This window comes from Parapedobacter sp. (genome assembly GCF_053550995.1).
Map to the genome: position 1 here is coordinate 57,672 of NZ_JBMQOC010000013.1, position 47,347 is coordinate 105,018.

A 47,347-nucleotide genomic window follows, 5' to 3' on the forward strand; every position below is an offset into this window, starting at 1 on the left:
ATAGCATGTGATCCAGTACGTTTCCATTTCCCTCACCGTTGAGGTTGAAGAATGCATGGTTGGTGAGGTTGATCACGGTAGGCTTATCTGTTTCGGCCCGATAGGTGATGACCAGTTCATTATGGTCGGTAAGGCGATACTTCACCATCACGGAAAGCCGGCCCGGGAAACCCGCTTCACCATCAGCAGCTACGTAATAGAAATCTACCTTTTCGTGATAAACCAAACGTCGATCCCATACCCGGGTATGGAAACCGCCAGCCCCCCCATGCAAAGCATTCGGGCCATTGTTGGGCGGGATGCTGAACGTTTCGCCTTCAATGGTAAAACGGCCATTGGCGATGCGATTTGCGAATCGCCCCGCGGTTACCCCATGATAAATCTCATCGGCAGCGAGGTACCCCTGTATGCTATCGAACCCCAGCACCACGTCCGTGGGATTACCCGCTTTATCGGGCACGAGAAGCCCTACAACCCGGGCTCCGTAGTCGGAAAGGGCCACGGCCATCCCGCGGTTGTTTTCCAACCTGACGAGGTGGGTGGGTTTGCCTGCAATGTGGTGCTCGAATCGGTCTTCCTCGGGTAGCTTGTAAGGTATCATCATCGGGTATACTAAGTTAATCCTCATTCAAAATCACGTCCGTACCGGCGGAAATATGGGCAATATATGCCTGCGTATCCCGGCCTGTTTTTTCATGGTAAGCAGCAGTAACGGTGTCTACCACGCGTTGTACCTGGTCTACCTTCACCAAATTGATGGTGCAGCCCCCGAACCCACCGCCCATCATGCGGGCGCCGAGCACGGCATCATTATTGCGCACCAGGTCTACCAGGATGTCCAGCTCGTGGCAACTTACTTCATATAAGTGCTGGAGCCCATCGTGTGTTTCAAACATGCGTTTGCCGAATGTGGCGAAGTCGTCTTTTTTCAGGTCGTCGCACCCGTCTTGCAGGCGTTTTATTTCCGAAACGACATAATGGCAACGGTTATACACGGTGGCATCCGCCGGCTTCACATGTTCATCCAGCTGCCGAATGGTTGCATCCCTCAAGCTTTTAACATGCGGATGGTGCCGCTGAATCAATGCCACCCCACGCTCGCATTGTTCGCGGCGTTCGTTGTAAGCCGACGATGCCAGCGAATGTTTCACTTGGGTATCAAACAACACGATGCACAGGTCGGGGTTGTTGAATGGAATATATTCGTAGGAAAAATCGGCACAATCAAGCTTGATGAGCCGTTGTTCCTGTCCGAAAACGCTGGCAAATTGATCCATTAACCCACATTTTACACCCACAAATTCATTTTCGGCTTTCTGCGCCGAAAGCGCAATATCCAGACGGGACAAGCCAAGGTGAAACAACTCATTCAATGCAAATGCCGTAGCGCATTCTAATGCCGCAGAAGACGAGAGGCCTGCCCCTTGTGGAATATCGCCACCGAAAACCAAGTTGAAGCCTCCTAAATGGTGGTCCTGCCGCTGCAATTGCTGGACGACCCCCATGATATAGTCTGGCCACAGTAGCGGTGAGCGCCCCAGCGCACCCAAGTTCGCCTGGAAAGACTCACCCTGGTCCAGTGCGTATAGCTGGATGGCACTATCCGCGCGCTTACCGATAGCCACGATGATGTGCTTATCTATCGCTGCAGGCAACACCAACCCTCGGTTGTAGTCCGTATGTTCACCAATAAGGTTCACGCGGCCCGGCGACCAGACCAGTAACGGCGTAGCGCCATAAAGCGCCGCGTATTTTTCATACACCATACCCTGCAAGGAAATCGTCGTTGTTGTGCTCATGTAGCGTCAGTCAAAATGAGCGCTAAAAGTACGCAAAAATTAAGGCAGTGCAAAAGGGCAGTTTCTGTGAAAAAATACTTGTGAAGAAAAGCCAACATCACTAAGTTTGTAAAAAACCTGTCTTATGCGCAAATTGATACTTCTCGTCTTGGCGGCTGTACTGTATAGTGCTGCCGCCGTGGCCCAGTCGACAGAGGCCGATTATATCCGCCATCATTACACCAAGGTTGAACGGTACATCCCCATGCGCGACGGCGTAAAACTCTTCACATCGATTTACATCCCGAAGGATCATAACCAGCCGTATCCGTTTTTAATCAGCCGCACCCCCTATACCGTGGCACCATATGGCAAAGACAAGTTTAAAACAACCCTTGGCCCTGACTCGGCGTTTGCGCGCGAAGGATACATTTTCGTTTACCAGGACGTGCGTGGAAAATGGATGAGCGAAGGGACGTATGAAGATATCCGGCCCCATGTAACCCAGAAAAACAGCCGTAAGGATATTGACGAAAGTAGCGATACCTATGATACCATCGACTGGCTGCTCAAAAACATCCCGAACAACAACGGCCGTGCGGGCATCTACGGCATTTCGTACCCGGGCTTCTATGCAACTGCGGCACTGCCCGGCGCACATCCGGCGTTGAAGGCGGCATCCCCGCAGGCGCCCGTTACCGATTGGTTCCGGGGCGATGACTTCCACCACAACGGCGCATTCTTCTTGATGGATGCTTTTAATTTCTATAGCCGTTTCGGCGTACCGAGACCCGTACCGTTGACTCCCGACCAGTTCCATGGCGGCGTGTCGTTTGACTATCAGGACAATTACCGGTTTTTTCTGGAGCTTGGCGCGTTGCCGCATATAAAAGAGCGCTATTTCGGCGATAGCATTGGGTTCTGGAACGATCTTATGCAGCATGGCACGCTCGATACGTTTTGGCGGGCGCGGGAAATTGCCCGACACCTTACTGACGTGAAGCCAGCGGTAATGACCGTGGGTGGCTTCTTCGACGCCGAAGATGCCTTTGGTCCGTTCGAGGTGTATAAGACCATCGAGGCCAATAACCCGGATGCCGCGAATTATTTGGTAATGGGGCCGTGGTTCCATGGAGGATGGGTACGCAGTACCGGTAATTTCTTTGGCGACATCCGGTTCAATAAGCCCACGAGCGCTTGGTACCAACGGCAGTTACAGTTGCCGTTTTTCAATTATTATTTAAAAGACAAGGGGACTTTCGATGCCGCCGATGCGACCATCTTCATTTCGGGCAGCAACGAATGGAAACATTTTGACACCTGGCCGCCGCGCCAGACCGTGGAACGTACGTTGTACCTACATGCAAACGGTAGCTTGGGCTTCGAAAAAGAAGCCAATGAAGGGTACGACGAGTATGTGAGTGACCCCGCATCGCCCGTGCCGTACCAAGCGGGCGTACAACAAAAACGTACGCGCGAGTACATGGTGGATGACCAGCGTTTTGCTGCACGGCGCCCAGATGTGCAAGTATACCGATCCGATATGCTCACAGCGGATATTACCCTTGCCGGCCCGCTGGTTGCCAACCTGTTCGTGTCGACCACAGGCACCGACGCCGATTACGTGGTGAAACTGATCGACGAATATCCAGCAGACACCACAGTAGAGGGACTAGGGTATGATGGTAAGAACCTCAGCGGCTACCAGATGATGGTGCGTGGCGAGGTGTTCCGGGGCAAGTTCCGTAATGGTTTTGAGCATCCCGAGCCGTTTGTACCCGGCGAAATCACCTCGGTAAGTTATAATCTACCCGACGTGGGGCATACCTTCAAAAAAGGGCACCGCATCATGATTCAGGTACAGAATTCGTGGTTCCCGTTGGTAGACCGTAATCCGCAGCAGTTCCTCGATATTTACCAGGCCAAGGACGATGATTTCATCAAAGCCACGCACCGCATTTACCACGGTGGCCCCCATGCATCGTACCTTAGGGTACAGTTGTTGCAACCGTAAAAGGGCAAGGCTGATCTATAATGGCTAGCGACGAACTGACCATGTGGATAATTCGCTATGTCCCACCATTAAATCAAAATCCCGATCGACATGCACAAGAGGTACATCATACCATATGGCATAATAAGCAATTAAGCAATCGTTGCTTTTGCGAATGGTGACGCCATGCTTTCGAAGTGACCGGAACAACTCGGCCGTTCCGGTAGTCGCTTGATAACCAGGTATTTCCAATAGTCTGAAATAGGAAAGCGTATCCTTGATCTGTTCGTATTTATTGTCGTGGCGTATACCTTGTAGAACTTCTTGCAATATAGTCGGGGTAATGAATATTTCGCCATCCTCGAGGATGTACGCTTCCAACAAATGAGCTTCTGGCGTAGGTTTTTTGTTAAAGAAATCAATCCATACCGAAGTATCAAAGATTAGCGGTTCTCTCATATACTTCGCAACTGCTCCAAATCACCTTCCCAAGTACCTTTTCCGCGCAACGACAATAGCTGTTTACGTTTCAACGTGGCGACGTATTGTTTCAGGGCTTCATGCACAACGTCTTTTTTTGTTCTCAGCTTACTGATTTGCAGTGCTTGTTTGACCAACTGGTCATCCAATTCAATATTCGTACGCATATTTTATATTTTATGTGTAAATATACTTAAATTTATACACATTGCAAGTTTCACCTGCCCCAACTGTCCGTATACGAACAATGGGTGTTCGGAATCGAACACCAACCGTCAATTACACAAATGTAACGTATTGACAAGCAATAAATTGAAATTTAACTTCGTCGACAAGCAGTTCGAAGCCAAGTACCGGGCCGATCAGCGTGCAGGCTTACTGTTCAACCTCTTCGCCGGCATAGCCATCTTCATCTCTTGTCTGGGCCTGTTGGGACTTTCCACCTGCACCGCGCGCCAACGGGTAAAGGAAATCGGTATCCGAAAAGTGCTGGGCGCAAGTGTGGGTAGTATTGCGCAACTGCAAGCGGGTCGGTCCTACTGGTACTTCTGTCCGTGGTCATCGTCTCACCCGTTGCATGGTGGGGTATGAACAACTGGTTGGACGACTTCGCCTTCCACATCGATATCCAGTGGTGGATGTTTGCGGTAGCCGGGTTAGCGGCGGTAGCGATTACGTTGGCCACGGTGAGCAGGCAAGCGATAAGGGCCGCGCTGGCCAATCCAGTGGACAGTTTACGAGATGAATAGTGCGGTCAAGATGCGGCGAGGAGCCTGGGATAAGATAGGGAAAAAATCGTTGTACCGGATGGAACATATGTGTCTTACCTTCCTATCAGGAAACAACGGTTGCCCGCGGTGTCCCTACCCACTCTTCGAGCTCTGCTATCCGCTTATTGCATAACTCGCCCGCGATGCGCAGCAAGGTGGATACACGATAATAAAGTGCCCAAGCCGCTTCCTCATTAACGGCGAACCCCGCCGCGTACCGACTATCCATGTAGCTGTTTTTGAGCAGATTGAAAAGTGCCTTGTCTTCGGGATTATCCCGTGGAAATACCGAAGCAATTTCGGGCGCCAACGTACTACACAATTTGAGCATCCATGCCAGGTTGTGGGTATTGGGCCGCATATATAACATCACCTTGAGCATGGCCTTACATGCTTGCTCCACGGTTTGGTGCAGCATGAATACCGCCATATTTAATTTATGTTCCATCAAACAAAAACTGGCACAGTCCATGAATTGGCAACTGTTGTTGAACCAACGATGCCAACCTTCCCTTGTTTGTTGTAACAGTGTATCGTGGCACACAAACGTTTTGTTCCTTGGCAGCAAATTGGTATGGCTATAAAGTAATGCTCCGTGCTGGAACACTTTGCAGACGAACGCATGGCCATCGGTTAGGTGTTGCATCGCCTCCGTGTGAGCCATTGCCACAACCGCATACTGTTGCTCTTCCACTTCTATACTATTGGCTTGGTGTTGAATCTCATGCAGGCCGCGTCGTTCGCTATCTTTATATATTAATAGGATATCGGCCTTCAACCATCGTCTGGCGGTTTCGGAGGCGAAACAGTGTGTACGCTGTACTTTATATTGCTGTAACGCGAAACAAAAGATAAATTCCGTGGCCACACGCGTAGTGAGCTCCTTAGCCAATCGACGCAGTGTACGCTGTTGCTCGGCACCGAGGTCATTGAGATGGATTTCCATAGTGGTTGAATTTACGCCCCTGACAATATCATTTTTATTTGCATAGCCTGCCAACTTCATTAAGTTTGTAAGTTACAATACTTACAACACGAAGATACTATCTTTAGATAAATTTTCAATATCAAATCGAGATTAAATGAATAATATCGCGGAATCTATCGATTTACAATCGGAAAAAATTGGGCCCCGCCTTAAAGAAATCCGGAATGCCTTAGGGATGACGGTGGAGGAATTCTACAGCCCGTTGATGAAAGCCTTCAACAATGGCTCATCTATCGAAAACAACAAGCGTAATTTAGGCAAGCGATTGGCAAAGGACATTATCGAATACTATAATATCAATCCCGGATTTCTCGATACCGGCAAAGGCGATAAGGTCCTTAAGGTGCGGCCTTACCACAAGAAGACGTTTCAGCCGCGACCGATAGATCCTGGGGAAAGTGTACCCTTTTTTGATGTCAAACTTACCCAACTACACGCTGGGCTCCCCGACATTTTCAGCGAAAGCACACCTGAATATTATGTGAACTACCGCCCTTTCAACGATTGTGCAGCATATCTTCCCGTTTATGGCGACAGCATGAATCCGCGCTTCGTCAATGGTGAGATCATCGCCGTCAAAGAGGTCATTAACCGCGATGTCATCCTGTGGGGCGAAGCCTACTTGGTTGTCACCGACGAAAGGGCCAATAGCCTAATTACCGTAAGGCTGCTCCATCAGCATGAAGATACGGGTAAAATCATTCTTCGGGCAAGTAACCCGGCATATGGCGGCGACACCGTCATCGATAAAGCCGCCATTGTCCGGCTGTATATTATTAAGGGCAAAATAACGCGTAACCAACTATGACAAACATTAACGCAATAACGAATAGGACAATAAAACAAAAAAAAGAAAAGATTTGAACCGTTGTGGATTTTTTGGCATCGTTTTCGCTATTACCCGGATAGGTTTAGGTTGATAGCCCCTAACCCCATTGGGGCGGCCGTCCTGACGTAAGTCGGGACGGTTTTTTTTATACCCATCCGCTTCTTGCCGCTACTTGCAAATGATTTCCTTAACTTAGGAGCCTGTACCCTTAAGTGATTCAATACATAATCGTATCTCATGAAGAAAACCTGTTTACTCCTTGCCTTATTGTGCAGTATTTTGGTCACTGCCGCGCAGGAAGAAGTACGCCTGCTCCGCTTTCCCGCCGTGCACGGCAGCCAAGTGGTATTTACTTACGCAGGCGACCTCTACACCGCTTCGACCCAAGGGGGCATGGCCCGCCGCATCACCAGCCATCCGGGCTATGAGCTATTCGCCCGTTTCAGCCACGATGGTAAACATATTGCATTCACCGGCCAATACGATGGCAATACCGAAGTATTTGTCATCCCGGCAACGGGCGGTGAGCCCAAACGTATCACCTACACAGCTACCCTCGGCCGGGATGATGTGGCTGACAGAATGGGGCCCAACAACATTGTCATGGGCTGGACCCCAGACGACCAACACGTGATCTACCGAGGCCGCGGCACATCGTTCAACGCATTCAAGGGCAAACTGTATCTCGCGCCAATCAGCGGAGACCTGAGTCGGGAACTCCCGTTTTCGGTTGCCTCTTGGGCATCGTACAATGCCGATGGGACCAAGTTGGCGATGAACCGCGTATTCCGCGAGTTCCGGACGTGGAAATATTACCGGGGAGGAATGGCCGACGATATCTGGTTGGTTGACCCCACGACGGGTGCAACCGAAAACCTGACTGACCATCCCGCGCAGGATGTCTTCCCAATGTATTATAAAAACAACATTTATTTCGTGAGCGACCGTGACCGTACCGCCAACCTGTTTGTCTACGACACGCAGACCAAACAAACCACGAAAGTGACGAACTTCACCGATTACGACGTGAAATTCCCCTCGTTGGGAGGGGATGCTATTGTCTTTGAAAACGGCGGCTATATCTACCTCCACAACTTGCTCACGGGCACAACCGAACAATTGCATATTAATATTGCAGAGGATTTCGCATCAGGTCGTTCCAAACGGGTGGATGCGTCCAAATTTGTATACAGTGCCGACCTTTCGCCCGACGGCAAACGGATTGTGTTTGGGGCACGGGGCGATGTGTTCACCGTGCCGGCCACCACCGGCGTAACCCGCAACCTGACGCAAAGCAGTGGGGCACACGACCGAAACGTGGGGTGGAGCCCCGATGGCCGGTGGGTAAGTTTCATTTCAGACCGCACCGGTGAAGACGAGCTATACGTTCAGCGGCAGGACGGGACAGCCCCTGCCAAACAACTTACCAAGGGCGGAGGACCTTATAAGTTTACCCCTATTTGGAGCCCGAACAGCAAGTACCTTCTCTATGGCGACCGGGGGCAGAACCTGTACGCCGTGGAAGTATCTTCGGGAAACAGTACCCTGGTCGTCCACGCCAACGAGGGCACTGTTGGATCATACACGTTCGCGCCGGATAGCAAATGGATAGCATACACCCTCCCCGGCCGGGCCCGTGAATTTACAGTCATCGAGCTCTTCAACCTCGATAACAAGAAGACCATCCCAGTAACCGATACTTGGTATAATAGTGGTCAACCCGAATTCAGCCCGGACGGCAAACTGCTATATTTCGTATCGCAACGCGATTTTAGTCCAACGTATAGTAGCACCGAATGGAACCACGTATACAACGACATGAGCCGGCCATATTTCGTACGGCTGACCGCAACCGACAAGTCGCCTTTTGCGGAAAAAAGCGACGAGGTATCGGTCAATGACAATGATGGAAACAGCGATAAAGAAAAGGACGATGAAAAAGAGAAGTCACCTTCCGAAAACGATACTACCGTAAAGGTAGACGAAGAAGGATTAGCCGACCGCATCGAGAGCCTCCCCGTGACGCCGGGTTCCTATTACCGCCTCATCGCTACCAACGACGGACTTTATTATTCCAGCCATACGAATGGGGATAGCGGGTTCAAGTTCTTCGACCTTAAAGACAGAAAGGAAACCGACATCGGCAGTTTCGGGAATTATAGTGTAACCACCGACCGGAAAAAAATTCTGATCCGAAACGGCGAGGGTTTTTTCATTGAAAACCTAGGTAAATCAAAAATAACACCCGCTAACAAAGTAGATCTGGATGGCATGAAAGTGACCGTAAACCTAAAAGCGGAGTGGAAACAAATCTACGAGGAGAGCCGGCGCCAAATGCGGGATTATTTCTACGATCCCAATATGCATGGCGTAGATTGGGAAGCGATGCATGACAAATATGCGCCATTGTTGCCCTATGTAAACCACCGTGATGACCTTACCTACCTCATCGGTGAACTGATTGCTGAATTAAATATTGGCCATGCCTATGTGAATAGCGGCGATCGGCCCGACGTAGATCGGATCCAGATGGGACTATTAGGCGCCACACTAAGCCGTGATGCGAGCGGCTACTACCGCATTGACAGCATACTTTCGGGCCAGAGCTGGAACAAGGAATTAGTATCACCACTTCGCGCACCGGGGGTAAATACGAAAGGGGGTGATTATATCATTGCCATCAACGGCACCTCAATGAAAGAAGTGGATAATATCTATCAAATGCTCATCGGTAAGGCTGGCCAATTGGTGGAGATTGAAATCAATGGGACGCCGTCTGATCATGGCGCGCGCAAGGTATTGGTGAAACCGATCAGCGATGAGTCTGCACTTTATTACCACGAATGGGTACAGCAGAATATTGCGAAGGTTGCCGCAGCGAGCGATGGTCGGATTGGTTACGTACATATCCCAGACATGGGACCAGAAGGCCTCAATCAGTTTGCTCGTTATTTCTACCCGCAGTTGGACAAGGAAGCCCTCATCATAGATGATCGGGGTAATGGTGGCGGCAATGTATCGCCAATGATCATCGAGCGGCTGCTCCGTAAACCGGGACTGGGTACCATGCGGCGCAACAGTAAAACCGCCTCTATCAAACCCGATGCACATGTAGGGCCGAAGGTATGCCTCATCGACCAGTATTCGGCCTCCGATGGTGACCTGTTCCCGTGGCAGTTCAAGTATTATGGTATCGGACCGCTCATTGGTCAACGCACGTGGGGTGGCGTAGTCGGTATCAGCGGCTCTCTGCCGTTTATCGACGGCGGGGATATGCGTAAGCCCGAGTTTGCACATTTCGCTGCGGATGGTTCGTCGTTCATTATCGAAGGGGAGGGCGTTCACCCGGATATCGAGGTGGTCAACGACCCTTATCAGGAGTATCGGGGCAACGATACGCAGCTGGCGCGCGGCATCAGTGTACTGCTGGAGAAGCTAGCTGAAGGCGGTGAAACAGGCGTTCCGCCAATCCCTAGTTTCCCCGATAAATCAAAGTAATAGAAATCGTCTTCGGTGGTTTTACACGCAGGTGTGCGGCAACTTTTCTTTTTTCACGCAAAGAACGCAAAGTCTTGTCACGCAAAGTGCGGAAAGTATGCATCTCTGCGTCCTCTGCGCTAACTATCTCGATGCGGGTGCATGTGCGGGGCAGTGGGGCGCATCAAAAGCGAAGCGCCTTCGTGAACTTTGCGTGAACACTTTATATCAGACCGGTAAGCCAGGCCGGATAAATGCCTAACAATAGCGTGATGATTGCTGCGAGGAAAAATACGACGCGGTACGGGCCGCTAACCGCAACAGCATGGCGATCTATCGGCTTGAAATACATGGCCACGATAACCCGGAAATAGTAGAAGATGCCCATGGCTGCGTTAATGGCCGCGAGTATGACCAACAGCACCTGATAATCGGCCAGTACGCCCGAGAACATCATGAATTTCCCCACGAATCCTGCGGTAAGTGGTATACCAGCCAATGACAGCATGGCGATGGTGATGGCCAATGCTAGATAAGGGTTCTTTTTGGCCAAGCCGTTGAACGCTTCAAAATGTTCGCTCCCCGTTGCCTGTTTTACCAACACAAGTGCTCCGAATGCGATAATGGTGGATAGCGAATAGGCGGCAGCATAGAAGAGTACCGATTCGGCCGACGTTGCACCAATGGCAACGATGGCAAAAAGCAAATACCCCGCATGGGAAATACTCGAATAAGCTAGCATGCGCTTCACGCTCTGTTGCGCAATGGCTGTAATGTTCCCGACGAATAGCGTAATGATGGTCATCACCAAGAGTACCGGCATCCAGAAATCCTGCAACGGCACGAAGCAGAAATAGAACAAGCGTAGGAAACCTGCAAAGGCGGCAGTTTTGACCACCGTAGCCATAAATATAGTGACCAATATCGGCGCACCGTCATACACATCAGGTGTCCAAAAGTGGAATGGCGCCGCGCCTACCTTAAATGCCAGTCCAACGATCAGTAACAAAATGCCGGCATAAAACAACGGAGATATCTCGTGGGGGTTGGAAACCACGTAGTCTTTGATTGCCGCCAAGTCAAACGAGCCGCTGGCGCCGTATAGCAGCGCAATGCCGAACAGTAAAAATCCCGTGGAAAACGCTCCCATCAGGAAGTATTTCAATGCCGCTTCGTTGGAAGCGAAATCCTTCTTACGGATGCCTGCCAGGATATACAACGCAACCGACATGATCTCAATACCGATAAACAACATCGCCAGGTTATGGAACGATACCACAAGCACCGCCCCCGTCAGCGAGAACAGGATAAGCGCATAATATTCGGCCACATGGGGACTCGATTTGTCGAAATAATTCTTGGATAACAGCAACACCAAGGCCGTCAACACCACACATACCACTGAAAAAGCCACCGCATAATGATCAAACAACACCATGCCGCTATACAACGGTTCTGCGGTCGCATCCCATTGCATGCCGTAGCACACTACTGTACCTACAAGGCCGAGCAGGGATATCGGCAGGAGTGCTTTATGAGCTTTAAACAACCCTAGATACAGCACCAATATGGCTAACAAAGACAGCGTAATGATTGCACTCATGTTTCGTTTATTATCTTAGTCCCTTCCGCAAATTGTTTCCGGAAGATACATCCTTTCCATTTTATCTAACCAAACTGACCTTATCGATCAACTCCGTAACAGCCGCCTCGGAGATATCCAGCAATGGCTTCGGGTATACGCCGATGCCGATAACCAATACCACCACTACGGCCAAAACCACCCATTCCGTTCCCCTTACATCGGAAAAATCACTTGTTTGTACATTTACTTCGCCCAGCATCACCTTTTGGTACATGCGCAATAAGTATACAGCAGCAAGGATGATGGTGAGTCCACCGAATACCGCGTACCAAATACCGTATTGATATATGCCTGCCAATAGCAGGAATTCGCCAATAAAACCATTGGTGACCGGTAAGCCGATAGCTCCCATCACAATCGTCAGGAACAGGATAGCTAACACTGGTGCCGATTTCGCGATACCGCCCATGGCGGATAGGTCGCGCGTGCCTAATCGGCGGATGAGGACATCCACAACAAAGAATAGCCCCAACACACTGATGCCGTGATTGATCATCTGGATGATAGCGCCTTGCAGGCTCTGCACATTCCATGCAAAAACGCCCGCGCCGATGAGGCCTACGTGCGCTATGGATGAGTAAGCAATCAGCCGCTTCGCATCGCCTTGCTTAAACGCAATGATGGAGGCGTATACCACACCGACGATACAAAGCACCAAAGCCAACTGCCCGTAGGCAGCCACGCCCAATGGGGCGATGGGTATCAACCATCTGACAAGGCCGTATACACCCATTTTGAGCATAATCGCAGCCAGCAACATCGTGCCGGCCGTAGGTGCCTCGGTATACGTATCCGGTTGCCATGTATGGAAGGGGAAAATCGGCATTTTGATGGCGAAGGCAATAAAGAAAGCCCAAAAAATCCATCGCTGTGTGCTTGCATCGATCGCCAACTGATAAAACGAGCTGAGCTCGTAATCGCCCGACGGTACCTGAACGTGCAGGTAAATAATCGCAATCAGCATCAGTAGGCTTCCGAAAAAGGTATAAATGAAGAACTTGATGTTTACCCGTATGCGGTTTTCCCCACCCCACAGGGCGCAGATAAAGTAAATCGGAATGAGCGCAACCTCCCAGCCCACATAAAAGGCAAATGCGTCCAGTGCAGTGAATACGAGCAACAATCCGGCCTGCATGAACAACACCAATGCATAGAAACCGCCCTTGTAGTCGTAACTAAATGCGGAAAGGATAATCAAGGGAATAAGTCCGTTGGTAAGAAGCACCAAGGGTAAACTAATCCCGTCGATACCGATATGGAAATGGATGCCCAGCGCCGGAATCCACGCAAACCGCTGCTCGAACTGCATACTGGCGTCTGGTGCGAAGTTGACCAGGAATGGGATTGTGACGGCCAATGAGAGCAACGACACCAGCAATGCCAATTGTTTGGCTGCGCGGGCCTGCGTTACAAAAGCGAGCGCTACGGCTCCAAGGACCGGAATTAACAATAGTATAAATAGATTGTCCATGTACTCGATATAACTTCGTCTCGATTAACCGTTTAAAAAACCATAGGCCAAGAGCGCCAAGACGGCGATGACCATCATAAAGATATACGAACCCACATTGCCGGTTTGCAGGAGCCGAATCCCATTACCCGACTCGCCCACGCGCTTACCCAAACCGTTAACCAATCCATCGATACCTGCACGGTCAATAATGCGGTAAAAAAATACCGATAGTGCATTAAACGGCCGCACGACAATTGCATCGTATAGTTCGTCGACATAAAATTTATAGTAGGAGAGTTTGGCCAGCGCCCCGCGGGGTGCATCGTCCGCCCCAGGCACCACGCCTTTCGCCGCATATTGCCGATAAGCCAATACGGCCATGATAATGGCCCCAACGGCCGAGACGGCCATGAGAGCATATTCGGTGCTGTGTTCTAAATGGAAGGTTCCGGTTACTTTGGCAGAATCGGCAAATACCGGAGAAAGGAAATCGCCCAATGCATGCCCCCCACCCAATGCCGAAGGCACATTCAGCAAACCGCCCACAGCCGACAGCACGGCCAGAATAACCAAGGGGATGGTCATGGTGGCCGGCGACTCGTGCAAGTGGTTAGCCTGTTCGGCCGTACCCCTGAACTTGCCGAAGAACGTCAGCGACAACATCCGGAACATGTAGAACGCCGTGAATAGTGCACCAACGAACCCAAGTACCCACAACAGTTTGTTTTCGGCAAATGCATGGGCTAGTATTTCGTCTTTGGAAAAGAAGCCCGATAGCGGCGGTATTCCCGCAATGGCTATCGTGGCAACCAACATGGTTACATACGTAGTAGGCAGGTATTTTTTCAAGCCGCCCATGCTACGCATATCCTGTTCGTCGCTCATAGCATGGATAACGGACCCGGCTCCCAAAAACAACAACGCTTTGAAAAAAGCATGGGTGATGACGTGGAAAAACGCACCTGTGAATGCGCCAACGCCCAACCCCAAAAACATATAACCCAGTTGCGATACGGTGGAATAGGCTAATACCTTCTTGATATCATTTTGCGTAATGGCAATGGCCGCGGCCAACAAGGCCGTGCAGATACCGATAACGGCTACCACCTGCAAGGTAATCGGCGAAAGCGTAAACAGGATGTTAGAGCGGGCAATCATGTAAATGCCGGCTGTGACCATCGTAGCGGCGTGGATCAACGCCGACACGGGTGTTGGGCCGGCCATGGCATCAGGCAACCATGTAAATAGTGGAATCTGGGCCGATTTACCGGTAGCAGCAACAAACAACAGCAACGTAACCAGTAGCAGCGTCGCATCGCCCATGGCCATATCGGCAGCCTGGGAAAATACACCCGAAAACTCCAGTGTGCCAAAAGTGCTGAATATTACGAACACGGCGATGAGGAAACTCAAATCGCCGATGCGATTCATTACAAAAGCTTTCTTTCCGGCGCTGGCAAATTCCTTATTCTTAAACCAGAAGCCGATTAACAGGTACGAGCACAAGCCCACCCCTTCCCAGCCGATGAACATGACCACGTAGTTTGACCCAAGGACCAGCAGCAACATAAAAAAGACAAATAGGTTTAGGAATGCGAAGAATTTCGCAAACCCCGCATCGTGTTTCATATACCCGATGGAATAGACGTGGATGAGAAAACCAATGCCGGTAACAATGAGCAGCATGATGGCACTCAATGGGTCAACGAGAAATGAAAGCGAAATGCTTAGGCTACCAGCGGTAATCCACTCAAAAACAGACTGTGTAAATGCTGCTGCCTCGCCGGCCTGCCGGGCCGAGTATACTTCGGCGAATACGCCACAGCTCAACAGGAAAGACGCCAGCACCACACCACAACCCCATAGCCCTACCAACGACTTAGGCAATACATTCCTACCCATGCCGTTGATTAGGAAACCCAGCAGCGGCAACAGCGGAACCAACCAAATTAAATCTATCATCTTTTGTTAATCGTTCAAATCGTCAATCTTCAAACCAGCAAATCCCTGCATCAATACATCTCCAAACCAGCAAATCGCCCCGTCAACATCACCCCCTCAAGCGATTCAGCGCGTTGATATCTACCGAACGGGTATTCCGGTATACCATCACGATGATAGCTAAACCCACTGCAACCTCGGCCGCCGCCAGTGCCATGATGAAAAATACGAATACTTGCCCCGCCGGATCGCCATTGTGTACCGAAAATGCGGTCAACAATAGATTCACCGAATTAAGCATCAATTCGATAGACATCATGATGATGATGACATTGCGCCGGATGAGCACACCCATGACGCCAATAGCGAAAATAACACTACAAAACAGGATATAATGATTAAGCGGCACACCCTGTATATTTTGTACAATGGTTTCCATTTATGCTTTTTTTGGATCGTTCTTGGCTAATAATACCGCACCCACCATGGCGGTCAACAATAATATCGAGGATATCTCAAAAGGCAGCAGGAAATCGCTGAACAATACCTTCCCTAGATTGGACACCAAACCGATATCGGGATTTTTCAACACCACGGGATCGGATATTTCCAATAAGCGGAATGATGCGGCCAGCGTTATTAACAGGCACATGCCCGCAATGACCCCCATGAATTTCACTAAATTGGACTTGAGGGGCTCGGTATCTTTATTGAGGTTGAGCAACATCAAAACGAAAAGGAACAACACCATGATCGCTCCCATATAGACAATGAAATTGACCACGGCGAGAAATTGCGCATTCAGGAGGATGTAGTGCACCGTAAAGGTAAAAAATGTAATAACGAGGTAAAGCACGCTATGCACCGGATTCTTCGTGAAGATGGTCATCAGTGCGAAGAAGATAGACAAAAAGGCCACAAAATAAAAAACGCTCATGCTGCTTTTGTAAGGTTTATCAGCGGACTAGGCCGTGGGTTCATGTTTTTCCTTATAGTCAAACCGGGGCTCTACCAATTTGTCTTTGCCATAAATAAAATCTTTGCGGAGATAGTCGGCCGTTACATGGGGGCCATCCAGATAAATGGCTTCCTTAGGGCATGCTTCCTCACAGAGACCACAGAATATGCAGCGAAGCATGTTGATTTCGTACACGGCAGCATACTTTTCTTCCCGATAGAGGTGTTCCTCTCCTTTTTGCCGCTCGGCGGAAATCATCGAGATGGCTTCGGCCGGGCACGATAGTGCACACAGTCCACAAGCGGTACACCGTTCTCTACCTTCCTCATCGCGCTTCAGCGAGTACTGCCCACGGAAATTCTTTGAATATGGCCGCTCTTCCTCCGGATACTTCACGGTGGGAATCGGCTTGAAAAAATGCTTGATGGTAATGCCCAGTCCCTTGAAGATCGCCGGAAGGTAAATACGCTCCCAGAAGTTCATGGGCTTTTGCTCCAATACCTTTTTTCTATTGCTTAAAGATTGCATATCGTTTTCCCCGCCCAAATTTCGTTAAAAAAATGTATCATTGATAATGGTAATCACCCCTGTCAATACGATATTGGCAATAGCCAATGGTATCAACACTTTCCATCCTAAATTCATCAACTGATCATAACGGAAGCGGGGGAGTGTCCACCGGATCCACATAAAGAAAAAGATGAAAGCGAATATTTTGGCAAAAAATACCACGACGCCGATGATGGTAATCCAGTTTTGGGAGAGGCCGAGCGTATCCATGAAGGGGAAATTATATCCCCCGAAATAAAGCGTGGCCATCAGCGCCGAGGACACAAACATGTGGATATACTCGGCAAACATATAAAGACCGAGTTTCATCGACGAATACTCAACGTTGTAGCCACCAATCAGTTCGGTCTCACACTCGGGCAAATCGAATGGTACACGGTTACATTCGGCGAATGCACAGATGAGGAAAATAAGGAACCCTAGCGGTTGTACCCAAATGTTCCAATTGACGAACCCCGATTGCTGCTCAACGATTTCTTTCAACGAAAGCGATTGGGTAACCATCAGCAAGGCAATTAGGGAAAGCCCCATGGCCAATTCATAGCTGATGCTTTGCGACGCTGCGCGCACGGCGCCCATCAACGAAAATTTATTGTTGGAAGCCCAGCCCCCGAGCATGATGCCATACACACTGAGTGCGACCACGCCAAACATATATAATACGCCGATATTGACATCGGTTACCTGCAGCTCGATTACCCGCTCGCCGATGGTGAGCGTTTGCCCCCACGGAATGACTGCGCTACCTATACAAGCGGTAATGATGGCAATAGTAGGCCCGAGGATAAATAACGATTTGTGTGCACCGGCTGGAATGATTTCCTCCTTGAAGAAGAACTTACCACCATCGCACAGCGGCTGGAGGATACCGAAAGGTCCGGCCCGGTCCGGTCCAAAGCGGTCTTGCATAAAACCGGCCACCTTGCGCTCGGCCAAAGTGGAATACATCGCAATCACTAACGTGATCACGAAAATCAGACTCACTAATATTACTTTTTCAATGACAAACGCCAATTCCATATATCGTACTTCCAATTATTTCAAACCCCGAAAGGGCTCATCTTCAAATCGTCCATTTAGCCCTATGGCAATAACCGCTCCGCCCGTTCGAACTGTTCCTTATTTGCCTCCTGCAAGGCCAAATTCTTCTTGACCACAGGTGGCGGATTCAATTGTTCGTAATGGTTTGCTGAGATCACAGACGTACGCTTCACCGTGCGCGGCCCCTCGATTACCCAATCCGCAGTCGCTTTCTTATCAAAGCGACATGTATTGCAGATAAATTCTTCGGCTTCGCCATAGGTATCTTTTCTCGCCGTCACCCGGAGTACCTCCTCGCCTTTGTACCATAACGTCACTTTGCCACTGCATGTAGGGCAATCGCGGTGGGCTTCAACCGGTTTGGTGAACCACACCCGGTTTTTGAACCGGAAAGTTTTGTCAGTGAGCGCGCCAACTGGGCATACGTCAATCATATTACCGGAAAACTCATTGTCTACCGCCTTGGTGATGTAGGTAGAGATTTCGGCGGCATCGCCGCGCCCCAGCACGCCGTGCACGCGCTGCGGCGTGAGTTGGTCTGCCACCATCACGCACCGATAGCAAAGGATACAACGTGTCATATGCAGCTGTATTTTATCGCCGATGTCGATTTTATCGAATGTGCGCCGCTCAAACTCATAGCGAGTGCCCGCCAAGCCATGTTCGTAACCCAGGTCCTGCAGGTGGCATTCACCGGCTTGATCGCATATCGGGCAATCAAGGGGGTGGTTGATGAGAAGCATTTCCACCACGCCCCTCCGGGCTTCCTGGACTTCAGGAGAGGTAATGTTTTGCACCTCCATCCCATCCATCACCGTGGTGCGGCATGAAGCGACCAATTTTGGCATGGGTCGCGGGTCCTTTTCCGATCCCTTGCTTACCTTCACCAGACAGGTGCGACATTTGCCGCCGCTACCTTCCAGCTTGGAATAGTAGCACATGGCCGGTGGCACAATATCGCCACCGATTGCTCGGGCCGCGTTCAATATAGTTGTCCCCGGGGCTACCTCTACCGGGATGCCATCAATGCTCACCTTGAATTTAACGTCTTCAGCCATTCTTTTCAGCTATTCGCTTTCAGCTCCCAGCCTCCAGCCTTGTTAACTCCGTCTTTCAAACCTCTTCGCTTCAGACCACGGGTTCCAACGGGTCGGCATAGTGTGCCAATCCAAAATTACGGGTCTGTGCTTCTTGCCCATGGGCCACATGCCACTCAAATTCATCCCTGAAGTGTCGGATGGCACTACCTACGGGCCATGCAGCCGCATCACCCAGCGGGCATATTGTATTACCTTCGATATTCTTTGCCACATTCACCAACAGATCGATATCGCTGGAAGAACCATGGCCGTGCTCGAGCTTGTGCAGGACTTTTTCCATCCATCCGGTACCTTCACGGCAGGGCGAACATTGCCCACAGCTTTCGTGGTGGTAAAAACGGGTGAAATTCCATGTGTTCCGCACGATGCATTGATCTTCATCAAACGCAATGAAACCGCCGGATCCTAGCATCGTACCGCTTTGGAAGCCACCATCGGCAAGTGACTCATATGTCATCAGGCGGGGCTCGCCGGTAAGTGTTTTCACGATCAGGTTGGCCGGAAGAATGGGTACGGAAGAACCACCGGCTACTACGGCCTTCAGGCGCTTGCCATTGGCAATGCCTCCACAATATTCATCGGAATAGATAAATTCTTCGACGGGCACGCCCAATTCGATTTCGTAAACACCGGGTCTATTCAGGTTGCCACCGGCGGAAATCAGCTTGGTGCCTGTACTCCGTCCCACCCCGATTTTTGCATATTCTTCACCGCCATCGTTGATGATGGGCACGGTGGCCGCAATAGACTCAACATTGTTCACGACCGTGGGGCAATTGTAGAGCCCCGACACCGCAGGGAACGGCGGCTTGATCCTGGGATTGCCCCGTTTACCCTCCAATGATTCCAGCAGTGCGGTTTCCTCACCGCAGATGTAAGCCCCCCCACCGGGCTGCACATACAATTCGAGGTCATAGCCGGTACCCAGAATATTCTTACCGAGAAATCCTGCATTTTTCGCTTCGGCAATCGCCCTTTCAAGGATACGTATCTGCGGCATCATCTCGCCGCGCACATAGATGTATGACATATGGGCACCCAAGGCGTAACTCGACACAATCATACCCTCGATCAATGCGTGGGGAATATGCGTCATCAGGTAACGGTCTTTGAATGTACCCGGTTCTGACTCATCCGCATTGCATACCAGGTAACGCGGCACGCCTTCGGGCTTAGCCAGGAAGCTCCATTTCATCCCCGTAGGGAAACCGGCCCCACCCCGGCCGCGTAAACCGGACGTCTTCACCTCTTCAACCACTTCGTCAGGGGTGAGTGTCTTCAATGCCTTCTCCACAGCCCGGTAGCCTCCTTTCTGGCGGTACACCTCATAGGTCTGGATGTCCGGAACATCGATATGTGTCAACAATAATTTACGAGCCATAATTATCAGCTTTCAGCCTTCAGCTCTCGCCCTTCAGCTTTATTCTTCAGTTTTTTTATCAGTTGGTCTACTTTCTCTTCCGTAAGGTTTTCATGAAAGGTATACTCCGGCCCGATCTGCAGGACCGGCCCGTAGCCACAGGCGGCCATACATTCCACCCCCCGCCAACTGAACAATCCGTCAGCAGTCACTTCTCCCTCTTTTACGCCCAATCGCTGCTCGATATGTGCCATGATGCGCTCCGCACCCACAAGACAACAGGGCCCCGTACGGCATACTTCCAGCACATACTTGCCTTGCGGCCGCAGGAAAAACATAGTATAAAAGGTGGCTACCTCATATACCTCTATGGGTTCCAGCTTGAGGTAGGCTGCCACGCTGTCCATCGCGGGGACACTCAGCCAGCCGTATACCGCTTGAACCTCGTGCATAATCGGCAGCAAAGCCGACTTCTGGCGCCCTTCGGGATAGCGCGCCACGATCTCGGCAAACTTGCCCAGCATTCCTTCCGTGAACTCCACGGGTTCATTATGTTTCACACTAAGCATCTAATTCTCCTGCTATGACGTTTAAGCTACTCATGTTGATGATAGCATCGGAAAGCAGCATCCCGCTACTCATCGGTGCATACATCTGATAGTTGATGAATGATGGCCTGCGGAAGTGAAGCCGATAGGGCGACCTACCGCCATCGCTGATCAGGTAAAAGCCCAATTCACCGTTTGCCCCTTCCACACAATGGTAGACCTCATTCTTCGGCGCATCAATTTCGCCCATCACGATTTTGAAATGGTAAATGAGGGCTTCCATATTATTATACACCTGTTCTTTTGGCGGAAGGTAAAAAGCCGGCACATCCGCGTGGAAAATTCCCTTCGGCTCCCTTTCAATCTTATCCAATGCCTGTTCGATGATCTTGAGGCTCTCCCACATTTCGTTATTACGCACCATGAAGCGATCGTAAACATCGCCTTTCGTGCCGACGGGGATATCAAATTCAAATTCATCGTAGGACGAATAGGGTTCGTTTACCCGAACATCGTAGTCGACACCCGTAGCACGCAGTATCGGCCCACTCCAACTGTAGCCCAATGCCGTTTTGGCATCCACTGCCGCTACATCGGCGGTACGGTCGATGAAAATCCGGTTACGGTTAAAGAGTTCTTCAAATTCTTTCAATACGGGCGGGAACCGTTTCAGGAACTCGCGGATTTTATCAAAGGCCGTTTGGTTAAAGTTGCGCTCGAAGCCCCCAATCCTGCCGATATTGGTCGTGAGCCGTGCCCCACAGATCTCTTCGTAGATCTCGTAAATAAACTCACGCTCCTGCAATACGTAGAGGAAGCCGGAAAATGCACCGGTATCTACGCCAAGAATACCGTTGCATATAATATGGTCGGTGATGCGTGCAAGCTCCATGATAATCACGCGCATATACTGCACCCTTTTAGGTATTTCGATCTCGAGGAGCTTTTCTACCGTCATGTGCCAACCCATATTATTAATAGGTGAGGAGCAATAGTTCAGACGGTCCGTAAGCGGTGTGATTTGGTAATAAGGGCGATGTTCAGCGATTTTCTCGAATGCACGGTGGATGTATCCAATGGTTGATACGCCACTGACGATACGTTCTCCGTCGACTTGGAGGACATTCTGGAACACCCCGTGTGTTGCGGGGTGCGTAGGTCCGAGATTGAGTGTAAACAACTCGTCCTGCGGGTCGTTGTCGCTAAAAACAGGTTTGTTGCCCGTTACTTTGGAAACCGAATCGCTCATCATATCTTATCTTCCGAAGAAATAATCTTTCTTGTCTATCTTATTGGGGTCTTCGAGCGGATATTCTTTCCGCATAGGAAATACCTCCATATCATCTACATTCAAAATGCGGCGCAAATCAGGATGCCCGACGAACTGGATACCGAAGAAATCATAGGTCTCGCGCTCCATCCAATTGGCCCCCTCCCATAAAACCGTGGCAGTAGGGATCGCGGGATAGCCCCCTTCCAAAAACACCTTGATGCGGATGCGCACGTTGTTGATTAGGCTGTGTACATGGTAGACCACGGCGAATTCCTTATCTAGCTCGGGATAATGCACCGCCGTGATGTCCGTCAGATAACCGAACTGCAACTCCTCGTCGTTTTTCAGAAACTCCAAGACATCCAGTATTTGGGTCGTGTCGGTTTCTACGGTAAGTAGCCCAAAAGGCTCCGATACATTACGGAAAGCATTTTCAGCAAACCGCCCTTGTAGGCGCTGCAATACGGCGTTATTATCAAGTTTAGCCATTGGTCTGTATCCCGTACTTTTCAAGTAAAGCCTTATATTCGGGCGAATTGCGTCTACCCAATGATTCATTCTTTACGATTTCCTGCAGCCGCATCACGCCATCGAGGATGGCTTCGGGCCTTGGCGGGCACCCCGGCACATATACATCCACCGGAATCACCTCGTCAATACCCTGTAATACCGAATAGGTATCGAAAATGCCCCCACTCGACGCACATGCACCTACTGCTATCACCCAACGGGGTTCGGCCATCTGAATATATACTTGTCGAAGCACCGGCGCCATTTTCTTGGCGATGGTGCCCATAACCAGCAGCATATCGGCCTGCCGCGGCGAAAAACTTGGCCGCTCTGCCCCAAATCGGGCCAAATCATACGTGGCGCCCATGGTCGCCATGAACTCAATCCCACAGCACGATGTGGCAAACGGAAGCGGCCACAACGAATTGGCCCTAGCCAACCCAATAGCCTTATCTAGCGTCGTCGCAAAAAAGCCCGACCCTTCTACGCCAGGCGGCGCTGGCGCCAATTTAATATCACTCATGCTACTCCGGTCTAACCTCAAAAAAAACTCCCCTATATTATAGTATAGACGAGTTACAAAACTACAATATATATAGGTGCTTATGGGGCTAATTATATTATTTAGAAACGTTCTAACAACGTGTAGCTCAGTCCCACTCCAATGCTTTCCGCTTGATGATATAGATGAAACCAAGCAGCAATAACGCCATAAACACGAACATCTCAATCAACCCCGACAAGCCAAATTCGCGGAAGTTAACTGCCCAGGGGTACATGAAGATAACCTCAATATCAAAGATGACAAATAGGATAGCCACGATAAAATACTTGATGGAAAATGGTTGGCGGGCATTTCCAACTACTTCGACCCCAGATTCAAACGCACCTAATTTATTCTCCGTTCTTACTTTAGGCCCGATTAGGTGTGTGATTACGATTGTTCCCACGCCAAATCCCGCCGCTACGATCAGTTGGATTAATATGGGCAAATAGTCCTGTGGGGTACTCAGCAATTCCGATTCCATTGTATTTGCAATTAAGATGGGACAAAACTAAAAAATAAAGCGCTAATTCGGAAATTAGCGCTTTATTGAGCTATTCAAAAATTACCTCGCTATTATTCCTGTCCTCCGGTCGTATCCGCGGGTGTAGCGGTTTCTTGTTCCAAATATTGCAGTGTTTGCTTAGCCCAAGCATTCTCGGGATCGAGTTTCAGAATCTCACCGATCAATTCCCTTCCCTTTTGATACTCGCCACGTTTCACGCTGACCACTGCGATTGTGCTATAAGCATCAACCAGTTTACTTTTATTCTTCTGGATTTCCGCGTCACCTTTCTCTTTTACCATTTCGATATACTTCAAGAAGTAAGGTTCCGCCAGCCCTTTCGGATTCTCGTTGTCATCCAATAGGTTGTTGACATTTGCACGGTATAAGTATGCATCTTGGGTGGTTGGTGCTTTTTCTATGACAACCCCGAATGCTGTATCGGCCTTATGCAACAGCGCTGTTTCTTCGGGGCCACGTTGGGCCACCGGCTTGGTGGCAACCGCAAAGTAAGAAGAATACCCCAAGTAGAAATTATCGTAGATAAAGTTTCGTGATGCCGGTGTAGAAGCTGCAATTTCAAACACCTGCGAAGCATCAGCGAACTTCTTGTCCGCGAAAAGCTCCTTACCCACATCGTTCAGATCATCGGCGATGGATGAATCGGCAGCTACCGCTTTCTTCAACTGACCAATCCCCTCGCTGAACAGGGCTTCGTCTGTTGGATTGCTTTGGGTGGCCAACTTGATATCGGCGAGACCTAAGTGCAGGTAGTCACGCGGGATGATACGGTCTGCTTCCATCCGTGTAAACAACTTATCCAATGCATCCTTGCTTTCCTGGAATTGCTGGTTTTCGTAAGCTGAATAACCCAGATAGCGCAATACTTTCGGATTTACATCCTCCAACTGGGCCAATTCCGCCGCTTGCTCTTGCAACTCTTCATAATCTTTCACATACACCAAGAAGTCGGCATAGCGAATCCGCGAATCCACCGTATAGTCGGTTTTATCCATGTATTGTTTGTAGAACTTCACAGCTTCCTGGTTACGCGCGTTGTAGTCCTCAATGGCTGTTGCCGTATTGGCCCATGCGTGGTAGGTCTCGGCCAGCTCACGGTACGTCGGAGCATAGTCGGGCACCTCTTCGGCAATCTTTTTCAGGCCATCTATCGCCTCTTGCCAAGCATGGGATAAACGGGTGATTACCTGCAACTGCACTTTGGCACGCGTTAGTGAGTTATCCAGCAGTGAAGCGTCCCGGTAGTTCACATAAGCGGGGCTGGCACTTTCCAGCCCGAAATATGCGTCGCCGAGCGCCAGCGGAATCATCGGATCTTCCGCATTCTTCGCTTTCGCTTTATCCAGATATTCCACCGCTTTTTGGTAGTTGGGTTCGGGCGCATCGATGTAAGCCCTACCAATATGGTACAGCTCTAAATAATCCCGTTTCCGCAACTTTTCGGTGGCGGCTGCAAATTTAGCCGTCGCTGCGCTCTCGTTGCCTTTATACAATTCAACGATACCTTCCCCGACCGTATTCAGTCGATCTTTCTTATCGGCAAGTTTGCCCTGTTCAAAGATGGCTTGCGCAGAATCAAGGTGATCGTTCTCTATGTAAACGAGCCCTAAATAAAAGTAATTTTCACCGTCTTTCGGCTTGTTCTTCACAAGCGTCTCCAGCATTTGCTTGGCTTTGGCGAACTGCTCCGCATCGATTGCCTTCTTCGCATCGTCCAAGCTTTGCGCTTGCACTCCCGTAACCACAAAAGCAAGGGATATACCCCATATCATTGCTTTTTTCATCATTTTTACTCTATTAAGTGTTTAATCTATTTACTTCCTAATAATCAACTCTCTCGGCGGCAGGCTGTCTGGCATCAAGCCCGACTTCAAGATAATCCGCTGTCCGGGCAACCCCGTTAAAAACGCTGCAAACCCCATGCCCAAACCTTTCCGGGGCTCGGCATTGATGATATACACCGAACGCGCCAACGGATAAACCCCTTCTGCCAAATTCGACTGTGATGGTTTATAAAAACCATCTGACCCCGGCTTGCCGGCCTGGTTACGTACGCCCAATACCTTAATACCGTCTGCATACCGTTGAAGTGCACTATCCGGTCGCACGATCCAATTCAACCCCAACACACCTATTGTTTGCGGCGTTTCATAGACGTACTTCAGCACTTCACTATTCGATTTCAACGCATACACCCCGGTACTCGGTAATGAATCCACGCCAGCTAGGTCTTTCAGGTAACGTACCGTACTGGAATTCGGGTTGTCGAACACCAACCTGCTCATATGACCCATAGGCTCCTTGCCCTGCATCACACGGATGATATCGTCTACCGTCACCGCTGAATCAGCGCTATTCCGGTTTACCACCAACGCCAATGCATCTTCGGCAAACCGATATACCCTAGGCCGGAATTGCCGGGCCTCAAAGAACGTCATCTCGTCAGCATTCAACTGCCTGGTGAGTACAGCAACCTCTACTTCGTTATTCACAAGTTTGGTTACGATCTGGTTTTCCTGCGCCACAGACAACGTTACGTCTGCCTGCTTATATAAGTGTTCGAAAACCGCCACTTGTTCTTCCATAATCGGAAAAACCGTCTCGTCCACCAGCACCTGCAGTTTACCGCCCACAATGGTTTGGCTTTCCTTTGGTTGGGGGCTACTACATGAGCCCAAAACAACCAGGAGACTAAAAATGTGCCGTAATAATACTAATTTTTTCATAGTTATGAAAAAATAACCGTTTTTTTTACGCCGCTTTCCTTCATCGATTCTGCCAAAGCCGTACAAACCGGAAGAACGAATAAACCACCAATAACAGACCGAATAATATCCGGTACGTGCTATCCAATTCCAGTGGAAAGTCTTTCCAAAAGATCACCACCAGCCCCAGCACGAGGTAAAAGCCAAACATGCATAGGCCCAAAACAGACAGAAACCGCTTGGAGGGCGATTTCTGTCTGCCATTGTTATCTTGATAACCGCGCTGCACCAACTCCTATTGTTGAAGGTTAAGCCGGATAGGCAGCGTGTATGCCACCCGTACAGGTCGTCCGTTCTGCACACCAGGGCTCCACTTTTCAGCTTTCCCGAGCAACTTCACTGCTGCCTCACCGGTGCCGTATTTCAGGTCACGGACAATCTTGATATCGGTCAAGCTACCGTCGCGTTCCACAACGAATGAGACCTGGACCACGCCGTTAACGCCAGCTTCGATAGCTCCCTGCGGATAATCGTAATTATCGCCAACCCATTTCATGAATGCTTGCATGCCTCCCGGAGGTTTCGGATCGATTTCCACTGATTGGAAAATCTGATTGCTGTTCGTTTCCGTCACTTCAGCATCGATTTCACCTTCGCCTACAGGCAGGTCGATGCGGATCTCAGCATTGGGATCACCCTCAATGGTCTTCGATCCCGGATCGGCCAGCTTCAACTCTTCGACCGTAGGCGGCTCTTCATCCTGCACCTGCTCAGCCGGCACCACTTTAGGCTCGGGCATACGAACCTGGTCTACGCGTGGCGGCGGTGGTTCCACCGGTGGCGGCGGAGGGGGTTCCTCCTCATTTACCGGAGGAGGTTCTGAAAGGACCACTTCCGTTTCAATCAGTTTCTCAACTTCTTCATTCGACTTCATATCTACGCCCACCCACTTTGCAATCGTGGGGGCCATCAGCAACACCACAAAAGCGAACGAGGCCGCAAGCAACCCGATATTGGTGGCTCTGGGCGAGAGTTTTCGAAGTTCGTAGGCTCCATACTCCTTGTTCCGCCCCTCAAATACCACATCGAGCCATTCCTTCTTAAAAATATCTAATTTAGTACCAAACATAATCTATTGTTTTACGTGGTGATCGTTAGTCATTATATATGCCATCACGCTCCAACACCTCAATCTCTGGCTCACTAATCGTCCCGATCATATATTGCTTGGCTTCCACAATATTCATCTCGTCCAGGATATCCACGAGGTTTCGGTGCGTGGATTTATCACTAGGTCGGATGACCACAATAAGTCCTTTCTCCGGGTCGCCGGTTAACCGGGGTACTTGTTCCAGCTTTTCCAGCAGGATCGGACGGATACCGTCTTTCCCGTAATCGACGATTTCCGGGCCTTCGATAGGCTCACTATAAGTCCCCATGTACCACTCGATTTTATTGTCGGAACCCAGCAAGAGGGTCATGGTCCGGTTATCGGCAATCTCCAACCGATCTTCGGGATCTTCCTCATTTTTGTCCGGCATCGCCACGTCCATGGCATTCGGCTTATTCAAAGAGGTCGTAAGCATGAAGAATGTAATCAGCAGGAAGGCCAAATCTACCATCGCGGTGAGATCCACACGTCCTCCGGCTTTCTTACTTCTTATCTTACCACCCTTCTTGCCACCGCCACTATCTTGATTTAATTCTGCCATTGCATTAAAATCTTAAACTATTAACAAAAATCCCTCCGTTAGAAGTCCTCGTTCCGCAAAGCCGTAATCAAGCTGAATTTATTCACTTTTTGGCTTTGCAAAATGTCGATGACCTGCTTAATTGCGGGATACTTCTCATCGGCATCACCTTTTATGGAAAGCCGCAAATCGACGTCCTTGAGCTCTTTGGTGGCTACGCGGGCGGAGTATATCCAATGGAACAACTGGTTGGAAAGCTCCTTGGTCGTATCGGCGGGAATACCGGGTTGCAACCCTTTCTGGACACGGTCGTTGGCATCCATATCGATAATTTCCTTCAGGTTCCCCATCGGTACGCCAAATGTCTCCATAATGGTAAAACGCTCGTACTCTTCGGCGGTGAACGGAATGGAGTATTTCTCCGACATCAGCTCCAACATGCGCTTCTTAATGTCCCTTCCCTTGACGCCGAAGAAAATCTTCCCGCCATCGCCAACGGTGATTAGCGCAAGGTTTTCATCAGGAACTTTCACTTGGGTCACCGATGCCGGCGTATCTACCTCCAATGGTTCCGGTTGCCTTGCTGTGGCCGTTAATATAAAAAATGTAAGCAGTAGGAAGGACACGTCGCACATGGCTGTCATGTCAATCGTCGTACTTGCTCTTTTAACTTTTACCCTCGGCATAACTTTACTCTTTAGTTACTCTACTTATTCATAAGATGCACATCCATCCGGCTTTCCATAAAACCGGATGAAAAATATGCTATTTGTGGCTTGCAGCGTATGTTTGAACAATGGAGAAGCCAGCTTCATCGATCGAATAAGTAAGCGTGTCGATTTTTGACGTAAAGATATTGTAGAATACGATAGCGATTGCCGATGTGGCGATACCTGTTGCCGTGTTTACCAAGGCTTCAGAAATACCGTTTGCCAATTGGGCCGAGTCGGGAGAGCCCCCTGTTGCCAAAGCCGCAAACGCCCGGATCATCCCGGTTACTGTACCCAATAGACCGGTCAATGTACCAATCGACACCAGCGTAGCGAGGATGGTTAGGTTTTTCTCAAGCATCGGCATTTCCAGCGCCGTAGCTTCTTCGATTTCCTTTTGGATAGCTACCGTAGCTTGCTCGGTGTCCAAACTAGGATTGGCCGATACATCTTTATACTTCAAAAGTCCTGCTTTAATAACATTAGCTACGGAACCTTTTTGCTTGTCACACTCGGCGATCGCTGAATCGATGTTCCCACCCCCGATCAACGATTGCACACGGCGCACGAAGTTACCCACGTTGCCTTTGCCCGAAGCCCTGCCTATCACAATAAAGCGTTCGATGGCAAACACCCACACCATCAAGAATAGACCTAATAGTACGGGAACGATTACACCTGCGTGGTACACCATGCCGAAATAGTTTCCGGGTTTTGGCTGATTTTCCGGATTATCGTCGATAAAGTTGGTTGGGTCGCCCATGATATATTTCCAAACCAATGCCCCGATAATAAAGCAGATAATAATCGTGAGGCTTGCAAAGACATTCGAGCTCGAATTGCTTTTTTCCTTTTGTGCTGTACTTGTTTTTGGTGCGTTTGCCATTTTTCTGAATTTTAGACTTAAATGTTGTTAACTATGATTTTTATGTAATTTGTGCAATTTATTCCATGGTTGGCCGCCCTAACGGCCAAAGCAAATATAGTGTTTTAAACCAATTATAAAATCTTCGTCAATAATTGTTTAGTCACCCTCTCAACATGCTAGGGGTGCGCAGCAGCAGCATCAGCACACCCTAAACAAACCCTGCTTCTGTAATCCAAAAGCAATTTTTTTACAATGAAAACTATTTTTTTTTGTAATTGCAAATTAAACATTCAAATAAATTGGTTTTAGCAGTGCACAAACGGCATTTACACATTTATTTTAACCGACCTACTTCTTCCGCTTTATCCCAATCTTCTAAAAGCCAACAAATTAAACCCATTTCGATTAAAATCCATCCGTCAGCCTTATTATGATATAATTGTTACCTGCCGTTATCACGTCTATCCGCCTACCGGTTTCACCCGGTACCCTTCGTCTAGCAAAAGCTGCACGATACGGTGTTTAAAATCGCCCTGTATAATGATTTCACCATCTTTCGTACTACCTCCCACACCGCATTTTTGTTTGAGTTTTTTACCTAGCATTTCCAGGTCGGCTGCGGCGCCCACAAAGCCCTTTACCAGTGTGACGGTCTTTCCCCCGCGCATCTTGCGATCCAGCATCACCCGCAAATCTTGCTGCCGGTTGGGCAATGTGGTTACTTCATCCGTCTCCGTATCTTGAAAGGCAAAATCCTCGTCTGTCGAATAAACAATCCCACTGTATCGTTGCTTTTTTTTCATATCTCCCTAAACTCCATGTTTTAGTAAACGTTGCTTTTTCCAATAAATTGCATTGGATTGGCCATTTCAACAAAGTATCCGCAAGGTAGCAGGCCTTACTTCAATATCCAACACGGCTCCCATTTCCTTTGGTTCCCCGTCTACGTGCACCGCGTCTGCTGCCTCCCGTTCGATACGGATATGTTTGCCAGGGACGATTTCGACATACTCCGATTGATTGGCTGTTTTATTAAATAGGTGATAAACCATCATGGGTATTGTATATAGTGGGAACTTATGGATGATACATACGTCCAATAAACCATCGGTTACGGAAGCCTGGGGTGCTACGTAGGCATTGTTGCCATATTGTGGTGAATTAGCCACGCTGACCATGAATGCTTCCCGTTCCAAAATCCGCCCATCGATATCCAATACGTATCGTTTTGGTTTATAGGTGCTTATTTCACTGATTACGGCTTTCATATAGCCGATCGCCCCGCGAATATTGTCGTTTGCAAACCGATCACTTACGGATGCATCAAACCCGATGCCTGCCATATTAAAGAAGGGGAGGCCGTTTATCGCACCGCTGTCGATGGTGATAAGCTCGGCCCTGTTCAGCCGTCGGATAGCCGCCCGTTCGTTCAGTGGGATACCCAGGTAAAGCGCCAGCCCATTACCCGACCCTTCAGGGATGATACCAAGGGCGGTTTCGGTCCCGTTAAGTGCCGCGGCAATTTCATTGATGGTACCGTCGCCGCCTACGGCAACTACCACATCCACCTCATCTGCCACAGCTTGAGCAGCCAGTTCGTTGGCATGGCCGGCATACTTGGTAAAGGCAAAGGCAACATTGAACAGCGTTGTATCGAGATCGGCAATCACCCGTTTCGCCACGCTTTTCTTGCTTTTCCCCCCCGAAATGGGGTTGACAACAAATAACACCCGTTGTTTTCTGGCCATTCCTTCCTTATACTCCCACAAATGTACCAGCATTATCGGAACTTCGTAACGTTGGAGGTCACAATTTATACAAACTTAACACCTTGTATATATTAACCATCCGCTATCGACTCATTTCCATTTTGAAAAACATAAAAGTATCGTAGATTTGCAGCTCAAAAATAATCGTACATGCCTTATTTATTTACCTCGGAATCCGTTTCCGAAGGACACCCCGACAAAATCGCCGACCAAATTTCCGATGCGCTCATCGACAACTTCCTTGCTTGGGACGCCGATTCGCGTGTGGCCATTGAAACCTTGGTTACCACAGGGCAGGTTGTCCTAGCTGGCGAGGTCAAGTCGAAAATATACCTCGATGTCCCCAAAATTACCCGTTCCGTCATTGAACACATCGGGTATACGAAATCCGAGTACATGTTTGAGGCCAATTCATGTGGTATCCTTTCTGCCATCCATGAGCAGTCACCAGACATTAACCAGGGCGTGGACCGTAAAGAGAAACAGGAGCAAGGGGCGGGAGACCAAGGGATTATGTTCGGCTATGCCAATAACGAGACCGAGAACTTCATGCCTTTGGCACTCGATCTCTCCCATCGGTTGTTATATGAACTGGCCGCCCTACGGCGTGAAAACAGGGAAATCACTTACCTGCGCCCAGACTCCAAGGCGCAAGTAACGTTGGAGTACGATGACAACCATAAGCCTGTCCGTATCGACGCCATCGTGGTATCCACGCAACACGACGACTTCGATGGCGAAGCTGCGATGCTCGAAAAGATCAAATCCGACATCGTCCACCTCCTCATACCCCGAGTGAAGGCTCAATTGAAGCCCGAACTCCAACAGCTATTCACGGACGACATCACATACCACATCAACCCAACGGGTAAATTTGTCATCGGTGGCCCACATGGTGATACGGGATTGACCGGACGGAAAATCATTGTGGACACGTATGGTGGAAAAGGCGGCCACGGAGGGGGTGCTTTTTCGGGCAAGGACCCATCTAAGGTGGACCGGTCGGCGGCCTATGCCACCCGGCACATCGCCAAAAACCTCGTTGCCGCTGGGGTGGCAGACGAATTACTGGTACAGATTTCTTACGCCATCGGCGTAAAAAACCCGATAGGTATTTATGTCAATACCTACGGCACTTCCAAGGTAGGCTTGTCTGATGGCGAAATTGCCGAAAAAATCCATGAGCTATTCGACATGACACCATACGGTATCGAAACGCGTCTCAAGCTTCGCAATCCGATCTATTCGGAAACTGCGGCTTATGGCCACATGGGGCGCGAGCCGCGTACGGTGACCAAGACGTTCGAGAATAGTAATGGTGAAACCACCACGGCAGTGGTTGAGTTATTTACTTGGGAAAAGCTCGACTACGTCGACAAAATCAAAACAGCATTCGGCCTATAGTGCGGCCGCTGCTGTTTCTGCTTGGCGATCGACCTTCTTGACCAATCCTTGCAACACGTTACCTGGCCCCACCTCGGTAAATAAGTGGGCGCCATATTCAATCATATGCAAGATGGTTTGCGTCCATCGTACCGGCCCCGTGAGTTGCTCAATGAGGTTATGTTTTATGGCATCGGGATCGGTATATGCCTTGGCGTCCACATTCTGGTAAATCGGGCATATGGGTTCGCTCAATTGAACGGCTTCAATTGCGTCTTGCAACTCCACTTTGGCAGCTTCCATCAATGGCGAGTGGAACGCACCGCCCACGTTGAGCTTCAATGCCCGCCTCGCCCCTGCTTCGAGCAACAGTTCGCAGGCCTTGTCCACGCCCGCTACCGACCCTGAGATGACCAACTGACCTGGGCAGTTATAATTTGCCGGAACGACCACCTCGCTTACGCGCTGGCATACGTCCTCTACGGTAAAGTCGTCGAGTCCCAAGATAGCGGCCATGGCAGATGGCTGTATTTCGGTCGCTTTTTGCATGGCGTTGGCTCTCGTGGCCACCAATCGCAAACCATCCTCATAACCCAATGCCCCCGCAGACACTAGTGCCGAGAATTCGCCCAGCGAGTGCCCCGCCACCATATCCGGCTTAAACTTCTTTCCCAATGCCTTGGCCAAGATGACCGAATGCAAGAAAATAGCTGGCTGCGTTACCTTGGTCTGTTTCAGTTCCTCATCGGTACCACCAAACATCACATCCGTAATGCGGAAGCCAAGGATTTCATTGGCCTGCTCAAATAAAAATTTCGTTTCCTCATTATGGTCGTACAGGTCTTTGCCCATCCCAACAAATTGTGCCCCCTGGCCGGGGAAAAGATATGCTTTCTTCATGTTGTTTCTGTTGTCTATCCGTCTGGCCAACGCCTCGGGTCAGCGGCAAAGATAGGTGAATCTAAGGAAATAGGCGTAACCCTTGTGGTTATAATCCCAAATCGTTGAGGACTTCATCCCAACTACCGATGCCGATAATGGCCTTATAAGGCTCAAAGACCTCATCTTCCTTGTCGGTTCCTGCCGCTTGGTACGCATACCAAACCGGCTTCCTGCCTCCTGGGTCCTGTTCGTCATCCGGAAAGCGACGTAAACCGATGCGCAAGCCAAATTCCCCCCGGTTATCGATCCAATTGTGCCACTGGATCGCATCGATACCATCCAAGTATTTGAATTTCTTCCATGCGTAAGCAAATCCCGCTGCCTGCTCCATCAGGTCTTGCGTACCATAGGAGCGAGAATTGGTGCCGTTCTCGGAAAGCCAAAGTGTCCTCTTGATGGATTGTTTATATTTATGGTCGGTCTTCTTTATCCACGCATCAAGCACCTCCAGGTTCTTAAATGTCACCAGCGGAGACCCCATGCTGAACGTAGCCGCTTTATCATTCCATGTTTTGGGCTCATTGAGGTCCTGGGGATAGGGATGGCATGCGAGCCCCCACTTAAAATCACCTTCGACACGTGAATAATCCAATAAACCACCCAATAAGTCCAACGTCGCATAGTCGCCACCAGGGGCGGGCTCTGTCCAAGAATGGGTAAATGACCCCAACACCTCGGCGTTTGCATCGTAGTTCCGTGCGATGGTATAGCACATGCGCATCGATTTATAATATGCGTCGAGGAAAACATGCATCGGGCGACCCAAACCCATATTCGTCCAAACAGTACCCACATCTACCTCATTATGCATAATCCATTTATGGATCCTTCCATAACGATTACCTGGCCGGCTGTATCGATCCGCAAGGAAATCAAGCATCGCAGCATACAGGTTCACACTTTCCGGCTGATCCATCCTAGGCATGGTGAAAAATGCGTCTCCTCCCGAAAATTGGGGGTGCTGCAACAGTTGACCTACCCTAGGGTCTGCGGCCTCACTGGCTTTCTGTACCAGGATAATGGCCGATACGACGATATCTTTACTTGCCGCCGTTTGCAAGGTCTTGTCCAGATTTTCAACTTGTGCCGCACTCACGTAATAGGTCTTACCACCATATTCATGCGCGAATGTATTGGCCCGTGCGTCCAGATACATGAGGCTGGTAACCGGTATGTTGACCGTTATGCTCGAAATAGACAAGTCATCCAAATCTTCGATAAAACCGCGGTTATAAGCATAGCCGCCCAAGCCTTTCCGGCCTCTTAATGGTTGTGGAAGCATGGTGCGTTCTGGCTGAATCCTATCAGGGAAATGGGCGTGCGACCGGATATCCGGGCTTCCTTGCTGCGTGTTGACAATGACCCATTTGGATAGTGCACGATCGTAGTTAAAGCCGTCCCTTTCCACATAGCGATCTACCTCAACCGCGAAGGCGCCACCGGATATGTCTATACCATTTTCGAAAACCGACATTTCGGTAAGTTCGTCGTAAGGCGTTATTTCTGCCAAAAACATCGGCGCTGTCGTCGTTAATGTCCCTTCTACCCGAATCTTATCCGCGGTAACATCCACCAACGTGACCTGGTCGGGATAATCTTTTCGGAGATATTCGGCAATCCGTCCGTCCCATTCCTGGTCATTTTTACGGAATTCCTCACGTTCTCGTGCCAGCTGTTCTTCCTCCGTGTTCCGTACACGGAGCTTAATATTCCTGATATTGAATTCGACGCCCGGGTCATTACCCAAATCGACGCGCAGAAAATGCCCTATCCCTCCCCAAGCAAATTCCTCGATTTTATCGCCTAGATCAATCGAGTATGTTGTCCAATCCGCCGAAGCACCTACCACACCTGTTTTGAAAGAGCGGTCTTCCGAAACCGGGGCGCCCAGGAAAACCTGCATATGGCTAAGTGTTGTCGACGATCGATATTCAAACGTGAACACGATATGATCAGAAGCATTTGCCTGTTTCAATGGAGCCAGGTAAATATATGGGTCGGCTCCCGTTGTTGTAATTTGATATTGATTGGCCCCATCTGAATGGATATCAAGGTCATGGGCCGAAGTTAAATCGAATTTCAAGTATTCACTAGCAGTGATTACGGGCGGGCTATTTACTTTATTTTCTTTGCAAGAGGCACAAAACACGGACATCATGCCTACCAGGCATAGAAACAGCGGCTTATTCAGCATGGGTGTACACGGTAAATTTGTTCAACATTGGCTACTAACGTTGCTACCAAAGTTATTCATTTAGTGCATGCGGGGCAACCTGTGCCATACTGGTCAGCCGTTATTTCAGACCGAGTTGATCCATCCAGTATATACACCGGCCAAACCACTCGTCAAACGACGGCGCGGTAAGAAACCCGTGTTCTCCCTTGGCATAAATATGCATCGCGGCGGCAATGTGGTGTTGCCGTAAGCCCCGATAAAAATAAAGGCTGTTTTCAACAGATACCACCTCATCTGCTCCCGAATGCACCAGGAAAGTGGGTGGGGTCAACGAATCTACATGCAACTCATTGGAGAAATTAAAGAGCTGTCTATCACTCGGCTGGTTGCCCAGCAAATTCGTACGGGACCCCGTATGGCCCACAGCATCCATAAAACTGATCACCGGATTGACCAGGAGCATGAAATCAGGGCGTAAGCTCGTACCCGCCGGATTGTCAATGTAGGTGTCGGCATGATGCGTGCCGGCGGTCGCCGCCAGGTGGCCTCCGGCCGAAAACCCCATAACTCCGATTCGATGGGGGTCGATATGCCACTCGGGTGCACGTTCGCGGACCGTTTTGATGGCCTGTTGCAGATCTTGTAGGGGACCAATGCTCCGGTCTATCATGATGCGGTCGTTGGGCAGCCTGTAATGCAAAACAATCGCCGTTACTCCCCGTTTGTTGAATGCCCTTGCTACGTCGCTCCCCTCGCGTTTGGTGAGCAAGGTGTGGTAGCCACCCCCCGGACAAATGATAACGGCGGTACCCGTTGCATGGTCTTCAGGCGCCAAGTACAATCCGAGGCTCGGCTCAGAAATATCGAAGGCCAAACTATCTACCACGGCGTTCGGCTCATGGCGTTCCAGATTTTCTGCTTCTTTTGCGTTGGGTACACCGTTTGGGTAGAGCGGCAATCGTTGTTGGGCACAGGCAAAAAGGGAGGCCGCCAATAGCCCAACTCCGGTAATCAGTGCTTTATATGTCATATTAATTGGTTTCTTATCTTCGAATTAAATTTTTCCAATCAACTTTGGACCCAATGCCTGCCGGTATTAATCCGGCACGAAGCTCAGCGTGGATAGGCGCCCCTCATCCAGCAGCTCATTGGCGATATGCAACAATTGATCAGCACTCACCGCATCTATCTGGCCAAACAATGCTGCCAGGGTTTGCACGTGTCCGTAGTCCTGCAGATTCTTGGCCATGGAGATAATCAAGCTTAACCGATTCTCCTCCGCCAACGCAATTTGACCCTTGAATTTCTGTTTTGCCTGATAAAGCTGCATCACACCAAGCGTGCGCTCTCTCAACTTCTTAAGCTCTTTCAAGATGAGACGACGGGCCTTTGCAGCTTTCTCGTCGTCTGTACCAAAATAGATATAAAACAAACCGGTGTCCGAATAAGGTGTGTAGTTGGATTCGACCGTGTACGCGATGCCGTGTTTCTCGCGCACTACCAGATTGAGGCGAGAACTCATTCCCATGCCCCCCAGCAGGTTATTAAGTAACAGTAACCCTACTTTATTCTCGTCGTGTACACTATAGGCCTTCGTGCCCATCACGTAATGCACTTGGTTGATGGGCTTTCGATAGCTGCTTTGCCTCGTACCGGAGGCCGGTGGCCCGGAACGGTTCTTTTGGTTGTTATTTTCAGGTAATACTCCCAGAATCCTTTCCCCTAGCTGGCGGACTTTCTTTACCGTGTAATTGCCACTGATGCCGATGACAATTTCGTTTGTATTGTAAGCTTGCTGGATGAAATGGTTGATATTGGCTTTGGTTAGTGCCTGTAAATCGGTTGCTGTTCCTAGGATGTTGTGTCCCAGTCCATGTCCCTCAAATACCAAATCTTCAAAGTCGTCCATAATCGCATCCTCCGGACTATCAAGGTAGGAGGCCATTTCATCCAAAATCACTCCTTTTTCCTTTTCCATTTCGTCTTCGGGGAAAACCGAGTGGAAAAAAAGGTCTTCGAAAAGATCCAATGTACGTTCAAGATAGGGCGAGAGGAAGGAGGCGTGGATGCAGGTATATTCCTTGGTGGTATAGGCATTCAAATCGCCGCCTACGGCTTCCAACCGATTGATTATCTGATTGGTATTCCGTTTTTCCGTCCGCTTAAACAACAGGTGTTCAATAAAGTGGGCTAACCCATACTGGCCCGGCTGTTCGTCGCGCGCACCGGCATTTACCAATATACAGGCATGCGACACAGGCGATGCCACATGATGCAGTACAATCCGGATACCGTTGGGTAATTGAATAAGCTCGCATTCCATTGCTGCGCAAGATAGCGAAAAAATAGTATCATTCGCCACCACGTGGGGGGCCGCCCCGCCTACCTGGCCCTCCCGGCCCGCCGGGTCCATCAAATCCCATTTGCCCGCCCGCAAAATTGGAAAAGCGGTAAGACAATGTGAGCAGGAAATAACGGGCCAAACGGTTGGTACGGCTATCGACGATCATGTCTTCGGTGACACTCCGCGACAGGCTGGTCTGCTCGTTCAGCAAGTCATACGCCTGAAAACGGACGGCGCCGTTGCGACCTTTCAGAAACTGCTTCTCGATATACGTGTTGATAATCATAGGATTTGCATCCACCGAACTGTTGTATCCACTGTTACTTGTTTTCGCCAAATCAGCACCGAATATCCAAGTGGGGGCTAAGTTGACTGAACCGTCCAGGGTCACCGCCCATGTAGACACATTTCGATTATTTCCGGAGGATGTCGTATTGTGTGTGGTATTATATGTATAACGCACACCCGGCGTGATGTCAATGGTTTCGGTCGGGTTGTAACGGAAACCGAGCCGTTGGGAGAGCACCCAGTTTTTAGCAATATTCTGGGTGGTGTTCAACACCGGGGCACCCCCACGGTTTTCTTCGGCGGTGGTGAAAGAAACGTTATTGTTAAAGGATAAGGAGCCGCCGAACGAAAGGGTGTATGTACGTTCGGCGAATGGTTTTGAGAAATTATAGTAACCCCGCGCGTTGTAGAACCCTTCGGTATTCAGGTACTCGGTTGCCCGAACCATCCCTAACGAATCGTCGAGATAGGTGGTGCGATTGGTTACTATTTTATCTTCGGAAATCGATCCGCTAGCACCGACAAAGAAAGAGGTGCCTTCCCCGATGTTGAAGTTGCGATAATTGATGCGTAGCTCGTGTGAAAACTCCGCTGCTAAATCGGGATTGCCGGTTACCGGGGCGTTCACATTTGAATAATCAGTGAACGGTTGCAATTGGGTGAAACTAGGTTCATTGGCCCTACCCGTATAGTTGACACTGAACCGTTTGGTTCGCGATACCTGATACTCCAACCTCGCTACCGGCATCCAATTAAAGCCATTGCGGTTGATTTCGATGACCTGTCCGTCAATATCGCCACCTCCGCGCAATAAATTGGGTTGTGCCGCAACACCCAGTGAATAGTTCCATTTATCATTTCTGTACCTATAGGTCAAAGAGCCACGATGGGTATAAAAGGTATAGTCATAGGTCCGGTTATTATTATATGCTGGGTTATCGATGACAACCCCATCCAAGTCGTATGCATTGGCACTTCGGCTGTTATCGTACGATGCGAAATTGAAATCATAGCTTAGTTCAAGTGTACTAAATTGCCCCAGGGGTTCGATGTATGACATGGTGGCTCCGCCGTTCAGGTTTTTGTTCTGCAAATCCACCAAGTGCTGTTGGTACACACTATCAAGGTCTTCGATGGCCGTTTCGTATACAAGCGTTTGGAGTATCCGCTCTTGATCCTGTTCCGTACTGGCCGTATTCAGGGAGAAATTAAAAAAGACGTTCCGTCCGCTGTCGTCCAATCGTCTATTGTATAGTCCGCTTGCCCCATAATTGGGTGCATACGATTTATTTTGTTGATGGTTGGTCAGTTCATTGATCAGCTGTTGGCCAAGGGTATTGCTGCTCAATGTGAGGTTATCCGAACGGTTATGTCGGATACTGAAATTAGGTGAGAATTTAAGATAATTCTTATCGTCTGGCTTATACTCCACATTCCAGCTGAACCGATGGTCGTTACCTATGCTACCATTATCCATGTTACTTGTTTCATACGTTGTTTGCTCCTGTAGCATCTGCTCTTTGAACTCGTCACTCAATGTCGTGTTGTCGGTATGACCAAAACTGTATTCGCCATACATCGTCAACTTATCACTGAAATCCTGCCGGTAATTTATACCGATGGATTGCGTATTGGTGAGGCCATTCGATCCACCCCAGCCACCACCGCCGAAACCGCGCCCGAAGCTACCCCCTCCCCGCCCTCTGCGGGCACCGCCGCTGCGGATATTGAAATCGAAAAGGCTGGCATTGACATTATTTAAGTTTCCGAGCATAGAAAGTTGCATTCCTTCTTTGAATTTGCCGTACGATCCGGTTACCTGATACCTTTCTTCACTGCCGCCTCCCACGCGGAAGTTCCCAAAATCGCCGGTATTGCGATCGGGCGCAATCTCGAGATTCAGTACCCGCTCCGGATCGCCCGATCGGTTACCGGTAATGTTGGCCATATCGCCGTAATCATCCACAATCTGGATTTTCTCTACGATCTCTGCCGGTAGGTTTTGGATGGCCGCTTTGATATCTCCCCCGAAAAAATCCTTTCCATTAATCCGCGCCCGTGTTACGGATTCACCTTGGGCCGTCACGTTGCCATCTTTATCTACCTCCACTCCTTCCAATTTTTTGAGGGCGTCTTCCACCAATGCCCCTTCCCGGAGTTTGAGGTTCTTCGTAGCATACTCCAGCGTATCTTCTTTGACGGTGATTGCAGCAGCCCCCGTAACAGATACCTCAGCAAGCATGTGGCTGGCTTCACGCAGGGTCAGCGATACCTTCAATTCCTGCTCCCCCTGTTCGAAAGTATGCCGCTGCTGTAGCGTATCAAACCCAAGACTGGTGACAGTAAGCACAAAACTGTTCCCTTTTATATGGTTGAATGAAAAGATTCCACCGGTTCCTGAGCTGGTCTGTACCGAATCCACGCTAGATACGAGTTTGATCGATGCCCCAACGATGTCCCCGCCGTTCTGGTCACGAAGTGTACCCATCACGCGCTTATTGGCTTGCCCGAAACCTGCGGATACAACGGCCAATAAAAAAGCGATTAGCAAACCTACATGGCGCATTTGCTTAATCGCTGGTTGATTGAAAATGTTCATTCGATATACTAACAAATTAAGTGTCTCACTCTTTAGCCAGCGGCGCTTTCACCCATACCCCGGGTTCTTCGCGCGGCCTCGATGGCATTTGTTGTCCATAGCCATATGGATAGCCGTAACCATAGCCATACGGGTAGCCGTAGCCGCGGCGCATGGTGCGGACGGATGTGCCGCTACCGGGAATCATCACTCCATTGATTTTGATATTGAAAGCGAACTCGTCACCGTCACCGACGGAAACCCCTAGGCGTACCAACGGAACCACCATTTCCACGCATAGTGCATCCGCGGTATCGAGTGTAGCCTTGGCGTGGATGCCATATGTGTTCTCCAGCGAAATCTGCCCATCGAGTACATCGTCAAATCGCATCACGTGGATGGCCCGTATGGCCGCCAGCGCCCCTTTGCGCATATCATCAGGACGGTCGTCGTTATCGGCAGACATGATGGAGCGGAAAGCCAGCCGATCGGCCACTGGAAAGTAGACCGTGGGACCTTCTCTCTTTTTTCCACGGGTATTGACCATAAAGGCAAGACCTTGGGCAAAAATCTGCATTTGCCGATCTTTATCCTGGACGCGCATGGCTACATATACATTTTCTGCATCGTTTTTAATTTGGTAGTGGAACTGCTGGGTAACGTGCTCATACCGCAATGAGTCGCCCCAGTCGTCCAATTGACCATCGACAACAACGCCCATGGCCCAATCCAACGACTGCTGGATGTTGCCTTTGTTGCGTTGCGAAAACACAGGGTTCGCGACAACCAACATCAATATGGTGCAAATTACTATCGCCATCTGTGTTGCTATAATGCTGGGTTTTGACATTTCCTTCATGATCAAGTTTAATTGTATAAGAATTATTACAAGTGGGATTTTAAACGCTTTTGCGGTTCAACCACAAATGTATATGTTTCGGCCGGAATAAATGGTTCCCCCCACGATGGAATGTAAAAAACGCTACCGGCTTGCATATAAAATTCAACTTATCTAAGTTTGCCTTATTATAACGGAGGCTATTAATACGATGCTACTTTCCAGATACCAAGATAGGCTAGTAGAGGCTGGTTGCGATGAAGCGGGGCGGGGCTGCCTTGCGGGCCCCGTGTTTGCGGCAGCCGTTATTTTTGCTGACGATTTCCGTCATGATATACTGAATGACTCCAAGCAACTATCTGCCGCACAGCGTGGTGCCTTGCGCAGGATGGTCGAGGCCGAAGCCCTCGCCTTTGCGGTAGCGAGTGTAAGTCCGCAGGAAATCGACCGCATCAACATACACAATGCTTCCTATCTGGCCATGCACCGGGCGTTGGATAAACTGCTACTGAAGGCAGAGTTTATCCTGGTAGATGGAAACCGGTTTATCCCTTATCAACAGGTTCCGCATTGCTGCGTGGTGAAGGGGGATGGCAAGTATCTCTCCATCGCAGCTGCATCTATACTGGCAAAAACCTACCGCGATGAATACATGGAGAACCTCGCAGTGGAGTTTCCCGAATACGGTTGGTGCCAGAACAAAGGCTATCCAACCATACAACACCGTAATGCCATCGTTGAGCATGGTTTCACCGATCACCATCGACGGACATTCCGGGTAACGGATCCGCAATTGAAGCTCTTTTCATGACGGCTCCCCCCCTGCTGCAATTTAAGCATCATGCAATATACGCATGAAATGATTGTTGAGATGTTTTCTTATGGCTATCCGGTAGGCATCGGCATCTCTTTTCTTCAACACCTCCACCAGTTCCTTATGGGATATGAAATCGCCCTCAATAATCGGTTTCTCCAAAAATCCACTTTGGTGAACATACTGGAAAATGGGGAATAGCATTTTCTGCAATTCCAAAAGCATCTTATTCTTGGATATTTCGTAAAGCTTCCCATGGAATTTTATTTCATCGTCTACTTGCCATGGATACGCCGTATCGCCAGAAACGATTGTCGAAGCTATCTCTTCGAGGGTCTTTAAATCGTCATCCGTGATTTTGTTGACAATAAAATCAGCCATACCCACTTCCAAGGCCAGCCGCATTTCAAACAGGTCTCGGAGCGTAGCGTGGTCAAGAATCGAGGGGTGGAACACTTTCCGCAGTGGGCGAAGCAAATCGGGATTGGTCAGAACGGCGCCTTTATGTTTCTTGGATTCAATCAATCCGATCGACTTCAATCGCAGCAAAGCTTCCCTGACGACCGTCCGGCTCACGCCCAGCTGCCGGGTGAGGTCCAGTTCCTTGGGGAGGGTTTCCCCCACTTTCAGGTTGCTTTCTTGTATGAACCGCACAATCCGCTCCTCAACCCGATCAACTAAACTCGAGGTGTCGACTCCATCCAGCCTTTCAAATGTTATATCCTGGTTATCCATAATGCATTTTTTTCGGGGTTCTGTGGCAATATTATCAAAAATATTTGGAATTGTAAAGCATTATGTCATACATTTTTGTTATTATTATGTCTAACATAATCCAAATTTATAAACTATGAAGAAGATGGTTTACATCAATTGCCTGAGAAGTTCCTTGCTACTTCTTTTCAGCTTCTTGCAAATCGCGGCATTTGCCCAAACAGTTGTTACAGGTCGTGTAACAGGAGAGAATGACACGCCTCTCGATGGCGTAAGTGTTGTCAACACGACCCAGCAGACCGCCACGTCCAGTAGCGCCCAGGGCGGATTTTCGATTGACGCACGTATTGGCGATATACTGTTATTCCGCTATGTAGGTTACGCTCCGCACGAGCATACGGTAACTCGCTTATCGGACGTTGCCATCCACCTTGCTGTCGAAGAAAACACACTTGATGAAGTGGTGGTTATGGGCTATGGTACGATAAAGCGCACCAAAGTAACCGCTTCGGTTTCCACGCTAGACAAGAAGGTGCTGGAAACCGGTATGCGGGCCAATCCCGCCCAGGCATTGTCCGGTACCATCCCGGGGGTCCGGGTATCAACGGGGTCCGGTCGTCCGGGGGCTATGCCCAGTATCATACTGCGCGGTGGAACGCATTGGGACGGCTCGGGCAGTCCATTGATCTTGGTCGATGGTCAGGTCCGTGGCAGCCTGTCGGACATCAATCCCGAAGAAATCGAACGGATCGACGTGCAGAAAGATGCGGCCGCAACGGCCATTTACGGGGCCCGGGCCAGTAACGGCGTAATCCTGATAACGACCAAAACCGGTAAGGCAGGAACTTCCTCATTGGATTTCAAAGCCAATCGCGGCATCAACTACCTCAATGTGCCGTACGACTTCCTCAGTGCTGGAGATTACGTCAAATGGAACAGACTGGGCGCCGCTCAAGCCATTATCGCCGGTACCCTCCCCAATACCACGCTGGGAAGCCCCGGTCCGCGCGGAACAGGCAATGCCTATTTCGGCGCCGATGGGGTTACACCGCTTGACGGCAACTATGCGAACCAAGCCCGTTGGAGCCTGATGCGCCTGACTGACCAGAATCGGTTTCTATTGGACGAAGGGTGGCAAACCATGAAAGATGTCATTCCAACCAATTCCGCGGGCAATTACGACCCGAATGGCGAATACTACGACCTTATCTACGAAGCCTTCAGCTACCGCGATATCGCCTTCAATCGTACATCGCCTTCACAAGATTACAACCTATCCTTCTCGGGCGGCAACGATCGCGGTTCGTATTACGCCAACGCCGGCGTCTATGATGAGCAGGGCCTGTCGCTAAAAACTTTTTACCGCCGTTATAACTTTGCGGTAAACGCCGACTATAAAATAAAAGACTGGCTGAAGTCCGATTCGCGCCTCAATTTCCTCCGTGCCAACTGGCGCGACCAAACCCTTTTCAACGGCGAGTCGAATTATTGGGGACGCATGATTTCTGCCCCGCCAACGCTCAGAAGTAAAAGCCCGGTTACGGGCGACTGGATTCTGGGGCGCGATGCCAGCGACGGCAACCCTTTGGTCAACCTCGATAAATACATCCGCCGCAATCAGTCGGATAAGTTTACGCTGAACCAAGCGCTTACGGTCAACTTCCTTCCCGAGCTCTCCCTGCGGTTGAATGGCATCCTGTTTTATGAGGAAGCGTACTATGAATCGTTCAATAAGGATTTCAGAACCGGGTTCTTGAGCGATACCAATCCAGATGCGGGGTGGAACAGGCAACGGGCTAGTTCGGCGAGCTTTTGGCGCGACATCCACCAAACCTACAATGCGGTGCTGAATTACGACAAGCAGTTTGGGCTGCACCACGTCAATGCCCTGGCAGGCGCGGAGTTCTACGACTCCTATTACCGTTCATTGGGTGCTTCGGGAGCATTGGCCCCCACTGACGACTTCATGGCCCTGGGACTCACCACCAACACGTCCGACAACCCCACGCGCGGCGCCTCATCGTCGCACACCAACGATCGCATCCAATCTCAGTTTGCCCGGGCGAACTACGACTTTGACGACAAATACCTGGCGTCAGTCACATTCCGGCGCGATGGCGTCTCCCGATTGAGCGCAGATAGCAGGTGGGGATTATTCCCCGCAGCCTCCGTGGGGTGGGTCGCCTCCAATGAAGCATTCCTGCAAGACGGGGCTCCTTGGTTGAACTTTCTGAAAATCAGGGCTAGTTGGGGCAAAAACGGTAACATCGGCATCGGCACCAACAATGCCATCGGTGTATACGAAGTTCAGGGTGCCTATGGCGTACAAGGCATGTACGACCAAATACGTGGCTTCTTGTTCTCGCAGCCCATCCTACCCGCTTTGACGTGGGAAAAAACGAATACTACCGAAGTGTGCGGATGATCGCTTTGCCCTGATTATGTTCCTTGGCGGCACCAACATCAATGAGTGCAAGGAATTGGCACAACTGGCAGAGGCCGAAGGTGTGGATGCAATCTCCTTTACATCGCCCTTTTACTTCAAGCCAGCCAATGTGAAGCAGCTGGCCAAGTGCTGTGCCGAGGTTGCTTCCGCAGCCCCCAACACCGCGTTCTACTATTACCATATCCCCGTTCTCACCGGAGGTCATTTCGCTATGATCGACCTGCTGAAAGAAGTAGATGAGTCGGTACCGACATTCCGCGGCATCAAATATACCCATGAAGACTTCATGGACTTTCTTTCGTGCATGAATTTCAAAAACGGCAAATACGACCTGTTGTGGGGGCGCGATGAAAACATGCTTTCTTCCTTGGTTCTGGGTTGCAAAGGCGCGGTAGGAAGCACGTACAACTATGCGGCGCCGTTATACCACGACCTCATCGATGCATATCACCGGGGCCATTTCGAGAAAGCAGTTTCCCTGCAACAACAATCGATCGATATGATTACGTTGCTCGGGAAATACGGCGGTATTGCCACCGGCAAAGCGTACATGAAACTGGTTGATCTGGACTGCGGAGCATTCCGGTTGCCTGTCAACAACATGGACGGTGCCGCATTCGCCGCATTTCGAAAAGAAGTGGAAGAACTTGGCTTCGATCATTTCAAGTCGATTGCCCCGTCCCATTAAAAAAAGTCAACAAAGGCATGCACAAGGAAACCTATAGGAGATGGATGATATTGATGGCCTTACCGCTGGCCTATTCATGCCAATCGCCCACAGATCAACGGGGTTGGTCTGTGGCTTTTGCATTGCCGGATGACTCCACTGGCCAAACACACCTTGGACTTGCCGGGCCCGTGGTAGGCGTGCATGGCGATGTATTGTTGATTGGGGGCGGCGCCAACTTCCCCGACGGTCCGCCGTGGCGGGGCAACAAGAAGGCGTACAGTAAGGCCCTCTATGCCTATCAACAGGATACGGAGCAGGTACGGTTAATAGATACCACCCAACTACCGTTCGAATGGGCCTACGGCGCCAATTGCAGCACCGCTCAGGGTATTGCCATTGCCGGAGGAGAAAATGCCTCCGGCTTGTTGAACAAGGCCATGCTGATTACGTGGGATAAGGAAAAAGAAACTCCGGTATTTACATCCTTACCGGATTTGCCCATGGCGGTGACCAATGCATCGATGGCCGTATTAGACCACGTACTCTACCTGGCAGGGGGCGAAACGGCCGACTCGGTTTCCGGTGCTTTGCTGGGTCTGGACCTACGGTATCCCGGCAGCGGGTGGC

At 49.8% G+C, this 47,347-nt stretch carries 44 protein-coding genes and 1 pseudogene (1 of these 45 running past the window's edge); 10 read left to right on the forward strand and 35 right to left on the reverse strand.

Translation table 11 applies throughout. The annotated features are described in order from the left end of the window. Together ACO1NT_RS02020 and galK are read right to left on the reverse strand one after the other, a co-directional pair. Positions 1-604: the 5' portion of an aldose epimerase family protein gene (locus ACO1NT_RS02020; RefSeq protein WP_449046727.1), read on the reverse strand. 470 nt of this gene lie to the left of the window's left edge; 604 of the gene's 1,074 nt are visible here — the first part of the coding sequence; it begins with the start codon at positions 602-604; the stop codon falls past the left edge of the window. Between the two features lie 13 nt (positions 605-617). Then, positions 618-1,799: a galactokinase gene (gene galK, locus ACO1NT_RS02025; RefSeq protein ID WP_449046728.1), complete on the reverse strand. Its 1,182-nt coding sequence runs from the start codon at positions 1,797-1,799 to the stop codon at positions 618-620. Positions 1,800-1,923: 124 nt separating this feature from the next. On the opposite strand from galK, the gene ACO1NT_RS02030 reads away from it, so the two are divergent. Continuing rightward, entirely contained in the window at positions 1,924-3,792 is a 1,869-nt protein-coding gene (locus ACO1NT_RS02030; RefSeq protein ID WP_449046729.1) for a CocE/NonD family hydrolase, read from the forward strand. Between the two features lie 24 nt (positions 3,793-3,816). On the opposite strand, the gene vapC is transcribed toward ACO1NT_RS02030, so the two are convergent. Both vapC and ACO1NT_RS02040 read right to left on the reverse strand, forming a co-directional pair. Further along, positions 3,817-4,230 (reverse strand): type II toxin-antitoxin system VapC family toxin, encoded by a 414-nt coding sequence (gene vapC, locus ACO1NT_RS02035; RefSeq protein ID WP_449046730.1) that lies wholly within the window; start codon positions 4,228-4,230, stop codon positions 3,817-3,819. Beyond that, a complete protein-coding gene (locus ACO1NT_RS02040; RefSeq protein ID WP_449046731.1) occupies positions 4,227-4,418 on the reverse strand; it encodes a type II toxin-antitoxin system VapB family antitoxin in 192 nt (63 codons plus the stop codon). Before ACO1NT_RS02040 ends, vapC begins: the two co-directional genes overlap by 4 nt. A gap of 130 nt (positions 4,419-4,548) precedes the next feature. Between ACO1NT_RS02040 and ACO1NT_RS02045 the strand changes: the two genes are divergently transcribed. Together ACO1NT_RS02045 and ACO1NT_RS02050 are read left to right on the forward strand one after the other, a co-directional pair. Next, on the forward strand, positions 4,549-4,842 hold the full coding sequence (locus ACO1NT_RS02045) for an ABC transporter permease (RefSeq protein WP_449046732.1): 294 nt from the start codon (positions 4,549-4,551) through the stop codon (positions 4,840-4,842). Beyond that, positions 4,839-5,000 carry an ABC transporter permease gene (locus ACO1NT_RS02050; RefSeq protein ID WP_449046733.1) on the forward strand — a complete coding sequence of 54 codons (162 nt, stop codon included), beginning with the start codon at positions 4,839-4,841 and terminating at the stop codon, positions 4,998-5,000. The genes ACO1NT_RS02045 and ACO1NT_RS02050 overlap by 4 nt, the downstream gene beginning before the upstream one ends. A gap of 85 nt (positions 5,001-5,085) precedes the next feature. On the opposite strand, the gene ACO1NT_RS02055 is transcribed toward ACO1NT_RS02050, so the two are convergent. Then, a complete protein-coding gene (locus ACO1NT_RS02055; protein ID WP_449046734.1) occupies positions 5,086-5,967 on the reverse strand; it encodes a HEPN domain-containing protein in 882 nt (293 codons plus the stop codon). Positions 5,968-6,103: 136 nt separating this feature from the next. Between ACO1NT_RS02055 and ACO1NT_RS02060 the strand changes: the two genes are divergently transcribed. Beyond that, on the forward strand, positions 6,104-6,817 hold the full coding sequence (locus ACO1NT_RS02060) for a LexA family transcriptional regulator (RefSeq protein WP_449046735.1): 714 nt from the start codon (positions 6,104-6,106) through the stop codon (positions 6,815-6,817). A 258-nt stretch (positions 6,818-7,075) separates the two neighbouring features. Continuing rightward, positions 7,076-10,336: a S41 family peptidase gene (locus tag ACO1NT_RS02065; RefSeq protein WP_449046736.1), complete on the forward strand. Its 3,261-nt coding sequence runs from the start codon at positions 7,076-7,078 to the stop codon at positions 10,334-10,336. A gap of 202 nt (positions 10,337-10,538) precedes the next feature. On the opposite strand, the gene ACO1NT_RS02070 is transcribed toward ACO1NT_RS02065, so the two are convergent. The 23 genes from ACO1NT_RS02070 to ACO1NT_RS02180 all read right to left on the reverse strand — a co-directional run bounded on the left by ACO1NT_RS02070 (position 10,539) and on the right by ACO1NT_RS02180 (position 31,539). Then, positions 10,539-11,918: an NADH-quinone oxidoreductase subunit N gene (locus ACO1NT_RS02070; protein ID WP_449046737.1), complete on the reverse strand. Its 1,380-nt coding sequence runs from the start codon at positions 11,916-11,918 to the stop codon at positions 10,539-10,541. A gap of 61 nt (positions 11,919-11,979) precedes the next feature. Beyond that, the gene (locus ACO1NT_RS02075; protein WP_449046738.1) at positions 11,980-13,431 is read right to left on the reverse strand and encodes a complex I subunit 4 family protein; all 1,452 of its coding nucleotides are present in this window, start codon (positions 13,429-13,431) and stop codon (positions 11,980-11,982) included. A 24-nt stretch (positions 13,432-13,455) separates the two neighbouring features. Next, the gene (nuoL, locus tag ACO1NT_RS02080) at positions 13,456-15,375 is read right to left on the reverse strand and encodes an NADH-quinone oxidoreductase subunit L (RefSeq protein WP_449046739.1); all 1,920 of its coding nucleotides are present in this window, start codon (positions 15,373-15,375) and stop codon (positions 13,456-13,458) included. Between the two features lie 88 nt (positions 15,376-15,463). Next, positions 15,464-15,793, reverse strand: a complete 330-nt coding sequence (nuoK, locus tag ACO1NT_RS02085) for an NADH-quinone oxidoreductase subunit NuoK (RefSeq protein ID WP_449046740.1) — start codon at positions 15,791-15,793, stop codon at positions 15,464-15,466. Continuing rightward, positions 15,794-16,291, reverse strand: a complete 498-nt coding sequence (locus ACO1NT_RS02090; protein WP_449046741.1) for an NADH-quinone oxidoreductase subunit J family protein — start codon at positions 16,289-16,291, stop codon at positions 15,794-15,796. Positions 16,292-16,318: 27 nt separating this feature from the next. Beyond that, positions 16,319-16,840, reverse strand: coding sequence for a NuoI/complex I 23 kDa subunit family protein (locus tag ACO1NT_RS02095; protein ID WP_449046742.1), 522 nt, complete (start codon positions 16,838-16,840; stop codon positions 16,319-16,321). 24 nt (positions 16,841-16,864) lie between these two features. Next, a complete protein-coding gene (gene nuoH / locus ACO1NT_RS02100) occupies positions 16,865-17,902 on the reverse strand; it encodes an NADH-quinone oxidoreductase subunit NuoH (protein ID WP_449046743.1) in 1,038 nt (345 codons plus the stop codon). Positions 17,903-17,964: 62 nt separating this feature from the next. Further along, positions 17,965-18,981 carry a 2Fe-2S iron-sulfur cluster-binding protein gene (locus tag ACO1NT_RS02105; protein ID WP_449046744.1) on the reverse strand — a complete coding sequence of 339 codons (1,017 nt, stop codon included), beginning with the start codon at positions 18,979-18,981 and terminating at the stop codon, positions 17,965-17,967. Between the two features lie 70 nt (positions 18,982-19,051). Then, on the reverse strand, positions 19,052-20,404 hold the full coding sequence (gene nuoF, locus ACO1NT_RS02110; RefSeq protein WP_449046745.1) for an NADH-quinone oxidoreductase subunit NuoF: 1,353 nt from the start codon (positions 20,402-20,404) through the stop codon (positions 19,052-19,054). A 5-nt stretch (positions 20,405-20,409) separates the two neighbouring features. After that, entirely contained in the window at positions 20,410-20,952 is a 543-nt protein-coding gene (locus tag ACO1NT_RS02115; protein ID WP_449046746.1) for an NADH-quinone oxidoreductase subunit NuoE family protein, read from the reverse strand. Beyond that, positions 20,945-22,180, reverse strand: coding sequence for an NADH-quinone oxidoreductase subunit D (locus tag ACO1NT_RS02120; RefSeq protein WP_449046769.1), 1,236 nt, complete (start codon positions 22,178-22,180; stop codon positions 20,945-20,947). Before ACO1NT_RS02120 ends, ACO1NT_RS02115 begins: the two co-directional genes overlap by 8 nt. Before the next feature lie 6 nt (positions 22,181-22,186). Continuing rightward, positions 22,187-22,693 (reverse strand): NADH-quinone oxidoreductase subunit C, encoded by a 507-nt coding sequence (locus tag ACO1NT_RS02125; RefSeq protein ID WP_449046747.1) that lies wholly within the window; start codon positions 22,691-22,693, stop codon positions 22,187-22,189. Further along, positions 22,686-23,237: an NADH-quinone oxidoreductase subunit B gene (locus tag ACO1NT_RS02130; RefSeq protein ID WP_449046748.1), complete on the reverse strand. Its 552-nt coding sequence runs from the start codon at positions 23,235-23,237 to the stop codon at positions 22,686-22,688. The genes ACO1NT_RS02125 and ACO1NT_RS02130 overlap by 8 nt, the downstream gene beginning before the upstream one ends. A gap of 127 nt (positions 23,238-23,364) precedes the next feature. Next, entirely contained in the window at positions 23,365-23,742 is a 378-nt protein-coding gene (locus ACO1NT_RS02135; RefSeq protein ID WP_449046749.1) for an NADH-quinone oxidoreductase subunit A, read from the reverse strand. A gap of 92 nt (positions 23,743-23,834) precedes the next feature. After that, a complete protein-coding gene (locus ACO1NT_RS02140) occupies positions 23,835-25,571 on the reverse strand; it encodes a tetratricopeptide repeat protein (RefSeq protein WP_449046750.1) in 1,737 nt (578 codons plus the stop codon). A gap of 27 nt (positions 25,572-25,598) precedes the next feature. Then, positions 25,599-26,510: a PstS family phosphate ABC transporter substrate-binding protein gene (locus ACO1NT_RS02145; RefSeq protein WP_449046751.1), complete on the reverse strand. Its 912-nt coding sequence runs from the start codon at positions 26,508-26,510 to the stop codon at positions 25,599-25,601. Between the two features lie 40 nt (positions 26,511-26,550). Then, positions 26,551-26,778 (reverse strand): hypothetical protein, encoded by a 228-nt coding sequence (locus ACO1NT_RS02150; RefSeq protein WP_449046752.1) that lies wholly within the window; start codon positions 26,776-26,778, stop codon positions 26,551-26,553. Between the two features lie 6 nt (positions 26,779-26,784). After that, positions 26,785-27,618, reverse strand: coding sequence for an energy transducer TonB (locus tag ACO1NT_RS02155; RefSeq protein WP_449046753.1), 834 nt, complete (start codon positions 27,616-27,618; stop codon positions 26,785-26,787). A gap of 25 nt (positions 27,619-27,643) precedes the next feature. After that, positions 27,644-28,201 carry an ExbD/TolR family protein gene (locus ACO1NT_RS02160; protein ID WP_449046754.1) on the reverse strand — a complete coding sequence of 186 codons (558 nt, stop codon included), beginning with the start codon at positions 28,199-28,201 and terminating at the stop codon, positions 27,644-27,646. Between the two features lie 38 nt (positions 28,202-28,239). Continuing rightward, positions 28,240-28,866 (reverse strand): ExbD/TolR family protein, encoded by a 627-nt coding sequence (locus tag ACO1NT_RS02165; protein WP_449046755.1) that lies wholly within the window; start codon positions 28,864-28,866, stop codon positions 28,240-28,242. 79 nt (positions 28,867-28,945) lie between these two features. Further along, on the reverse strand, positions 28,946-29,776 hold the full coding sequence (locus tag ACO1NT_RS02170) for a MotA/TolQ/ExbB proton channel family protein (protein WP_449046756.1): 831 nt from the start codon (positions 29,774-29,776) through the stop codon (positions 28,946-28,948). A gap of 443 nt (positions 29,777-30,219) precedes the next feature. Continuing rightward, positions 30,220-30,561: a translation initiation factor gene (locus ACO1NT_RS02175; RefSeq protein ID WP_449046757.1), complete on the reverse strand. Its 342-nt coding sequence runs from the start codon at positions 30,559-30,561 to the stop codon at positions 30,220-30,222. Between the two features lie 66 nt (positions 30,562-30,627). Next, positions 30,628-31,539, reverse strand: a complete 912-nt coding sequence (locus tag ACO1NT_RS02180) for a diacylglycerol/lipid kinase family protein (RefSeq protein WP_449046758.1) — start codon at positions 31,537-31,539, stop codon at positions 30,628-30,630. A gap of 138 nt (positions 31,540-31,677) precedes the next feature. Between ACO1NT_RS02180 and metK the strand changes: the two genes are divergently transcribed. Next, positions 31,678-32,931: a methionine adenosyltransferase gene (gene metK, locus ACO1NT_RS02185; RefSeq protein ID WP_449046759.1), complete on the forward strand. Its 1,254-nt coding sequence runs from the start codon at positions 31,678-31,680 to the stop codon at positions 32,929-32,931. On the opposite strand, the gene fabD is transcribed toward metK, so the two are convergent. The 6 genes from fabD to ACO1NT_RS02215 all read right to left on the reverse strand — a co-directional run bounded on the left by fabD (position 32,926) and on the right by ACO1NT_RS02215 (position 42,058). After that, the gene (gene fabD, locus ACO1NT_RS02190; protein WP_449046760.1) at positions 32,926-33,810 is read right to left on the reverse strand and encodes an ACP S-malonyltransferase; all 885 of its coding nucleotides are present in this window, start codon (positions 33,808-33,810) and stop codon (positions 32,926-32,928) included. The two genes, metK and fabD, sit on opposite strands and share 6 nt — an antisense overlap. An 88-nt stretch (positions 33,811-33,898) precedes the next feature. Beyond that, positions 33,899-35,935, reverse strand: a complete 2,037-nt coding sequence (locus ACO1NT_RS02195; RefSeq protein WP_449046761.1) for a DUF5722 domain-containing protein — start codon at positions 35,933-35,935, stop codon at positions 33,899-33,901. A gap of 211 nt (positions 35,936-36,146) precedes the next feature. Further along, positions 36,147-37,058 carry an alpha/beta hydrolase gene (locus ACO1NT_RS02200; RefSeq protein ID WP_449046762.1) on the reverse strand — a complete coding sequence of 304 codons (912 nt, stop codon included), beginning with the start codon at positions 37,056-37,058 and terminating at the stop codon, positions 36,147-36,149. A gap of 66 nt (positions 37,059-37,124) precedes the next feature. Beyond that, complete coding sequence (locus ACO1NT_RS02205) at positions 37,125-38,351, reverse strand: M16 family metallopeptidase (RefSeq protein ID WP_449046770.1); 1,227 nt, start codon at positions 38,349-38,351, stop codon at positions 37,125-37,127. 28 nt (positions 38,352-38,379) lie between these two features. Further along, complete coding sequence (locus ACO1NT_RS02210) at positions 38,380-41,259, reverse strand: outer membrane beta-barrel protein (RefSeq protein ID WP_449046763.1); 2,880 nt, start codon at positions 41,257-41,259, stop codon at positions 38,380-38,382. Positions 41,260-41,284: 25 nt separating this feature from the next. Beyond that, positions 41,285-42,058, reverse strand: coding sequence for a hypothetical protein (locus ACO1NT_RS02215; protein WP_449046764.1), 774 nt, complete (start codon positions 42,056-42,058; stop codon positions 41,285-41,287). Positions 42,059-42,287: 229 nt separating this feature from the next. Between ACO1NT_RS02215 and ACO1NT_RS02220 the strand changes: the two genes are divergently transcribed. Beyond that, positions 42,288-42,887 (forward strand): ribonuclease HII, encoded by a 600-nt coding sequence (locus tag ACO1NT_RS02220; RefSeq protein WP_449046765.1) that lies wholly within the window; start codon positions 42,288-42,290, stop codon positions 42,885-42,887. Between the two features lie 21 nt (positions 42,888-42,908). Here ACO1NT_RS02220 and ACO1NT_RS02225 read toward each other — a convergent pair whose 3' ends face one another. Then, positions 42,909-43,625, reverse strand: a complete 717-nt coding sequence (locus ACO1NT_RS02225) for a FadR/GntR family transcriptional regulator (protein WP_449046766.1) — start codon at positions 43,623-43,625, stop codon at positions 42,909-42,911. A 115-nt stretch (positions 43,626-43,740) separates the two neighbouring features. Between ACO1NT_RS02225 and ACO1NT_RS02230 the strand changes: the two genes are divergently transcribed. From ACO1NT_RS02230 to ACO1NT_RS02240, 3 genes and pseudogenes are all read left to right on the forward strand, one after another. Then, on the forward strand, positions 43,741-46,029 hold the full coding sequence (locus ACO1NT_RS02230) for a SusC/RagA family TonB-linked outer membrane protein (RefSeq protein WP_449046767.1): 2,289 nt from the start codon (positions 43,741-43,743) through the stop codon (positions 46,027-46,029). Positions 46,030-46,045: 16 nt separating this feature from the next. Continuing rightward, the gene (locus tag ACO1NT_RS02235) at positions 46,046-46,738 is read left to right on the forward strand and encodes a dihydrodipicolinate synthase family protein (RefSeq protein ID WP_449046768.1); all 693 of its coding nucleotides are present in this window, start codon (positions 46,046-46,048) and stop codon (positions 46,736-46,738) included. 17 nt (positions 46,739-46,755) lie between these two features. After that, positions 46,756-47,347 (forward strand): annotated as a pseudogene (locus ACO1NT_RS02240) (hypothetical protein); the annotation flags it as partial.

What these genes read in the sequence shown, in the direction of transcription:
- nuoH (WP_449046743.1), bottom strand. Translation starts at nt 17,902, where the DNA reads ATGGAATTGGCGTTTGTCATTGAAAAAGTAATATTAGTGAGTCTGATT.
- ACO1NT_RS02175 (WP_449046757.1), bottom strand. Translation starts at nt 30,561, where the DNA reads ATGAAAAAAAAGCAACGATACAGTGGGATTGTTTATTCGACAGACGAG.
- ACO1NT_RS02060 (WP_449046735.1), top strand. Translation starts at nt 6,104, where the DNA reads ATGAATAATATCGCGGAATCTATCGATTTACAATCGGAAAAAATTGGG.
- ACO1NT_RS02130 (WP_449046748.1), bottom strand. Translation starts at nt 23,237, where the DNA reads ATGAGTGATATTAAATTGGCGCCAGCGCCGCCTGGCGTAGAAGGGTCG.
- ACO1NT_RS02105 (WP_449046744.1), bottom strand. Translation starts at nt 18,981, where the DNA reads ATGGCTGAAGACGTTAAATTCAAGGTGAGCATTGATGGCATCCCGGTA.
- ACO1NT_RS02235 (WP_449046768.1), top strand. Translation starts at nt 46,046, where the DNA reads ATGTTCCTTGGCGGCACCAACATCAATGAGTGCAAGGAATTGGCACAA.
- ACO1NT_RS02030 (WP_449046729.1), top strand. Translation starts at nt 1,924, where the DNA reads ATGCGCAAATTGATACTTCTCGTCTTGGCGGCTGTACTGTATAGTGCT.
- ACO1NT_RS02115 (WP_449046746.1), bottom strand. Translation starts at nt 20,952, where the DNA reads ATGCTTAGTGTGAAACATAATGAACCCGTGGAGTTCACGGAAGGAATG.
- ACO1NT_RS02205 (WP_449046770.1), bottom strand. Translation starts at nt 38,351, where the DNA reads ATGGAATGCGAGCTTATTCAATTACCCAACGGTATCCGGATTGTACTG.
- ACO1NT_RS02095 (WP_449046742.1), bottom strand. Translation starts at nt 16,840, where the DNA reads ATGCAATCTTTAAGCAATAGAAAAAAGGTATTGGAGCAAAAGCCCATG.
- ACO1NT_RS02065 (WP_449046736.1), top strand. Translation starts at nt 7,076, where the DNA reads ATGAAGAAAACCTGTTTACTCCTTGCCTTATTGTGCAGTATTTTGGTC.
- ACO1NT_RS02075 (WP_449046738.1), bottom strand. Translation starts at nt 13,431, where the DNA reads ATGGACAATCTATTTATACTATTGTTAATTCCGGTCCTTGGAGCCGTA.
- ACO1NT_RS02040 (WP_449046731.1), bottom strand. Translation starts at nt 4,418, where the DNA reads ATGCGTACGAATATTGAATTGGATGACCAGTTGGTCAAACAAGCACTG.
- ACO1NT_RS02165 (WP_449046755.1), bottom strand. Translation starts at nt 28,866, where the DNA reads ATGCCGAGGGTAAAAGTTAAAAGAGCAAGTACGACGATTGACATGACA.
- ACO1NT_RS02135 (WP_449046749.1), bottom strand. Translation starts at nt 23,742, where the DNA reads ATGGAATCGGAATTGCTGAGTACCCCACAGGACTATTTGCCCATATTA.
- nuoK (WP_449046740.1), bottom strand. Translation starts at nt 15,793, where the DNA reads ATGGAAACCATTGTACAAAATATACAGGGTGTGCCGCTTAATCATTAT.
- nuoL (WP_449046739.1), bottom strand. Translation starts at nt 15,375, where the DNA reads ATGATAGATTTAATTTGGTTGGTTCCGCTGTTGCCGCTGCTGGGTTTC.
- ACO1NT_RS02220 (WP_449046765.1), top strand. Translation starts at nt 42,288, where the DNA reads ATGCTACTTTCCAGATACCAAGATAGGCTAGTAGAGGCTGGTTGCGAT.
- ACO1NT_RS02120 (WP_449046769.1), bottom strand. Translation starts at nt 22,180, where the DNA reads ATGAGCGATTCGGTTTCCAAAGTAACGGGCAACAAACCTGTTTTTAGC.
- fabD (WP_449046760.1), bottom strand. Translation starts at nt 33,810, where the DNA reads ATGAAGAAAGCATATCTTTTCCCCGGCCAGGGGGCACAATTTGTTGGG.
- ACO1NT_RS02125 (WP_449046747.1), bottom strand. Translation starts at nt 22,693, where the DNA reads ATGGCTAAACTTGATAATAACGCCGTATTGCAGCGCCTACAAGGGCGG.
- ACO1NT_RS02055 (WP_449046734.1), bottom strand. Translation starts at nt 5,967, where the DNA reads ATGGAAATCCATCTCAATGACCTCGGTGCCGAGCAACAGCGTACACTG.
- vapC (WP_449046730.1), bottom strand. Translation starts at nt 4,230, where the DNA reads ATGAGAGAACCGCTAATCTTTGATACTTCGGTATGGATTGATTTCTTT.
- ACO1NT_RS02225 (WP_449046766.1), bottom strand. Translation starts at nt 43,625, where the DNA reads ATGGATAACCAGGATATAACATTTGAAAGGCTGGATGGAGTCGACACC.
- ACO1NT_RS02090 (WP_449046741.1), bottom strand. Translation starts at nt 16,291, where the DNA reads ATGAGCGTTTTTTATTTTGTGGCCTTTTTGTCTATCTTCTTCGCACTG.
- ACO1NT_RS02145 (WP_449046751.1), bottom strand. Translation starts at nt 26,510, where the DNA reads ATGAAAAAATTAGTATTATTACGGCACATTTTTAGTCTCCTGGTTGTT.
- ACO1NT_RS02070 (WP_449046737.1), bottom strand. Translation starts at nt 11,918, where the DNA reads ATGAGTGCAATCATTACGCTGTCTTTGTTAGCCATATTGGTGCTGTAT.
- ACO1NT_RS02155 (WP_449046753.1), bottom strand. Translation starts at nt 27,618, where the DNA reads ATGTTTGGTACTAAATTAGATATTTTTAAGAAGGAATGGCTCGATGTG.
- ACO1NT_RS02050 (WP_449046733.1), top strand. Translation starts at nt 4,839, where the DNA reads ATGAACAACTGGTTGGACGACTTCGCCTTCCACATCGATATCCAGTGG.
- ACO1NT_RS02215 (WP_449046764.1), bottom strand. Translation starts at nt 42,058, where the DNA reads ATGGCGATAGTAATTTGCACCATATTGATGTTGGTTGTCGCGAACCCT.
- ACO1NT_RS02170 (WP_449046756.1), bottom strand. Translation starts at nt 29,776, where the DNA reads ATGGCAAACGCACCAAAAACAAGTACAGCACAAAAGGAAAAAAGCAAT.
- ACO1NT_RS02160 (WP_449046754.1), bottom strand. Translation starts at nt 28,201, where the DNA reads ATGGCAGAATTAAATCAAGATAGTGGCGGTGGCAAGAAGGGTGGTAAG.
- ACO1NT_RS02230 (WP_449046767.1), top strand. Translation starts at nt 43,741, where the DNA reads ATGAAGAAGATGGTTTACATCAATTGCCTGAGAAGTTCCTTGCTACTT.
- ACO1NT_RS02200 (WP_449046762.1), bottom strand. Translation starts at nt 37,058, where the DNA reads ATGACATATAAAGCACTGATTACCGGAGTTGGGCTATTGGCGGCCTCC.
- ACO1NT_RS02210 (WP_449046763.1), bottom strand. Translation starts at nt 41,259, where the DNA reads ATGAACATTTTCAATCAACCAGCGATTAAGCAAATGCGCCATGTAGGT.
- nuoF (WP_449046745.1), bottom strand. Translation starts at nt 20,404, where the DNA reads ATGGCTCGTAAATTATTGTTGACACATATCGATGTTCCGGACATCCAG.
- galK (WP_449046728.1), bottom strand. Translation starts at nt 1,799, where the DNA reads ATGAGCACAACAACGACGATTTCCTTGCAGGGTATGGTGTATGAAAAA.
- ACO1NT_RS02180 (WP_449046758.1), bottom strand. Translation starts at nt 31,539, where the DNA reads ATGCTGGTACATTTGTGGGAGTATAAGGAAGGAATGGCCAGAAAACAA.
- ACO1NT_RS02140 (WP_449046750.1), bottom strand. Translation starts at nt 25,571, where the DNA reads ATGATGAAAAAAGCAATGATATGGGGTATATCCCTTGCTTTTGTGGTT.
- metK (WP_449046759.1), top strand. Translation starts at nt 31,678, where the DNA reads ATGCCTTATTTATTTACCTCGGAATCCGTTTCCGAAGGACACCCCGAC.